Origin of the sequence: Streptomyces sp. NBC_00984, from assembly GCF_045162475.1 — a bacterium.
Lineage (GTDB): Bacteria > Actinomycetota > Actinomycetes > Streptomycetales > Streptomycetaceae > Streptomyces.
In genome coordinates, this window is sequence record NZ_CP108734.1 from 6,639,184 (window position 1) to 6,696,854 (window position 57,671).

The following is a 57,671-nucleotide window of genomic DNA, read 5'->3' on the forward strand; positions in this document are numbered from 1 at the left end:
GGTGCTACTGCTTTCCATGCCCCCGATTCTCACAGGTTCCGGCGTGCTCACAGGCTCAGCTCCGGGTGGAGCCGGTCCAGGGTCCACACCTGCTTGCGGCGTGCGGCGACCGCGGTCAGGGCGAGCGCCCCCGCCGTGAAGGCCAGCAGCACCGCGCTGCCCTGCCAGACCGGGCCCAGGCCGCCGCCCGTGATCAGCCGGCGCAGCCCCTCGACGATGTAGCTCATCGGCAGGTAGGGGTGGATCGCGTTGAAGAATCCGGGGCTGGTCTGGACGGGATACGTTCCCCCGGCCGAGGTCAGCTGGAGCATCAGCACGGCCAGTACAAGGATCCGTCCCGCGGCTCCGAATTGAGCGTTCAGCCACTGCACGATCGCCGCGAAGCAGCAGGTCACCAGCGCCAGGAAGCCGACCGTTCCGGCGGCGCGGGCCATCTGCAGACCGAGCCCCCAGTGCAGTACGGACATCAGGGCGGCCACCTGGAGCAGACCGATCGCGGCCACCGGCAGCCAGCCCGCGAAGGCGATCCGCCAGGCGGAGGCCCCGGCGGCGAGCGCGCGCCGGTTGAGCGGCTGGATCAGCATGTAGGCCACCATCGCGCCGACCCAGAGGGAAAGCGGGATGAAGTAGGGCGCGAAACCGGTGCCGTAGTTGGGGGCCGCGTGCAGCGACTGGGAGGCCAGCTGCACCGGGTCGGCCATGACTCCCGTACGGGCGTCGCGGTCCTTCTTGTCGTAGTCGGGGATCTGGCCGACGCCGTCGTTGAGCCCCTGGGCGAGGGTGGCCGAGCCGTCGCCGAGCCGGATCAGCCCGCTGTCCAGGTTGGTCGCGCCCTTCTTGAGATCGCTCACGCCGGTGTCCAGGTCGGCGGAGCCGGTCCTGGCGGTGGCCAGGCCGGTGTGCAGATCGTCGGCTCCCTTCGCGACCTTGTGGGCACCGGTGTTGAGCGCGTTGACCTCCTTGACGGCGGACTCCAGGTCCTCGTCCAGATGCGGCGCACGCTCCGCCAGGTCATCGGCCTGCCGCTGAAGCGTGGTCAGCTGGGTGCGCAGCTTCTTCAGATCACCGTTCTGGTTCGTGACCAGCACGTTCACATCGTCGGCGACAGCGGCGACGTCGGCCGCCGCGGTCTTGGCGCGCTTCAGCGGCGGGCAGACGGTGGAGTCGGGCACCGGCTCGTCCGTGCAACTGGTGCGGTAGATCTCGACCAGGTCGTCGGAGGCCGTGTGGGCGGCGATGGCCGCGGTGGGCGCCGCCTTCACCAGCAGGTCGAGGTTGTCCCGCACGGTCTTCGAGGAGTCGGAGACCAGCCGGGCGGTGTCGCCGATCGACTTGCCGTTGTCCTTGAGGAACGGGCGGACGTCGGCCGCCACCCCGTTCACCTTGTCGGCGAGCTGCTGAGTGCCGTCGGCCACCTGCCGGGAACCGGTTTCGAGGTCGCCCGCGCCCTTGTCCAGCTTGACGATCCCGCCGGCCAGCCTGCCGCTGCCGTCCTTGGCGTCCTTCAGGCCGTCCGCGAGATCCTGCGATCCCTTCTTGGCCTTGCCGATGCCGCCCTTGAGATCGTCGGCCCCCTTGGCGGCCTTCGCCGTCGCGTCGTGGAGGTCGGAGAAGTTGATGAAGATCCGGTCGTAGAAGCCGCGCGAGGCGTTGGTCGACGCGGCGGTGCGCACCTCGGAGAACACCGTCCGGGAGATCTGCCCGACGATGTAGTTGTTGGCGTCGTTGGTCCGCACCTGGAGGGCGCCGGTCTCGGGGGAGTCGCCCGAACTGGACGCGATCCGCTTGCTGAAGTCCGACGGCATGGTGAGCGAGAGGTAGTACGTCCCGTCCTCGACACCCTTGTCGGCCTCGGCGGAACTCACCTCGTGCCAGTCGAAGACCTTGGAGTCGAGGAGCTTGCCGGTGATCTCGTCGCCGGCCGCGATGCGCTTGCCCGACGCGGTGGCGCCCTTGTCGTTGTTGACCAGCGCGACGGGGATCTTGTCGAGGCGGCCGTACGGGTCCCAGAAGGACCACAGGTACAGGGCGCCGTACAGCAGTGGCAGGAGCAGCAGCGCGACCAGCGCGGCGCGCGGCAGCTTTCCCCTGCCGAAACGCTTGAGCTCAAGCGCGGCCAGTCTCGGCGAACGCATCGGCCGTTCCTTCCTCGGTCGTGGTTTCCCCGGTCGCGGTCTCGGCGGTCTCCGCGGTCTCCGCGGTCGTGCCGTCCGCGCCGACCGCGTCGTCCGTGCTGCCCGCGCTGTCCGTACGCAGGGTGATCGCGTCCTCGGGCGCCTGACTGCAGACGGCGAGCACGGTCGTGCCGTTGTCCGCGATGGACCGCAGCAGCTGCCAGGCCTCGGCACGTTCGGCGTCGGAGAGCTTGAGATCGGTGTCGTCCACCGCGAGCAGCCGGGGGCTGCCGATCAGCGCGAGGGCGATGGAGAGCCGCAGTGCCTCCAGCCGCTCCAGATCCCGTACGGAGGTCCGCCCGGCCTTGGGCAGGGTGGCCGGGTCGAGTCCGGCGGCGTCCAGCGCCGCGTCGATCCGTTCCTGGGCGGTGGCGACCCGCTCGGCGCGCGGGCGCAGCAGGGCGCGCAGCGAACCGTCGAAGCGGCGCTGCAGCAGGGCCCGCTCGCGCAGGTGCTCGGCGACGGTGAAGGCCGGGTCGAGCTCGCTGACCCCGGGGACCGGGCCCAGTGCGGCGATGCGGCGTACGGCGGCCATCTTGCGCGGCAGACGCAGCCCGCCGACCTTCGCGTGGCCCTCGGTGGGGCGCATCCGGCCGGTGAGAGCGAGCAGCAGGCAGGTGCGGCCCGAGCCGGACGGGCCCTCGATCGCCACCAGCGAACCGGGTCCGGCATCGACACCCAGGCCTCGGAAGGCCCAGCCGCGCGGCCCCTTGAGGCCGAAATTCTCGGCGGTGACGGATGCCCCGTGCGGGCTGTCCACAGGCCCTCCCCCTTGTTTTGAACTGACCAGTCAGTTCAAAAAGGTAGCCCGAACTTGCGAACGAAGCAAAAGCGCAGGTCGGAGAGGGTTTCGGGGCGATTGTCAGTGGTGCCCCTCACGATGGATACATACGGCCACGGAGCCGTTACACGAGACAGGAGGTTTCGTCATGGCCCACTCGTCCGCAGCAGCCGCACCCCGGCGCCGCGCAGACGGCCCTGCCCCCTCACTGACCGGCCCGGCAAGCGATGTCCACCCCGTTCCGCGCCGTACCGCGGCGCCGCCCGCCGCCCTCGATCTGCTCGCCCAGGCCCGCACCGGCCTCGACGAGGCCGCCGTTCTCGATGTGCCGAACGAGCGGTATGCCACCGCCCACCTCGCAGCGCTGCGCACCGCGGCCGCGGTGCTCGCCGCGCGGGGCCGCCCGGAGACGTCCAAGCGGCGCCGGGAGCGCATCCGCAGCGCCTGGGAGGTCCTGCCCGAAATAGCCCCCGAGCTGACCGAATGGAGCGCACTGTTCGCCTCCGGCGCCCGCCGCAGGGCCCGCGCGGAAGCCGGGATTCCAGGTGCGGCCAGTCGGCGGGACGCCGACGACCTGCTGCGTGACGCGGCGATGTTCCTGCGCCTGGTCGAGCGGCTGCTGGTCCTCCAGCCGGTGCTCCCGCAGGCCAGGAGGGCGCGGCCCGACGCGGGATGAGGGCGGCGGCGGCGCGAGGCAATAGGGTGGGCATCGCTCGTACCACCTGCACTGTTCACGCTCCGCCGTCAGAGGCGGCACCGTGCCGAGGAGTCATCTGCCGTGTCGGACCAGCTGCGCCCCCGCGCCTCCCTCCGTACCGCCGTGGTCTGGGAGGTCCTCAAGGACGCCCTCGACCGCCGGGTGAAGGCGACCGGCAGGGACGCCCTGGACGTCCTGGACACCGGCGGCGGCACCGGCAACTTCGCGGTGCCGGTCGCCCGTCTCGGCCACCGCGTCACCGTCGTCGACCCCAGCCCCAACGCGCTCTTCGCGCTGGAGCGCCGCGCGGCCGAGGCCGGGGTCGCCGACCGGGTCCGCGGCGTCCAGGGCGATATCCACGGCCTGTTCGAGGTGGTCGAGCGCGGGGGGTACGACGCGGTGCTGTGCCACGGCGTCCTGGAGTACGTCGACGACCCCGCCGAGGGCGTGCGCAACGCGGTGGAGGCGCTCCGGCCGTCCGGTGCGCTCAGCCTGCTCGCCGCCGGGCTCGGCGGTGCCGTCCTGGCGCGGGCGCTCGCCGGTCACTTCACCGAGGCCCGGCAGGCGCTCAGCGACCCGGCGGGCCGCTGGGGCGAGGGCGACCCGGTGCCCCGGCGCTACACCGCGGAGCAGCTCACCGAGCTCGTCTCCGGGGCCGACGTCGAGGTCGGGGCGGTCCACGGTGTACGGGTCTTCGCCGACCTCGTGCCGGGCGTCCTGGTGGACACGGAGCCCGGTGCCATGGAGGCCCTGCTCAAGCTGGAGTCCGCCGCGGCCGAACTGCCCGCCTTCCACTCGGTCGCGACGCAGCTGCACGTTCTGGGCACGAAGCGCGCCTGAGCGCGGTCCGGTCCTGCGGTTGCTCGGCCGCAGCGCGGCTGATCAGCGACGCAGCGGCAGACGGAGTACGCACCAGGCCCCCCGATCGGGGGCTTCGCCCCGTATGATCGGGGGACACCATCCGGCATGACGGATCGGAGGTTGGGGAATCAACGCCTCAGCAGCTGAGCCGTTGTGGCGGCCCGGACTGGCTGATGGGCAAGAAGGCGGGTTTCACGGGGGCGATTCCCTGCCTATCCTGGAAGGGCCGCATACCGGCCGCCCCCCGCGGCCGACGACGAGGAGGACTCCGTGCCGCTCTCGGAGCACGAGCAGCGAATGCTCGAGCAAATGGAGCGAGCGCTGTACGCCGAAGATCCCAAGTTCGCGACAGCGCTCGAGGGAAGCGGGCTGCGTACGTACACCCGGCGACGGGTCTACCAGGCGGTCGCAGGCTTCCTGGTGGGTATCGCGCTCCTCATGGCCGGAATGGTCGCCCAGCAGATCTGGATCAGCGTGGTGGGTTTTCTCGTCATGCTGGGCTGCGCGGTCCTTGCGGTCACTGGTTGGCGCAAGGCGCCCAAACCGGGCGAGCATCCGGCAGCCGGAGGCGGCGGCGAGCGCAGCCGGCCCAGGCAACGCCGGACCGTGATGAACCGCATCGAGCAGCGGTGGCAGCGCCGCCGCGACGAGCAGGGTCAGTAGACCCTCGGACACACTTGGGTGAGGGGCGGCCGCGTCTTCGCGGCCGCCCCTCACGTGTGCCCGGGACAGGCCACCGCCGGTCGCCGTCGGCCTGACTTCTTCATGGGAGGGCCTTCCACGAGGGCATGCATGCGTGCCTTCGCGCGGGCGGACCCGAGGGAGCCCCGGTCCGCCCGCATGAACGCACGCTGCGGGGCGAAGGCGGCCGGTCGGCCGGGCCGGCACAGCTACCGGATCCCTCCCGCGCCCGGGACCGGTGGCGGTACGCAGGCCGCGCCCACGCCGAGGGCTGCGACCGGTGGCGGGACGCAGGCCATGCCCGTGCCCAGGACTGCGACCGGTGGCGGGCATGGCCTGCGTCCCCGGTCACCCCCGCTGGCGCGACGGCCGTCGCAGCCACCCCGCCCACCGGTCCCGGCTCCACAGCGCCGTCCACCTGCCGGTGATCGCCGCCCAGCGGTCCGAGGCCGCCCAGATCACCCGAACGGCCGAGCGCGGAGCCACGACCGCTCTGATCCGGGTGAGCCGGTCGGCAGACGCCCGCAGACCGGCTCGTACCGTCTCCACGTCCTCGGCCAGCCCGGTGCTCGCCCGGGGCTCCGGGGCGTAGAGGACCTGCTCCACCGCCCCGGCCACCCGGTGCACCGCGGCGGCCGCATCGGGGTCGAGCCGACCCAGTCGCACCACCCGGGCCGCCGCCTTGCGCGGGGTCCGGGAGTCGTCCGGCTCGATGCCGTGGTCCCAGGCCGTGTCGGTGATCTCCTGCCAGGCCGCGAGCGTTCCGGTCGTCGCGTACACCGGTGTGCGGCCCGGTTCGATGCCGTGGTCCAGGTCGGTGGCGGTGGCGCCCTGTCCTGTGGACGGTGTGCGCCTGGTGGAGAGACTCAGCCTGCGTCGGCGTGCCCGGAGCCGCCAGAGCAGGGGCAGGAGAAGCAGCGCGAGGATCACCGCGGCGAGCAGGACCAGACCGGCGACGGCGCTCGTCGGTGTCCCGGAATCCGTCGGCGCCGCCGCCCCCGGTGCCGCCGTGCTGCCGCACTCGCCCTGCTTGCGCATCTGCGCCGGGCAGCTGTCCGGGACGGACGGCGCGATCGAGGGAGCCGCCGAGGAGCCCTTCTCCGGCTGGGCCGGGACGTTCGTGTCACTCGCGGGGAGGTCCTGCTGGGTGTACGCCGGCGTGCTGCCCCGCGTCGGAGTCGGCTCGAAACGGGTCCACCCGACGCCCTCGAAATAGAGCTCGGGCCAGGCATGCGCATCGCGCAGCCCCACCGAGACCGAACCGTCCGACTGCTCGGTGCCGGGAGTGAAGCCCACCGCGACCCGGGCCGGAATGCCCAGCGTCCGTGCCATCGCGGCCATCGCGAAGGAGAAGTGGACGCAGAAGCCCTGCTTGTCCTTCAGGAACCGGGTGATCGCCGCGCTTCCGGTGCCCGAGTTCACCGAGGTGTTGTAGCTGAAGCCGCCGTCCGAGGCGAAGTAGTCCTGCAGCTTCACCGCCCGCTCGTAGTCGTTGGCGGCGCCCTTGGTCACCCTGTTCGCGGTCTCCTCGACCACCTTCGGCAGGGTGCCGGGGACGCGGGTGTATTCGCGCCGCAGAGCGGCCGGCGCCGGGCCCGCCGCGGCGAGCTGTTCGGCGGTCGGCTCGACCACCAGACTGGTGACCTGGTACTGCGCGCCGCGGGTCGTCTCCCCGCGGTCACCGACGAGCGTCCGTCCCACCGGTTCGTACCGCCAGCGCCCGTCGATCTTGACCTCGGTCGCCGGGTAGGGGAGCGGCAGATAGGTCTGCTGGTAGGAGCGGGACGCGGAGATGTTCGACCTGATCTCCGTGACCGCCACGTCCGGGCCGAGGCCCGCCGGATCCGGGAGCCGCTTCGGCACGTCCTTCAGACGTCGCGTGGAGGGCCGCCACTCGCTCCCGTTGAACTGGTCCAGGGCCAGAATCCGCAGATAGAACCCCTGTGGGGCGCCGGCATTGGTGCGGTAGGACATCACCTGCCGGTTCTCCGGCTGGTTCAGGTTGTCCTGCAACGAGACCAGCGGGTTCACCGCGGAGATGGTGCCGCCGCCACCCTTGCCGCTCCCGCTGCCGCCCGTACCGATGAGCATTCCGCCGTCGAGCGCCGGCAGCGCCGCCGGAACGAGCAGCGAGACGCCCAGCGCCAGCGCGCCGATGCGGCGCCCGGTACGGACCGGGGCCGTCGGCCGGCTGCTCGAAAACGCCGCACCGACCGCCGGACCTCCCGGGGACCTGGCGGCCGCTCCGCTGAAGACCCGCCCCCACTGGGAGAGCCGGTCCCGGCCCTCGGCCAGCAGAAGCAGCAGATAGCCACCGGCCGCCAGCAGGAACCACAGCCAGTCCGCCCCGCCCTCGGACAGCCCCGCGGCCACCGAGTAGAGCGCGAGGAGCGGCAGCCCGGCCGGGGCCGCGCTGCGGAACGTCACAGCGAGGGCGTCCACGGCCAGCCCGACCAGCAGCACACCGCCGATCAGCATCAGCCGGATGCCGTCCGTCACGGGAGCCGGAGCGGCATACCTGCCGACATCCTCGGCGCCCGACGTCAGCAGGTGCGCGAGCCGCTGGACGGCCTCCGGGCCGGGCAGCAGAACGGCCAGCGCCTGCTCCCTGGCGAACACCACCGTCAGCAGGACCAGCGTGACCAGCGCCTGCGCCGCGACGACCAGCGCACGGGGCACGGGCGCCCGGCGGACGAGCGCACCCATCCCGCTCTGGACCGCCAGCACGAACGCGGCCTGCAGGATCCACCCGGCCGGCTCGACCAGCGGCAGTATCGAGGCCGCCGCCATCAGCGTCGCCGCAAAGGCGCACAGCGTCAGCCGACCACGACTGCTCATGACCATCCCCCGGAGAAACCTGTCGTGCCGGCCGCGCCGCCGACGGCGGCGGACTGCGCCGCCACGTCCTGGTGCCCCGCCTGCTGCCAGTAGCGGGCGAGACCGGTCCCGGGCGCCACCGCCACAGCCGTCCAGCCCGATTCCCGCAGCAGCCGCAGCCGCCGCTCGGACGCCGCTTCCGCCCCTGCGGGCAGGACGTCGCCCTGCACCCAGGCCGCGCTGTCCAGTACGAACGCGACGGCGCCACCGCTGCGCTGCCGCATCCGCGCCGCCACCGCCGCCTGCTCCTCGTCCAGATCACCGAAGAACGCGATCAGCAGACCCTCGTTGCCGCCGCGCAGCACGTCGTACGCGCGCGACAGACCGCTGCCGTCGGAGTGGTCGACCACCGCCAGGGTGTCCAGCATCAGACCCGCCGAATCGGCGGACTCCTGCGTCGACCCGGCGAAACCGCCCGCGCCCTCGCCCGGAACCGCGTTCCCGTCGTCGGTCAGCAGCCGGACGGCGAAGCCGCGCTCCAGCATGTGCATCAGCGCGGACGCGGCGCCGGACACCGCCCACTCGAAGGCGGAATCGGGCCCCGTCCCCTGGTAGGCGATCAGCCGGGTGTCCAGCAGCACCGTGCACCTGGCCCGCTGCGGCTGCTCCTCGCGACGCACCATCAGCTCGCCGTAGCGCGCGGTCGAGCGCCAGTGGACCCGGCGCAGGTCGTCGCCGTGCCGGTAGCCGCGCGGAATCACGTCGTCGTCACCGGCCAGTGCCAGTGAACGCTGCCGTCCCTCGCCGTACCCCGAGGCCTCGCCGGCCAGCCGCACCGGCGGCAACGGCTCGGTCCGCGGAATGACGACGAGGGTGTCGTACGCGCTGAACGAACGGGTCAGCTCGCACATCCCGAACGGATCGCTCAGCCGCAGCTGCAACGGACCCAGCGGATAGCGCCCGCGCAGATCCGACCGCACCCGGTAGGACACCTCGCGACGGCCGCCGGCCTCCACCCGGTCCAGTACGAACCGGGGCCGCGGGCCGAGCACATAGGGCACCCGGTCCTGGAGCATCAGCAGCCCGGTGGGCATCCGCGACACGTTCTCCATCCGCAGATGGACCCGCGCCTCCGTGCCCGCAGGGACCCGGGACGGCGCGAGCCGCCGGGTGCCCGCGACGCGGTAGCGGGTGCGGACCAGCACCACCACACAGACCAGCGGCAGCGCGGCGAGCAGCAGCCCGACCCGCAGCAGATCCGCCTGTCCGAGCACGTAGGCGCAGATCGCCGCGGCGATACCGGCAGCCAGAAAGGACCGCCCACGGGTGGTCAGCCCGCTCAGAGCGGTCCGCAGACCGCCCTTCTCGTCGCCGTCGTCCATCGCGGCCGGCCCCCCGGCGGCCATCACACCCGCCGTGCGCCGGGCTGCTGCCGGCCGTACGCCGGACGGCCCGGCTGATGCTGGGGACGGACCTGGGTGACGCCACCGCTCGCGGTCGGAACCGGTGTCTGCTGGAGGATCTCCAGCACGACCTGCTCGGCGGTACGGCGGTTCAGCTGGGCCTGTGCCGTCGGCAGCAGCCGGTGCGCGAGCACCGCGACCGCCAGCGCCTGCACATCGTCCGGCAGGCAGTAGTCCCGGCCGCTCAGCGCCGCGGAGGCCTTCGCCGCGCGCAGCAGATGCAGGGTGGCCCGGGGCGAGGCGCCGAGCCGGAGATCGGGATGGCTGCGGGTGGCCCCGACGAGCTCCACCGCGTACCGCCGCACGGCGTCGGCCACATGGACCGTCCGCACCGCGTCGATCAGCTTGATGATGTCGTGCGCGTGCGCCACCGGCTGGAGGTCGTCGAGCGGCGAGAGACCGCCGTGCACATCGAGCATCCGCAGCTCGGCGTCGGCACTCGGATAGCCGATCGACACCCTCGCCATGAACCGGTCGCGCTGGGCCTCGGGCAGCGGATAGGTGCCCTCCATCTCCACCGGGTTCTGGGTGGCCACCACCATGAACGGGTCGGGCAGCTCGTAGCTGTGCCCGTCGATGGTGACCTGGCGCTCCTCCATGGACTCCAGCAGCGCCGACTGGGTCTTCGGCGAGGCGCGGTTGATCTCGTCGCCGATCACGATCTGGGCGAAGATCGCGCCCGGTTTGAATTCGAAGTCGCGCCGCTGCTGGTCGAAGATGGACACGCCGGTGATGTCCGAAGGCAGCAGGTCCGGCGTGAACTGAATGCGCCGCACCGAGCAGTCGATGGACCGTGCCAGCGCCTTGGCCAGCATCGTCTTGCCGACTCCGGGGACGTCCTCGATGAGCAGATGCCCCTCGGCCAGCAGTACGGTCAGCGAAAGCCGTACGACCTCAGGCTTGCCCTCGATCACACTCTCCACCGACCTGCGCACCCGCTCCGCAGTCGTGGTCAGATCTGTGAGGCTCGCTCGATCGTCATAGGTCGTCACCCGGCCCTCCTCGGCCCTGCCCCACGCTCACGAGGAGCAGGGGATACCCCATTCACGGGCCGACTCGCGCGCAGCGGTCCGGCCCACCCCGAAACACGGACACCCCATCCGGAAACGTCCGGCGGGATGTCACATGCGCATTCTTGTTGCCGTTACCGCTTCGTGTCACTCGCCTGTGGACAAGTGGGGGCGATATGCCGGTTTCGGTGGGGTTTTCGGTTCCGGAAGGGCGGCGTCCGGCCGGTCAGGCGGCGGGGAGAATCTCCCGCAGCAGGCCGGTGGTCACGTCGAAGACGAAGCCGCGGATGTCGTCGGTGTGCAGCAGGAACGGCGAGGTGCGCACGCGCTGCATCGACTGGCGTACGTCCTGGTCGGCGTCCTTGTACGCCTCGACCGCCCAGACCGGACGCTGGCCGACCTCCACCTCCAGCTCCTGGCGGAACTCCTCGGTGATCGACTCCAGGCCGCAATTGGTGTGATGAATGAGTATGACGCTGCGCGTGCCGAGGGCCCGCTGGCTGATGGTCAGCGAACGGATCACGTCGTCGGTGACCACGCCGCCCGCGTTGCGGATGGTGTGGCAGTCGCCGAGCGCCAGGCCGAGCGCGTCGTGCAGGTCGAGCCGGGCGTCCATGCAGGCGACCACGGCGACGCGCAGCACCGGCTTGGCGTCCATGCCCGGGTCTTCGAATTCGGCGGCGTACCGGACATTCGCCTCGACGAGACGATCGGTGACCGTGCCTCCGGTGCGGGCCGGGTCGGCTGCGGGCGCGGGAGGCCCGGCGGGGGAGTGCGCGGAAGTCGACATGGATATGACGTTAGCTCCCGCACCTGCTCCCGTCGTGCTGTGAGAAGGGACAAAGAACGTCAACGAGACTTGTTGTGAGGTAACCCACAAGCCTCACGATCGTTCGTCCGGGCGGGTGAATGGAGGGCGGGGCGACGCGCAGCCGGGTTGATTGATCGGGAATCGATCGACTGGCAGGGTGGACTAAAGTGACGGGAAGTTACCGACACCCTGCACATTCCGTAGATTTCCCCTGTGTGTGCGGCGTACGTACGGGCCTGGCCCTCTCCCGCTCGCCGGCCGGCCGGCGCCCCTTCCCCGGCGCCCGCCGACCTCCCCTTCTGAGCGGGTGGGGACCAGGCCGTACGTGCGGCCACACGGGACCTGAGCCTGAGAGGGCGCATGAGCCAGACCCGACACGTCCCGGTGATGCTCCAGCGGTGCCTGGACCTGTTGGCCCCGGCTCTGGAGGCGCCGGGCCCGCAGGCGCCCGTGGTCGTCGACTGCACCCTCGGCCTCGGCGGGCACAGCGAGGCGCTGCTCTCCGCCTTCCCGTCCGCACGGCTGATCGGGCTGGACCGGGACAAGGAGGCGCTGCGGCTCTCCGGCGAGCGGCTCGCCCCGTACGGCGACCGCGCCACTCTGGTGCACGCCGTCTACGACGAACTGCCCGAGGTGCTGGACAGGCTCGGCATCCCGAAGGTCCAGGGCGTCCTGTTCGACCTCGGCGTCTCCTCCATGCAACTGGACGAGGCCGACCGCGGATTCGCGTACGCCCAGGACGCCCCGCTCGACATGCGCATGGACCAGACGACCGGCATCGGCGCGGCCGAGGTGCTCAACACCTATCCGCCGGGCGAACTGGTCCGGATCCTGCGGGCGTACGGCGAGGAGAAGCAGGCCAAGCGGATCGTCTCCGCGATCGTGCGCGAGCGCGAGAAGGAGCCGTTCAGCAACAGCGCCCGGCTCGTCGAGCTGATCCGTGACTCGCTGCCCCAGGCCGCCAAACGCACCGGCGGCAACCCCGCCAAGCGGACCTTCCAGGCGCTGCGCATCGAGGTCAACGGCGAACTCACCGTCCTGGAGCGGGCCATTCCGGCTGCCGTGCAGAGCCTCGCGGTCGGCGGCCGTATCGCCGTCCTCTCGTACCACTCGCTGGAGGACCGGCTGGTCAAGCAGGTGTTCGCGGCGGGCGCCGCCACCACGGCGCCGCCCGGACTGCCGGTCGTCCCCGAGCGCTACCAGCCCCGGCTGAAGCTGCTGACCCGCGGCGCGGAACTGCCCACGGAGGAGGAGGTCGCCGAGAACCGGCGCGCCGCCCCCGCCCGGCTGCGCGGCGCCCAGCGGATCCGCGAGGAGGAGCGGTGAGCGCCCGGCATCCGGGAACCCGGAAACCGGTGAGGCGCGGGGCGGCGCGGTGAGCAGACCGGCCGGGCAGTTGAAAGGGCGCGCCGCGCGGCTCGCCCGGCTGATGCCGTCCGGACCCGGCAACGCGGCCCGTACCCCCTTCGTCCTGCTGGTCGTGGTGCTCCTCAGCGGCGGCCTGATCACGCTCCTGGTGCTCAACTCGGCCCTCAACGAAGGATCGTTCAGGCTGAGCGAGCTCAAGAAACGGACCACGGAGCTCACCGACGAGCAGCAGGCCCTCCAGCACGACGTCGACAACTACTCCAAGCCGGACGCCCTCGAACGGCGCGCCCGCGAGCTGGGCATGGTGCCCGGCGGCAGCCCCGCCTTCCTGAACCCGGACGGCACGGTCCGCGGCGTTCCCGCCGAGCCCGACCCCGTACCGCCGCAGCCGAAGAGCAGTCCGCCGGCGGCGTCCCCCGCCACCGGCGCCCCGCCCCGGACCACCGCCCCGGCCTCGCCCGCTCCGTCGGCATCGGCCGGCCGTCCGGGCGCCGCCGCGCCGTCCAGCACCTCCGCGACCCCGCCCGCCGGGCCGCGTACCCAGGCAGACCAGCCCTCGACGAGCCCCGGCAGGTGACGCAGTGCCGCCCAAGGAACCACCGCGCCGGCGGGTGCCCGGCCCCGCGCGCCCGCGCAGCGCCGCAGGCGGCCAGGGGCGCCCCCGGCCCGCGGCCCGCCGCCCGTCCGCCCCGGCACGACGCCCCCACCCGCCCCGCGGCCGGACCGCGCGCCCCCTGCGGCTCGGCAACCCGCGCCCCCGGCTCCGTCTGGTCAGCCTCGCCCTGACGCTCGTCATGCTGACGTTCGTCGTCCGGCTGCTCCAGGTCCAGGCCGTCGATGCCAACGCGTACGCGGCCAAGGCCAAGGAGAACCGCTACCTCAGCTACACGATCTCCGCCGAGCGCGGCGAGATCACCGACCGCAGCGGGATCGCCCTGGCCACCAGCGTCGACGCGTACAACATCACCGCCGACCCCTCGATGTTCACACCCGAGTTCAGCAAGGCCCCCGACGCGCCCCAGCAGGCGGCGGCGCTCCTCGCCCCGATCCTCGGCACCGACGCCACCGAGCTGACCCGGAAGCTGTCCGGGAAGGGCCGCTACGTCGTCCTGGCCCGCCGCCAGACCCCGCAGGTCTGGAACCAGATCAAGGACCTCAAGTCCGTCTTCGCCGAGAAGGCGGGCAAGGACAGGGCGAGCGGCGGCCCGGGAGCCAATGTGCTGACCGGGATCTTCCAGGAGGCGACCACCAAACGGGTCTACCCCAACGGGGGTCTCGCCGCCGGGATACTGGGATACGTCAACGCCGACGGCAAGGGCGCGGGCGGCCTCGAATCGCAGCTGGACAAGGAGCTCGCGGGCGAGGACGGCAAGATCAGGTACGCCCAGGCCGGCGGCCGACGGGTGCCCACCGCGGGCACCAAGGAGGTCCCGGCCGTCCCCGGGGCCGACATCGAGCTGACCATCGACCGCGACATCCAGTGGGCCGCCCAGCAGGCCATCACCGACCAGGTGAAGAAGTCCAAGGCGGACCGCGGCTACGTGATCGTCCAGAACACCAGGACCGGCGAGGTCCTCGCCATGGCCAACGCGCCCGGCTTCGACCCCAACAACCTCTCGCAGGCCGACGCGGCCTCGCTGGGCAACGCCGCCCTCCAGGACGTCTACGAGCCCGGCTCCACCAGCAAGCTCATGTCCATGGCCGCCGTGCTGGAGGAGGGCGCCGCCACCCCGGGCACCCATGTCACCGTCCCCAACCGGCTGCACCGCGGCGACCGGCTCTTCAAGGACGACATCGACCACCCCACCTGGTACCTGACGCTCAACGGCGTACTCGCCAAGTCCAGCAACATCGGCACCATCCTGGCCACCGGCGAACTGGGCAGGACCCAGGCCCAGGCCAACAGGGTCCTCTACTCCTACCTGCGCAAGTTCGGGATCGGCTCACCGACCGGTCTCGACTACCCGGGCGAAACCCCCGGCATCCTCGCCAAGCCCGAGGACTGGTCGACCTCGCAGCAGTACACGATCCCGTTCGGCCAGGGCCTCTCGCTCAACGCCATGCAGGCCGCCTCCATCTACTCGACGATCGCCAACGACGGGGTCCGCGTCGCGCCCACGCTGGTACGCGGCACCAAGGGCGCCGACGGCCACTTCGAGGCCGCCGCTCCACCCGAGCGGACCAGGGTGGTCAGTGCGAAGACCGCCAAGTCGCTCAGCGCCATGCTGGAGTCGGTGGTCGGCGACGAGGAGGGCACCGGAACGAAGGCCAAGATCCCGGGGTACCGGGTGGCGGGCAAGACCGGTACGGCCAACCGGGTCGACCCGGTACGCGGCGGCTACCACGGCTACACCGCTTCCTTCGCGGGCTTCGCACCCGCCGACAACCCGCAGATCACCGTCTACTGCGCGATCCAGAACCCGACCAAGGGCAGCTATTTCGGCGGCCAGATCTGCGGACCGATCTACAAGCAGGTCATGGAGTTCGCGCTCAAGACCCTCCAGACCCCACCGTCCGGCAGCGAGCCAGCCCGGCTGCCGGTGTCCTTCCAGCCCGGCGAGTGAACTCGGGGAAACCATCCAGTGACAACCATCACGCCCGATCCCGGGAACCGGAACGGGAACCACCGGAACCCCGGCCCCTCGCTTCGCGAGAGGCCGGGTGCGCCGGGTACGCTCACCGCCGTGCCCCACGCTGATCAGTCCCAAACCACCCAGAAGGCCGCCCCTGTGAACTACCCGGGAGCGCCCCGCCCGGACCGGATCGGGCCGACCGCGCTCGGCGAACTGGCAGCCCGGCTGGGAGTCGAGCCGCCGGGAGCCGGCGAGGTCACCGGCATCACCCACGACTCCAGGGCGGTACGCCCCGGCGACCTCTACGCGGCCCTGCCGGGCGCCCGCCTGCACGGCGCCGACTTCGCGGCCCAGGCGGCCGATCTCGGCGCGGCGGCGATCCTCACCGACCCGGCGGGCGCCGAGCGCGCCGCCGCCACCGGACTTCCGGTGCTGGTCACCGAGGACCCGCGCGGCCGGATGGGTGAGCTCGCCGCCGAGATCTACGGACGGCCCGGCGCCGACCTCCTCCAGATCGGCATCACCGGAACGTCCGGCAAGACCACCACCGCCTATCTGATCGAGGGCGGCTTCCGCGGTGCCGGGCGCGCCACCGGGCTCATCGGCACCGTGGAGACGCGGATCGGCGACGAGCGCATCAAGTCCGAGCGCACCACCCCCGAAGCCACCGATCTGCAGGCCCTGTTCGCCGTCATGCGCGAGCGCGGCGTCGACTCGGTGACCATGGAGGTCTCCAGCCACGCCCTGGTGCTCGGCCGGGTCGACGGCTGCGTCTTCGACGTCGCGGTCTTCAACAACCTCAGCCCGGAACACATGGAGTTCCACTCCGGGATGGAGGACTACTTCCAGGCCAAGGCGCAGCTCTTCACCCCGCGGCGCAGCCGGCAGGGCGTCGTCAACTTCGACGACGCATACGGCCGCAGGCTGGTCACCGAAGCGTCCGTCCCGGTCGTCACCTTCTCCGCCGAGGGCCACCCGGACGCCGACTGGCGCACCGAGGACGTCGAGGTCGGGCCGCACGGCTCCACCTTCACCGTCGTCGGTCCCAAGGGCGAACGGATCACCGCCAGGGCCCCGCTGCCCGGCCCGTTCAACGTCGCCAACACCCTTGCCGCGATCGTCACGCTCGCCGTCGCGGGCATCGACCCGCAGACCGGGGCCGACGGCGTCGCGGCCGTGCCGGGCGTGCCCGGCCGGCTGGAGCGGGTCGACGCCGGACAGCCGTATCTCGCGGTCGTCGACTACGCGCACAAGACCGACGCCGTCGAATCCGTGCTGCGCTCCCTGCGGAAGGTCACCGAGGGCAGGCTGCACATCGTCCTCGGCTGCGGCGGCGACCGCGACACGACCAAACGCGGCCCGATGGGCGCCGCCGCGGCCCGCCTCGCCGACACCGCCGTACTGACCTCCGACAACCCCCGTTCCGAGGACCCCCTCGGAATTCTCGCCGCCATGCTCGCGGGCGCCGCCGAGGTGCCCGTCCACGAGCGGGGCGACGTCCTGGTCGACGCCGACCGGGCCGCCGCCATCGCCTCCGCGGTCGCCCGCGCCGAGCCCGGTGACACGGTGCTGGTCGCCGGCAAGGGCCACGAGCAGGGCCAGGACATCCACGGCGTGGTACGCCCCTTCGACGACCGCGTGGTCCTGCGCGCGGCCATCGAGCGGTCCCTGGGGCACGAGCGCACCGAGAGCGCCGACCACCGCGCCCACACCCACGAGAACAACAGTCAGGGATGACCAAGTGATCACCCTTTCCCTCGCCGAGATCGCCGAAATCGTCGGCGGGCAGTCGCACGACATACCCGATCCGGCAGCAACCGTCAGCGGGCCGGTCGTCATCGACTCCCGGGAGGTGAAGCAGGGCAGTCTGTTCGTCGCCTTCGCCGGCGAGCGGGTCGACGGCCACGACTATGCGCAGCGCGCCGTCGAGGCGGGCGCGGCAGCCGTGCTGGCCGCCCGCCCCGTCGGCGTTCCGGCGATCGTCGTCGACGACGTCGTGGCCGCTCTCGGGGCGCTCTCCCGCGCCGTCGTGGGCCGCCTCGGCACCACCGTCGTCGCGCTCACCGGCTCCGCGGGCAAGACCTCCACCAAGGACCTCATCGCCCAGCTCCTCGAACGCAAGGGGCCCACCGTCTACCCGGCGGGCAACCTCAACAACGAGATCGGCCTGCCGCTCACCGCGCTGCGCGCCACCGAGGACACCCGCCACCTCGTCCTCGAAATGGGTGCACGCTACATCGGCGACATCCGCTACCTCACCGGTCTCGTCCCGCCCCGCGTCGGCCTCGTCCTCAACGTCGGCACCGCCCACATCGGCGAGTTCGGCGGCCGCGAGCAGATCGCACAGGCCAAGGGCGAGATGGTCGAGTCGCTGCCCGAGAACGGCGTCGCCGTACTCAACGCGGACGACCCGCTCGTACGCGCCATGTCCTCCCGCACGAAGGCCCGCGTGCTGCTCTTCGGTGAAGCCGCGGAAGCGGACGTACGGGGCGAGAAGGTCCGTCTCACCGACGACGGACGCCCCGCTTTCCAGCTCCACACACCCACCGGGTGCAGCGACGTGACCATGCGCCTGTACGGTGAGCACCACGTGTCGAACGCGCTCGCCGCGGCCGCCGTCGCCCATGAGTTGGGCCTGTCCGCAGACGAGATCGCCGAAGGGCTCTCCGAGGCGGGCACCCTCTCCCGCTGGCGCATGGAGGTCACCGAGCGTCCGGACGGCGTGACGTTCGTCAATGACGCCTACAACGCGAACCCCGAATCCATGAAAGCCGCGCTGCGCGCGCTGGCCGCCATGGGGAAGGGCCGGCGTACGTGGGCGGTGCTCGGCCAGATGGCCGAGCTCGGCGACGCCTCGCTCGCCGAGCACGACGCGGTCGGACGGCTCGCCGTCCGGCTCAACGTCAGCAAGCTCGTCGCGGTCGGGGGCAGAGAGGCCTCCTGGCTGCAACTGGGCGCATACAACGAGGGTTCGTGGGGTGAGGAGTCGGTGCACGTGTCCGACGCACAGGCCGCGGTCGACCTGTTGCGCAGTGAACTGCGCCCGGGAGACGTCGTGCTGGTGAAGGCGTCCCGGTCGGTCGGCCTGGAGCAGGTCGCCATGGCACTGCTGGGGAACGCGTCCGAGGGCGAGGTCTCCGGCCGATGAGGCAGATCCTCTTCGCGGGGGCCATCGGGCTCTTTCTGACCCTGGTCGGAACTCCGCTGCTGATCAAACTGCTGGCCCGCAAGGGATACGGGCAGTTCATCCGGGACGACGGCCCGCGTACCCACGGGTCCAAGAAGGGCACGCCCACCATGGGCGGTATTGCCTTCATCCTGGCGACGATCATCGCGTACATCGCGGCGAAGCTGATCACCGGCGAGGAGATGCGATTCTCCGGCGTGCTGGTGCTCTTCCTGATGGCGGGCATGGGCCTGGTCGGCTTCCTCGACGACTACATCAAGATCGTCAAGCAGCGTTCGCTGGGTCTGCGGGCCAAGGCGAAGATGGCGGGCCAGCTGATCGTGGGTATCGCCTTCGCGGTGCTCTCGCTCCAGTTCGCCGACGCCCGCGGCAACACCCCGGCCTCCACCAAGCTGTCGTTCGTCGCGGACTTCGGCTGGTCGATCGGCCCGGTGCTGTTCGTCGTCTGGGCGCTGTTCATGATCCTCGCCATGTCCAACGGCGTGAACCTGACGGACGGTCTGGACGGCCTGGCCACCGGTGCCTCGGTGATGGTCTTCGGCGCGTACACCTTCATCGGGCTGTGGCAGTTCCAGGAGTCCTGTGCCAACGCGGACACCCTGACCAACCCCAACGCCTGTTTCGAGGTGCGAGATCCGCTCGACCTCGCGGTCGTCGCCTCCGCGCTGATGGGCGCCTGCTTCGGCTTCCTGTGGTGGAACACCTCGCCCGCCAAGATCTTCATGGGCGACACCGGCTCGCTCGCCCTCGGCGGCGCGCTCGCCGGTCTGGCGATCTGCTCCCGCACCGAGTTCCTGATGGCGGTCCTCGGCGGCCTCTTCGTGATGATCACCATGTCCGTGGTCATCCAGGTCGGTTCCTTCAAGATGACCGGCAAGCGAGTCTTCCGAATGGCGCCGCTCCAGCACCACTTCGAACTCAAGGGGTGGTCCGAAGTCCTTGTCGTGGTCCGCTTCTGGATCATCCAGGGCATGTGCGTGATCGTCGGACTCGGACTCTTCTACGCGGGATGGGCAGCCGAGAAGTGAGCAACCAGGACTGGCAGGGCAAGCGCGTCACCGTCGCGGGACTCGGGGTCTCCGGAATTCCGGCGGCCAAGGTGCTGCACGGCCTCGGGGCCGTCGTCACGGTGGTCAACGACGGGGACGACGAGCGTTCCCGTGCGCAGGCCGCGGAGCTGGAGGCGCAGGGCATCACCGTGCGCCTCGGCGACGGGGCGACCCTGCCCGAGTCCACCGAGCTCATCGTCACCACCCCGGGCTGGAAGCCCGACAAGCCGCTCTTCACCGCAGCCGCCGAGGCGGGCGTCCCCATCTGGGGCGACGTCGAACTCGCCTGGCGGTTGCGGGGCCCCGGCGCGGCCCCCTGGCTCGCGGTCACCGGCACCAACGGCAAGACCACGACCGTACGGATGCTCGCCTCGATCCTGGAGGCGGCCGGGCTGCGCACCGCCGCCGTCGGCAACATCGGCGTCTCCCTCCTGGACGCGGTGCTCGGCGACGAGGAGTACGACGTACTCGCCGTCGAGCTGTCCAGCTACCAGCTGCACTGGGCGCCCTCGCTGCGCGCCCACTCCGCCGCCGTCCTCAACCTGGCGCCGGACCACCTCGACTGGCACGGCTCCATGGCGGCGTACGTCGCGGACAAGGGCCGGATCTACGAGGGCAACCGGGTCGCCTGCGTCTACAACGCGGCCGACCCGGCGACCGAGGACCTGGTCCGCGAGGCCGACGTCGAGGAGGGCTGCCGGGCCATCGGCTTCACCCTGAACACACCGGGCCCGTCCCAACTGGGCGTCGTCGACGGCATCCTCGTCGACCGCGCCTTCGTGGCGAACCGGCAGAAGCAGGCCCAGGAGCTCGCCGAGGTCGAGGACATCGACCCGCCCGCCCCGCACAACATCGCCAACGCCCTCGCGGCGGCGGCCCTGGCCCGCGCCTTCGGCGTCGAGCCCGCGGCCGTACGCGACGGACTGCGGGCCTTCCGCCCCGACCCGCACCGCATCGAGCGCGTCGCGGACGTGGCCGGGGTCGCGTACGTCGACGACTCCAAGGCCACCAACACCCATGCCGCCGAGGCCTCCTTGGCGGCCTACGACCCGATCGTCTGGATCGCCGGCGGCCTCGCGAAGGGCGCCACCTTCGACGAGCTGGTGACCGGGGCCGCCGGGCGGCTGCGGGGTGTCGTACTGATCGGCCGGGACCGGGAGCTGATCCGCGAAGCCCTCACGCGACACGCCCCCGAGGTCCCGGTGGTCGACCTCGACCGGACCGACACTGGGGCGATGTCCGAGGCAGTCCGCGAGGCGGCACGGCTCGCCCGGCCGGGAGACACCGTACTGATGGCCCCGGCCTGCGCCTCGATGGACATGTTCGTCAATTACAACAAGCGGGGCGAGGCGTTCGCGGACGCGGTCCGCGCACTCGCCGCCGAGAGCGCCTGACGGGCCCGGCCCCCGCGCCGTACCGTCACGGCCGTCGGCCCTCGGCGGCGGCCCCGGGCACGAGCAGTGGAGGGGACAGCGACAATGCCGGCCGAAGAGAGCTCAGCGGGGCCCCGTGGGGGCCGCTCACGGGCCACCGCGGCGATCAGCCGGGCACTCACCCCACCACTGCTCGCGGGGGCGGCTGCGGGCGTCCCGGCGCCCCTCGGCCCCGCCCTCAGGGTCCGGTCGGCCACCGGCTCCCGGCGCCCCTCGGTGCCGCGCTCCAAGGGACGCTCCACCGGCAGCCCCCGCACTCCCCGCGGCGGCGTGCGGCGGATGTACGAGCAGGCACGCCGGGCCTGGGACCGCCCTCTGACCGCGTACTACCTGATCCTGGGCGCCGGTCTGCTGATCACCGTGCTCGGCCTGGTGATGGTCTACTCCGCCTCGATGATCAAGGCCCTGGAACTGGACAAGCCGGGCACCTACTTCTTCCGTAAACAGTTCCTCGCCGCCGTCATCGGCGCCGGACTGATGGCGCTCGCCTCCCGGATGCCCGCCAAACTCCACCGGGCGTTCGCCTACCCGCTGCTCATGGGGACCGTCTTCCTGATGGTGCTGGTCCAGGTGCCGGGGATAGGGATGTCGGTCAACGGCAACCGGAACTGGCTCTACCTGGGCGGCCCCTTCCAGCTCCAGCCCAGCGAATTCGGCAAGCTCGCCCTGGTCCTGTGGGGCGCGGACCTGCTCGCCCGCAAACAGGACAAGCGGCTGCTGACGCAGTGGAAGCACCTGCTCGTCCCGCTCGTCCCGGTGGCCTTCATGCTCCTCGGGCTGATCATGCTCGGCGGCGACATGGGAACTGCGATCATTCTCACCGCGATCCTGTTCGGACTGCTCTGGCTGGCCGGGGCACCCACCCGGCTCTTCGGCGGAGTGCTCGGCTTCGCCGCGCTGATCGCCTTCGTGCTGATCAAGACCAGTCCGAACCGGATGTCCAGGCTCGCCTGCATCGGAGCCAGCGAGCCCGGACCGGGGGACTCCTGCTGGCAGGCGGTGCACGGCATCTATGCTCTGGCGTCCGGCGGATGGTTCGGTTCCGGGCTCGGTGCGAGTGTGGAAAAATGGGGCCAACTACCTGAACCGCACACCGACTTCATCTTCGCCATCACCGGGGAGGAACTGGGGTTGGCGGGGACGCTGTCGGTACTCGCCCTCTTCGCGGCTCTAGGCTATGCGGGTATCCGCGTGGCCGGACGCACGGAGGACCCCTTCGTGAGGTACGCCGCGGGAGGTGTGACCACCTGGATCACGGTGCAGGCCGTGATCAACATCGGTGCGGTGCTCGGCCTGCTGCCGATCGCCGGAGTCCCGCTCCCGCTGTTCTCCTACGGAGGATCGGCCCTGCTGCCGACCATGTTCGCCGTCGGGCTGCTGATCGCGTTCGCGCGAGAGGATCCCGCAGCGAAGGCGGCCCTGGCCATGCGGAGGCCCGGGGTGAGATGGAAGACGATGAGACGGCGCGTCAAGAAGCGTCCGTCCGGAGAGCGGTGAATTTCGGTGCATGTCGTACTCGCCGGTGGGGGGACCGCCGGCCACATCGAGCCCGCGCTTGCCCTCGCGGACGCCCTGCGCAGGCAGGACCCGACCGTGGGAATCACTGCCCTCGGCACGGAGCGCGGACTCGAGACCAGGCTCGTACCCGAGCGGGGGTACGAACTCGCCCTGATCCCGGCCGTGCCGCTGCCGCGCAAACCCACCCCGGAACTGATCACCGTCCCGGGACGGCTGCGCGGCACCATCAAGGCCGCCGAGCAGATCCTGGAGCGCACCAAGGCGGACTGCGTCGTCGGCTTCGGCGGCTACGTCGCCCTGCCCGGCTACCTCGCCGCCAAGCGGGCCGGGGTGCCGATCGTCGTCCATGAGGCCAACGCCCGTCCCGGCCTGGCCAACAAGATCGGTTCGCGGTACGCCCACGGCGTCGCCGTCTCCACCCCCGACAGCAAGCTGCGCGGTGCCCGCTACATCGGCATCCCGCTGCGCCGCACCATCGCCACCCTGGACCGGGCCCGGGTCCGCCCCGAGGCACGTGCCGCCTTCGGCCTCGACCCCAACCTGCCGACGCTGCTGGTCTCCGGCGGCTCGCAGGGCGCCCGCCACCTCAACGAGGTGGTCCAGCGGGTCGCCCCGCTGCTGCAGCGCTCCGGGATCCAGATCCTGCACGTGGTCGGACCGAAGAACGAATTGCCGCGCGTCGACAACATGCCCGGGATGCCGCCCTACATCCCGGTACCGTACGTGGACCGGATGGATCTCGCGTACGCCGCGGCCGACATGATGCTCTGCCGTGCCGGCGCGATGACCGTCGCCGAACTCTCCGCCGTCGGGCTCCCCGCCGCCTACGTCCCGCTGCCCATCGGCAACGGCGAACAGCGGCTCAACGCCCAGCCGGTGGTCAACTCCGGCGGCGGACTGCTGGTGGACGACGCGGCGCTCACCCCCGAGTGGGTGCAGGGCAACGTCCTCCCGGTGCTCGCGGATCCGCACCGGCTGTACGAGATGTCCCGCGCCGCCGCCGAGTTCGGCCGCCGGGACGCCGACGACCTGCTCGTCGGCATGGTGTACGAGGCGATTGCCGCACGCCGAGGCGCGTGAGGCGGACGGGTCCGGGGGCGGCGCCCCCGGACCCGGCATAAGGAGCGAGCGTGGCCGGACCGACGACCGCCCAGCGCGGAGCACGGCAGCGGGAGGACTCCCCGGCCCGCTCGCCGCGCCCGCGCCCCGAAGGGCGCGGACTGCCCGGCCGCATGAGGCTGATCCTGATCGGCGTGCTCGTGCTGCTGCTTGCCGCCGGTGCCGTCTGGGCGCTCTACGGCTCCTCCTGGCTCCGGGCCGAAGAGGTCAGGACCACCGGTGTCGACGTACTGACACCGTCCGAGGTGGAGGCCGCCGCGGCGGTACCGATCGGGGCCCCGCTGATCTCCGTGGACACCGATGCCGTCGCCGACCGGTTGCGCCAGAAGTTGCCTCGTATCGATTCCGTGGATGTCGTACGGTCATGGCCGCACGGAATCGGACTTAAGGTGACGGAACGACAGCCGGTCCTGCTGGTCAAAAAGGGCGCAAAGTTCATTGAAGTGGACGCGAAAGGCGTGCGTTTCGCAACGGTGGACAAATCGCCTGGGCGTGTACCTCTGCTGGAACTGGCACCTGATCAGTCCGCGAGTCTGCGCCGCTTCGGCAGTGCCCGGCTGGTGCGGGAAGCGGTCCGGGTCGCGGGCGAACTCCCGGGCGGCGTCGCCAAGGACACCAAGGTCGTACGGGTCACCTCGTACGACTCGATCTCCCTGGAACTCACCCGGGGGCGCACGGTGATCTGGGGCAGCGGTGAAGGAGGTCCGGTGAAGGCGAGAGTTCTCACCGCTCTCATGAAATCCGCTCCCAAAGCGGGACACTTCGACGTGAGTGCACCCACCGCCCCTGCCGCGTCGGGCAGTTGACGCACATTTGGCCTGGCCAGCACCCTGGTTGGTCAGCGCTACGGGTGATCACATAGGGTGAAAAGAAAAACGGGAGGTTCGGCGTGTTCGTTGAACGTGCGCCACTTGTCGACTTAGTGTCCTGTTCGGAAGAGTCCATGAAGCAGACACACTGGTAACCCTAAACTTCAACGTTAGGGTTTGGGTCGGCGTTTCGGACCGTCCCAATCGGCATCCGTCGTCGCGGCGGGACTACCGCGAAGCGACGACACGTAACTCGAGGCGAGAGGCCTTCGACGTGGCAGCACCGCAGAACTACCTCGCAGTCATCAAGGTCATCGGTGTCGGCGGCGGTGGTGTCAATGCCATCAACCGAATGATCGAGGTCGGTCTCAAGGGCGTCGAGTTCATCGCGATCAACACTGATGCGCAAGCCCTGTTGATGAGCGACGCCGACGTCAAGCTCGACGTCGGCCGCGAACTCACCCGCGGCCTTGGCGCCGGCGCCAACCCGGCAGTCGGTCGCAAGGCGGCAGAGGACCACCGTGAGGAGATCGAGGAGGTCCTCAAGGGGGCCGACATGGTCTTCGTCACCGCCGGAGAGGGCGGCGGCACCGGCACCGGCGGCGCACCCGTCGTCGCCAACATCGCGCGCTCGCTCGGCGCCCTGACGATCGGCGTGGTCACCCGCCCGTTCACCTTCGAGGGCCGGCGACGCGCGAACCAGGCGGAGGACGGCATCGCCGAACTCCGCGAAGAGGTCGACACCCTCATCGTCATTCCCAACGACCGGCTGCTGTCCATCTCGGACCGCCAGGTCAGCGTGCTCGACGCGTTCAAGTCGGCCGACCAGGTACTGCTCTCGGGTGTCCAGGGCATCACCGACCTCATCACGACCCCGGGCCTGATCAACCTCGACTTCGCCGACGTCAAGTCGGTCATGTCCGAGGCCGGATCGGCACTCATGGGCATCGGCTCGGCCCGCGGCGACGACCGTGCGGTGGCCGCCGCGGAGATGGCGATCTCCTCGCCGCTCCTGGAGGCGTCCATCGACGGCGCCCGCGGTGTCCTGCTCTCCATCTCCGGCGGCAGCGACCTCGGTCTCTTCGAGATCAACGAGGCCGCCCAGCTGGTGAGCGAGGCGGCGCACCCCGAGGCGAACATCATCTTCGGTGCGGTCATCGACGACGCGCTGGGCGACGAGGTACGTGTCACGGTGATCGCCGCGGGCTTCGACGGCGGACAGCCGCCGGCCCGTCGCGAGAACGTCCTGGGCGCGAACTCCGCCAAGCGCGACGAGCCCGCCGCGCCGGTCCGGACCCCCGAGCCCGTGCGTCAGACCAGTGGGCTGGGCTCCGTGCCCACCCGTGAGGAGCCGCCGGTCCAGGCGGAGCCCGTACCGGTGGTGAGCGAGAGCCACCTGCCGCCGGTCGCTTCGCCGCACGTCCCGCCGGCCCGTCCTTCCTACCAGGACTCCCAGGCCGAAGAGCTGGATGTTCCGGACTTCTTGAAGTGATAGCTCAGCTCCACGCACGGTCCTCGGCGGGCGGCGCCCACTTCTCCTTCACCGACAGGTGGGGCGGAGTGAGCGCCGCTCCGTACGAGGAGCTCAACCTCGGCGGCGCGGTCGGAGACGACCCCGCCGCCGTTCTGGCCAATCGCGAACGCGCCGCCCGGGACCTCGGTCTGGACCCGGCGCGGGTCGTCTGGATGAATCAGGTGCACGGGCGGGACGTCGCGGTCGTCGACGGGCCGTGGGGAGACGCATCGGAGATCCCCGCGGTGGACGCGGTGGTGACCGCGCGGCGCGGGCTCCCGCTCGCCGTGCTCACCGCCGACTGCACCCCCGTACTGCTCGCCGACCCGGTCACCGGGATCGCGGCCGCGGCGCACGCGGGCCGTCCGGGTCTGCTCGCCGGGGTCGTCCCCGCCGTGGTCGAGGCCATGGTCGGGCTCGGCGCCGACATCTCCCGGATCGTCGCCCGCACCGGACCGGCGGTCTGCGGACGGTGCTACGAGGTCCCGGCCGACATGCGCGCCGAAGTCGCCCGGAGCGTTCCGGCCGCCTGGTCCGAGACCAGCTGGGGCACTCCGGCCGTGGACGTCACCGCCGGGGTCCATGCCCAGCTCGAAGCGCTCGGCGTCGAGGACCGGCAGGCCTCGTCGGTCTGCACCCTCGAATCGAGTGACCACTTCTCGTACCGCCGCGACCGCACCACCGGGCGGCTCGCCGGATATGTCTGGTTGGACTGATAGGGCATGACGGACCGTAAGGCTCAACTCGCCGAAAATCTGGCGCGGGTGGAGGAACGCATTGTTTCCGCCTGTGTCGCCGCCGGTCGCGAGCGGGAAGAAGTGACCCTCATCGTGGTCACCAAGACCTACCCCGCGAGCGATGTGCGGATTCTGCATGAACTGGGTGTGCGTCATGTCGCGGAGAATCGTGACCAGGACGCGGCTCCCAAGGCAGCCGAATGTGCGGATCTGTCGCTCACATGGCATTTCGTCGGTCAATTGCAGACGAATAAGGTTCGTTCTGTAGCGAGTTATGCCGATGTCGTGCAGTCGGTGGATCGGACCAGATTGGTCACTGCCCTTTCGGCGGCCGCCGTGCGCGAGGGGCGCGAACTCGGCTGTCTCATCCAGGTCGCACTCGACGCCGAGAGCGGCGAGCGGGGCGACCGGGGCGGCGTCGCGCCGGACGGGATCGAGGAGTTGGCCGCCGCGGTGGATTCCGCGCCGGGGCTGCGGCTCGGCGGTCTGATGACCGTCGCACCGCTCGCCGGACCGTACGCGGGACGGCAACGGGCCGCCTTCGACCGGCTGATGGAATTCTCATCCCGCCTGCGCGGGAACCATCCGGCTGCGAACATGGTCTCCGCAGGGATGAGCGCGGACCTCGAGGACGCCGTCGCGGCCGGAGCGACACATGTGCGCGTCGGTACGGCGGTACTCGGAGTCCGACCCGGGCTCGGGTAACGTCGCCAAGCAGGTCGGACCACAGCAGAAAATATGGTCATTCCCGCCTATGGCGGGCAGGCCTCAGTGGATCGCGGGGCACTTGGTGACAGATGCCGATCCACCACAGAGCGGAGGACTCAGAGCATGGCCGGCGCGATGCGCAAGATGGCGGTCTACCTCGGCCTCGTGGAGGACGATGGGTACGACGGTCCGGGGTTCGACCCCGACGACGAATTCGAACCCGAGCCGGAGCCCGAGCGCGACCGGCGGCGGCACCAGCCCGCGCATCAGGTGGAGCGGGACCGGGAGCGGGACGAACCGGTACGAGTGGTGCAGCCTCCCGCGCAGCGGGAGCCGGTTCAGATCCCGGCGGAAAGAGAGCGACCCGCCCGAATCGCCCCCGTGGCATCCATCACACCTGAACGCCCGAACATGGAGAAGAACGCACCGGTGATCATGCCCAAGGTCGTGTCCGAGCGGGAGCCCTACCGCATCACCACACTGCACCCCAGGACCTACAACGAGGCCCGTACCATCGGGGAACACTTCCGTGAGGGCACTCCGGTGATCATGAATCTCACGGAGATGGACGATACGGACGCAAAGCGACTTGTCGACTTTGCTGCAGGACTCGTCTTCGGTCTCCATGGCAGCATTGAGCGCGTGACGCAGAAGGTGTTCCTGTTGTCGCCTGCTAACGTCGATGTCACGGCGGAGGACAAGGCCCGTATCGCTGAGGGCGGATTCTTCAACCAGAGCTGAGAACACGACACCGGGAACAACCCGGCCGCGAGGCCGGAGCTACGAGAGCCAGGGGAGAGGGAAGCGCGAAATGGGCGTCGCACTGCAGGTTGTCTATATCGCGCTGATGTGTTTCCTCATCGTGCTGATCTTCCGGCTGGTCATGGACTACGTCTTCCAGTTCGCGCGTTCATGGCAGCCCGGCAAGCCGATGGTGGTCATACTTGAGGCCACCTACACTGTCACCGATCCACCGCTCAAGCTTCTGCGGCGATTCATCCCGCCGCTGCGTCTCGGGGGCGTGGCACTCGACCTGTCCTTCTTCGTTCTGATGATCATCGTCTACATCCTGATCAGCATCGTGATCAGGCTGTGAGCGATACGGTCCTGCCGACTGCCGACGACTACGTAGAGGTGAAGAAGAGATGCCGCTGACTCCTGAGGACGTGCGGAACAAGCAGTTCACGACCGTCCGCCTCCGAGAAGGCTATGACGAGGACGAGGTCGATGCCTTCCTCGACGAGGTCGAGTCCGAGCTGACCCGCCTGCTCCGTGAGAACGAGGACCTGCGCGCGAAGCTGGCCGCTGCCACGCGTGCCGCCGCGCAGAACCAGCAGCAGGGCATGCGCAAGCCGGAGCCGCAGGACCGGCCCGGGGCACCTGTGCCCGCCGCCATATCGGGTCCGCCGGTCCAGCAGCAGCCCCCGCAGATGGGTCCGCCCCAGCTGCCCGGTGGTGCTCCGCAGCTGCCCGCCGGTCCCAGCGGTCACGGTCCTGGTCCCCAGGGCCCGCATGGCCCCGGTCCGCAGGGCCCGCACGGCCCCGGTCCGATGCAGGGCGGTCCCATGGGCGGCCCGATGGGCGGCCCCATGGGTGGTCACGCCCCGCAGCAGCAGATGCAGCAGATGCAGCAGCCGCCGCAGATGCAGCAGCCCGGTCAGGGCCCCGGTGGCGACAGCGCCGCCCGTGTCCTCTCGCTCGCGCAGCAGACCGCCGACCAGGCGATCGCGGAGGCTCGTTCCGAGGCCAACAAGATCGTCGGCGAGGCGCGCAGCCGTGCCGAGGGCCTGGAGCGGGACGCACGCGCCAAGGCGGACGCCCTGGAGCGGGACGCGCAGGAGAAGCACCGCGTGGCGATGGGCTCGCTGGAGTCGGCCCGCGCGACGCTGGAGCGCAAGGTCGAGGACCTGCGCGGCTTCGAACGTGAGTACCGGACCCGCCTGAAGTCCTACCTGGAGAGCCAGCTGCGTCAGCTGGAGACCCAGGCGGACGACTCGCTGGCCCCGCCGCGGACTCCCGCGACCGCTTCGCTGCCGCCGTCGCCCTCACTGGCCCCGGCCGGTGCGGGTGCCATGGGTCACGCCATGGGCGGCAACCACGGCAACCAGCAGATGGGCGGCAACCCGTCCATGGGCGGTGGTCCCTCGTACGGCGGCCAGCAGCAGATGTCGCCGGCGATGACCCAGCCGATGGCGCCGGTGCGGCCGCAGGCGCCGCAGCCGATGCAGCAGGCTCCTTCGCCGATGCGTGGGTTCCTGATCGACGAGGACGACAACTGAGCCGGGTGCGCGCGTTGAGCGCGTAGCCGTCGGCAGGCTGAGGGCCGGGCCCCGGGGATTCCCCGGGGCCCGGCCCTTTTGTCGTGCGTGGTGGGCGGGGGCCGGTGCGGGGGTGTGGGCCTTGAGGTGGGGGCAGCGGGCGGGGCGGGGGCCGCTGCGCGGGGCCGTTCCCCTACCCGCCCCTTCCCGAACCTGGGGCTCTGCCCCAGACCCCGCTCCTCAATCGCCGGAAAGGCTGAAAAGCGGGGCCGGGAGGCTGGAGGGTGGAGCTGCGTGGCTGAGAAGCGAGGCCGGGAGGCTGGGGAGCGGAGCTGTGTGGCTGAAGAGCGGGGCCGGGAGGCTGGGGAGCAGTGAGAAGGGCCCGGTCGGACTGGTGTCCGGCCGGGCCCCTCTTTCTGTTGTGGGTTACTGCTCCGTCTTGCGGAGGCGGAACGTCAGGGACAGGCCCTCGTCCTCGAACGGGGCGCCGTACGCCGGGTCCGCCTCGCCCTGGGCGTAGTCCAGTGCCAGGACCTCGTCCGCGATCAGGGCCGCGTGCTCGGTCAGGGCTTCCACCGTGGCGGGGGAGGCCGACGTCCAGCGGACGGCGATGCGGTCGGCAACGTCCAGGCCGCTGTTCTTGCGGGCCTCCTGGATGAGGCGGATCGCGTCACGGGCGAGGCCCGCGCGCCGGAGCTCCGGGGTGATCTCCAGGTCCAGGGCGACCGTCGCGCCCGAGTCGGACGCGACCGACCAGCCCTCGCGCGGGGTCTCGGTGATGATCACCTCGTCGGGGGAGAGGGTGACCGTCTCGCCGTCCACCTCGACCGACGCCGTGCCCTCGCGCAGGGCCAGCGAGAGGGTTGCCGCATCGGCGTTCGCGACCGCCTTGGCCACCGCCTGGACGCCCTTGCCGAACCGCTTGCCGAGCGCCCGGAAGTTCGCCTTCGCGGTCGTGTCGACCAGCGAACCGCCGACCTCGGACAGCGAGGCCAGCGAGGAGACGTTCAGCTCCTCCGTGATCTGGGCGTGCAGTTCGGGGGAGAGCGCCTCGAAGCCCGCCGCCGCGACCAGTGCCCGGGAGAGCGGCTGGCGGGTCTTCACACCGGACTCGGCGCGGGTGGCCCGGCCCAGCTCGACCAGGCGGCGCACCAGCGCCATCCGGGTGGAGAGCGCCGGGTCGATCGCCGCCGGGTCCGCCTTCGGCCAGGTGGAGAGGTGGACCGACTCGGGGGCGTCCGGCGTGACCGGGACGACCAGGTCCTGCCAGACCCGCTCGGTGATGAACGGGGTGAGCGGGGCCATCAGCCGGGTCACCGTCTCGACGACCTCGTGCAGGGTGCGCAGCGCCGCCTTGTCGCCCTGCCAGAAGCGGCGGCGCGAGCGGCGTACGTACCAGTTGGACAGGTCGTCGACGAAGGCGGACAGCAGCTTGCCGGCGCGCTGGGTGTCGTAACCGTCCAGGGCCTGCGTGACCTGGTCCACCAGCGCGTTCAGCTCGCTCAGCAGCCAGCGGTCCAGGACCGTGCGGTCCGCCGGTGCCGGGTCGGCCTCGGAAGGGGCCCAGCTGGACGTACGGGCGTACAGGGCCTGGAAGGCGACGGTGTTCCAGTACGTCAGGAGGGTCTTGCGGACGACCTCCTGGATCGTGTTGTGGCCGACGCGGCGCGCCGCCCACGGCGAGCCGCCCGCCGCCATGAACCAGCGCACCGCGTCCGCGCCGTGCTGGTCCATGAGGGGGATGGGCTGAAGGATGTTGCCCAGGTGCTTGGACATCTTGCGGCCGTCCTCGGCGAGGATGTGGCCCAGGCAGACCACGTTCTCGTAGGACGACTTGTCGAAGACCAGGGTGCCGACCGCCATCAGCGTGTAGAACCAGCCGCGGGTCTGGTCGATGGCCTCCGAGATGAACTGCGCCGGGTAGCGGCTCTCGAAGAGTTCCTTGTTCTTGTACGGGTAACCCCACTGCGCGAACGGCATCGAACCCGAGTCGTACCAGGCGTCGATGACCTCGGGGACGCGGTACGCCTCCAGCTGGCAGTTCTCGTGCGAGCAGGTGAACGTGATCTCGTCGATGAACGGGCGGTGCGGGTCGAGGCCCGAGAGGTCGGTGCCGGTGAGCTCGCTCAGCTCCGCGCGCGAGCCGACGCAGGTGAGGTGGCTGTCCTCGCAGCGCCAGATCGGCAGCGGGGTGCCCCAGTAGCGGTTGCGGGACAGCGCCCAGTCGACGTTGTTGTTCAGCCAGTCACCGAAGCGGCCGTTCTTGACCGAGTCCGGGAACCAGTTGGTCTTCTCGTTCTCCTGGAGGAGCCGGTCCTTGATGGCGGTCGTACGGATGTACCAGGACGGCTGCGCGTAGTAGAGCAGCGCGGTGTGGCAGCGCCAGCAGTGCGGGTAGCTGTGCTCGTACGGGACGTGCCGGAAGAGCCTGCCGCGGGCGGCCAGGTCCTCGGTGAGCGCCTCGTCGGCCTTCTTGAAGAAGACACCGCCGACCAGCGGCAGGTCCTCCTCGAAGGTGCCGTCGGGGCGGACCGGGTTCACGACCGGCAGGCCGTACGCCTTGCAGACCAGGAGGTCGTCGGCGCCGAAGGCGGGGGACTGGTGGACCAGACCCGTACCGTCCTCGGTCGTCACGTACTCGGCGTTGACCACGTACTGCGCCTCGGCGGGGAAGTCCACCAGGGTGAAGGGGCGCTCATAGGTCCAGCGCTCCATCTCGCGGCCGGTGAAGGTCTCGCCGGTGGTCTCCCAGCCCTCGCCCAGCGCCTTCTCGACGAGCGGCTGCGCGACGACGAGCTTCTCCTCACCATCGGTCGCGACGACGTAGGTGACGTCGGGGTGCGCGGCCACGGCGGTGTTGGAGACCAGGGTCCAGGGGGTGGTCGTCCAGATGAGGAGGGACGCCTCGCCGGCCAGCGGGCCGGACGTGAGGGGGAAGCGGACGAAGACCGACGGGTCGACGACCGTCTCGTAACCCTGTGCCAGCTCGTGGTCGGAGAGACCCGTGCCGCAGCGGGGGCACCAGGGGGCGACTCGGTGGTCCTGGACCAGGAGGTCCTTGTTGAAGATCTCCTTCAGCGACCACCACACCGACTCGACGTACTCGGGGTCCATCGTGCGGTACGCGTCGTCGAGGTCGACCCAGTAGCCCATGCGGGTCGTGAGCTCGGTGAACGCGTCCGTGTGGCGGGTCACGGACTCACGGCACCTGGCGTTGAACTCGGCGATGCCGTACGCCTCGATGTCCTTCTTGCCGTTGAAGCCCAGCTCCTTCTCGACCGCGAGCTCGACCGGCAGTCCGTGGCAGTCCCAGCCGGCCTTGCGGCCGACGTGGTAGCCCTGCATGGTCCGGAAGCGGGGGAAGACGTCCTTGAAGACGCGGGCCTCGATGTGGTGGGCGCCGGGCATGCCGTTGGCGGTGGGCGGGCCCTCGTAGAAGACCCACTCGGGGCGGCCCTCGGACTGTTCGAGGCTCTTGGCGAAGACCTTGCTGTCGCGCCAGAAATCGAGCACGGCGTGCTCCAGCGCGGGCAGGTCGACCTGGGCGGGTACCTGGCGGTACTGCGGCGATGTCATGGGCGGACTTCCTCCGGCGGACGTTTTCCACTTCCGTCGGAGGGACGAGGGCCTCATCGGCTCCCGCGGTACCACCCTCCTTGGCCCCGGGCGTGCGCCCGTGGCCCCCTCATTGGGGTCGCGATGCCGGTTCTACTTGCCTTGCGCCCGTGGGCGGAGCCCACTGTCCAAAGCTTTCTTCCGACGGCTCCGGGTGATCTTCACGACGCGCTCGCCCCCGGGCTTCCACCGTCCCCGGGTCGCTCCTGGCTGCGTACGACGCTACTCGTCCCATCCACGCCTCTCGCTGGGCCCAGTGTACGGGCCCGTACGGGCGACGGCCGACCGGTTTAACCCGAGGGGCGGGCGTGACCCGAATGGGCAGACGGAGGAGCACGGAGTCCGGGCGGGGTGCCGGGAGGCGGATTACCCGGCGGTGAGCTGGGCACAACGGATGCAGGCAGGTCGGTATCCGGACGCGGGGAGGGGCGATTCGGCGGCGTGCCCCGTTGCCGCGGCGCTGGGGTCGATTTATCGTCCCAGCACGATTCGCGTGCAAGATCACAATATGTGAAGGGGCCGCGGCCATGGTGGCGAAGAAGACCGCCGCGAAGAAGACGGCGGCGAAGAAATCCGCGGCCGGGAAGACAGCGGCCGGCACGAAGGCGGCGTCCGCCGAGCACGAGGATGCCGAGCACGAGGATGCCGGGCCCGCGGAGCCGCCCGAGAACGCACCTGCGAAGAAGAGCGCGGCCAAGAAGGCTTCGAAGAGGGCCGCGTCCGCGGCCAAGGGGGCGGCCGAGGCCGCCGGGAAGACGGGAGCCCACACGGTGGTAGCCAAGAAGAGCGCGGCCCGGACCCGCACGGCCGGCACGGGCGCGGCGCCCGTGCCCCCGGCGGGTGGGATCGTCACGACAGCCCCCGGCGAGCTGGCGGTCCGGCCGGGCGAGGACCCCTGGACCTCGGAGGAGGTCGCCGAGGCGCGGGCCGTGCTGAGCAGCGAGACCATGCGGCTGCGCAGTGAGCTGGAGGCCGCGAGCGCCGCGCTCGCCGGACTGATGCGTGACTCCGGTGACGGCGCGGGTGATGACGAGGCGGACACCGGCACCAAGAACATCACCCGCGAGCACGAGATGTCGCTCGCCGCCAACGCCCAGGAGATGCTGGAGCAGACCGAGCGGGCCCTGGCCCGGCTCGACGCCGGGACGTACGGACTGTGCGAGATCTGCGGCAATCCGATCGGCAAGGCGCGGATGCAGGCGTTCCCGCGCGCCACGCTCTGTGTCGAGGACAAACAGAAGCAGGAGCGCCGCGGTTGATCCCCGGCGGTGTGTCGTACCCTCGTCCTCAGTCAGGAACCTAGGTTGAGGGATTCACGTGGCAGAGGCGGAGCGCATCATCGGTACGCCGGACATCCCCGATGCTGAGGGGGCCGAAGGGGGCGAGGCCGCGGACCGGGCCGACGACCGGGGCGGGGAGACCGCCCCGAGCAGGGGCAAGCGGAGGATCATGGTGCTCTTCGCCGTGGCCGTGTTCGCCTACCTCATCGACCTGATCAGCAAGATGCTCGTGGTCGCGAAGCTGGAGCACCATGAGCCGGTCGAGCTCATCGGCGACTGGCTGCAGCTCAGCGCGATCCGCAACGCCGGAGCCGCGTTCGGTATCGGTGAGGCGTACACCATCATCTTCACGTTCATCGCGGCGACCGTCATCGTCGTGATCGCCCGGCTCGCGCGCAAGCTCTACAGCCTGCCGTGGGCCATCGCGCTCGGCCTGCTGCTCGGCGGTGCGCTCGGCAATCTCACCGACCGCATCTTCCGTGCCCCGGGCACCTTCCAGGGCGCGGTGGTGGACTTCATCGCCCCGGCGCACTTCGCCGTCTTCAACCTCGCCGACTCCGCGATCGTCTGCGGCGGCATCCTGATCGTGATCCTTTCCTTCAAGGGCCTGGACCCCGACGGCACCGTGCACAAGGACTAGCAGCCGCAAGGCATACTCGACAGGTGAGTACGTATCCCGAGGTCCGCACCCTGCCCGTACCCGACGGTCTGGAGGGCGAGCGTGTCGACGCCGCCATTTCCCGGATGTTCGGTTTCTCCCGCACCAAGGCCGCCGAGCTGGCAGCCGCCGGGAAGGTGCAGGTGGACGGCTCGGTGGTCGGGAAGTCCGAGCGGGTCCGGGGCGGTGCCTGGCTGGAAGTGGAGATGCCGCAGGCGCCCGCTCCGGTGCAGATCGTCGCCGAGCCCGTCGAGGGCATGGAGATCGTGCACGACGACGACGACATCGTCGTGATCGTGAAGCCGGTCGGGGTCGCCGCCCACCCGAGCCCCGGCTGGACCGGCACGACCGTCATCGGGGGTCTCGCCGCCGCCGGGTACCGGATCTCGACGTCCGGTGCCGCCGAGCGCCAGGGCATCGTCCACCGTCTCGACGTCGGCACCTCCGGCCTGATGGTCGTCGCCAAGTCCGAGCGGGCCTACACCCTGCTGAAGGCGCAGTTCCGCGACCGGGTCGTCGAGAAGAAGTACCACGCGCTGGTGCAGGGCCACCCGGACCCGATGAGCGGCACCATCGACGCCCCCATCGGGCGCCACCCCAACCACGACTACAAGTGGGCCGTCACGGCCGAGGGCAAGCCCTCCGTGACGCATTACGACCTCATCGAGGCCTACCGCTCCGCCAGCCTCCTGGACATCAAGCTGGAGACGGGCCGTACGCACCAGATCCGGGTGCACATGTCCGCCCACCGCCACCCCTGCGTCGGTGACCTCACCTACGGCGCCGACCCGACGATGGCCAAGCGCCTCGGCCTGACCCGGCAGTGGCTGCACGCCGTCCGGCTCGGCTTCGAGCACCCGTCCGACGGCAGCTGGGTGGAGTTCACCAGCAGCTACCCGGACGATCTCCAGCAGGCCCTGGACAAGATCGCGGCGGAGAGCGAATGACCGGGACGCCCGCCCCGTACACCACGCGCACCGTCGTCGACGAGCAGGACCTCGCGGCCTGCTTCCTGGTCCGCAAGGACGTCTTCGTCGGCGAGCAGGACGTGCCCGAGGAGATCGAGTACGACGCCTACGACGCGGGCGCCCTGCATGTCGTCGCCGTCGCGGCGGACGGCTCGGCGCTGGGCACCGGGCGGCTGCTGCACGGCCCGGCCGCCGCCGCGAAGACGGGCGGCGACCCGGCCGTCGGTTCGCTCGGCAGGCTCGCGGTCACCAAGGAGGCACGCGGCCTCGGCGTCGGCGCGGCGCTGGTCCGGGCCATCGAGGACGCGGCCCGTGAGCTCGGTCTGGCCGCCGTCGACCTGCACGCCCAGACCCATGCGCTGGGCTTCTACGAGCGCCTCGGCTATGTGGCGTACGGCCCCGAGTTCCCGGACGCGGGCATCCCCCACCGGGCGATGCGCCGCACCCTGCGGGGCTGAGGGCCCCGGCCCGGCGGTTCAGCCGGGCAGGCCCCAGCGGGTCCACGTACCGTTCGACGGCACATCGCGCGGGGCCGTCCGCGGGCGGCGCGAACCCTGCGGGGTGACCACCGCCGTGGAGCCGCGCGGCAGGGCGACCGTGATCCGGCCCGGTGAGATCTCCCGCCAGTGCAGCGGGCGCCCGTGCGCGTCCCGTACCTCGATCCGGCCCCTGATCGAGTGGTCCAGGGTCAGCGGTGCGCCCGCCTCGCTGTGCACCCGTACCCAGCGCGTGGCACCGCCCGAGCGGTCGGCGTCCACCAGGAAGGCGCCCTGGGTGCGCAGCGACGCGATCGACGCGTCCGCCCAGCGGTCCGAGACGGACGGGAAGACCTTCACCACCCCCTCGTGGCTCTGCACCACCATGTCGAGCATCGACTGGGCGGCGGACAGCGGGCTCTCCAGGGCGAGGTTCTTGCCCTCCCGGTACATCGTGTTGACCGTCATCCGGCAGTCCGCGACCACGTTGAGGTCGGTGAAGAAGGTCAGGAAGTCGAGGGCCTTCTCCGGCTCGCCCGTCACCGCGTACATGGACGAGGCGGTGGCGTAGCTGTAGCCGTGCCACAGCTGCTGCATGGAGACCCAGTGGTCCATGGAGCGCCGCATCACCTCGCGGTCCCCGGGGCGGTCCCAGTTCCGTTCGCGCAGCGGGTACAGCCACAGCAGGTGCGAGTGGTGCCGGTGCGAGTCGGCGAGCGGGACGTCCTTGCCGATCATGACGCCGGCCGCCGGGTCCTCGGCGTACGGGGTGAGGCGCCGTTCGATGTCCTGCCAGCGCTTCAGCCGCGGATCGTCGTTCCGCAGCAGCTTCGCCGACGCGATCAGGGTGCGCACGCCCCAGCGGATCAGCGAGAGGTCGTAGGTGCAGTCCACGGCGTTGGCGTACTCGGGGGAGCGGGTCTCCGGCAGGTGCAGACGGCCGTCCGGGCCCTCGTGCAGGAAGTGCGCGTAGAAGTTGATGGCCTTCGCGAGGATCGGGTACACCACGTCGCGCAGGACCGACAGGTCCATCGAGTGCCGGTAGGACTGCCAGACGTTGTGCAGCGCCCAGGTGAGATTGCCGAAGTTGTCGGAGACATGGGCCGAGCCGGGGGCGCCGACGTCGTAGGTGTCGCCCGCGCGCAGCTGCCAGTCGGAGGGGTGGCCCAGCGCGTAGCTCTCGCCGTCGCGGTAGTCGGCCGGGACCGAGGCCGGGAGATTGTGCTCGAAGCGGCGGAAGGCGCCGGTCACCGAGTCGAGTTCGGGGTGGTTGGAGCCGTGGACGGGGGCCATGCCGATCTGGACGTTGAGGTTCCACCAGACCGCGGTCCAGTTGTTGCCGACCTCGGGGAACCACGGGCCCCATTCGGAGATCGTCGGGCCGTCGGCCCTGGTCGACGCGGCGAGCTTGTAGAGCTGGATGAGATAGAAGCTCTGCAGCCGCTTGTCCGGTACGGAGAGGAAGCTGCGCCGGTAGTACGCGTGCCACCAGCGGCGGTGCCGGTCCACCAGCCGGTCCGGGGCGGCCGCCAGGGTGCGGTCCACGGCCCGCAGCGCGTCGGCCGTCGCCCCGGACACCTGGCCGGGGAAGCGGTACACGAGGTGCGCGGCGAGCAGCCGGCCGGTGCCCTCGCGCCGCTCGCGCCAGGCGGTGGTCCAGCCGCCGCCCGCGAGCAGCGGCTGCTCGACGAAGCCGTCGCCGGTCCGGGGGTCCGGATTGGGTGTGTAGTCCTCGGGCCTGCCGCTGGTGCGGGTGGTGGCGGCCCGCAGCCACTGGAAGGACCAGGCCGCGGACTCCTCGCCGGGGCTGGGGCGGGTGGAGACCAGCAGGGCGCCGGTGTCGTTCTGGACGAGGGCGGAGAAGGCCAGGGAGCCACGGGTCGTGGTGATGGTGCCGCGCAGCTCGGCGTCGTACAGGTCCAGGGTCCAGTCGACGGCGGTGATCTCCCCGGCGAGGGTCAGGGTGAAGTACCCGATGGGGAGGCGGGAGAAGCCGATGCCGCCGCGCCACTGGCCGCGCTGGTCCTGCACCTGGCTGTGACTGATCATCAGCTTCAGCGTGTCGGCGGTCTCTCCGGCGTACAGCTGGGCGCCGAGACGGCCGTTGGCGAGGAACGGGGCCTGCTGCCAGTCGGCGGGGAGCGTGCGCCAGGTCATGGCGGCGTCGCGGACGGTCTTCTCATGGATGTCGATGTCCGGGTGCTCCGTCGGTACGGGGCCGACCGCCGCCCATGAGGTACGGGAGCCGGCCAGCCAGAGTGCGGATGTTCCGGCAGCGGCGGTGGAGACGAAATGCCTTCGGGAGAACGCGGTCACGTGGTCTCTCCTGCCAGTCATGTATGTGGTGACAGTTCCTGTCCTTGAATCACGCACGCCGCATACTGCCCGCCCCGGGGAAGCAGGGGAAGGGGGCCGACGGTATAGACATCGGAGGAATGCCGGTCGAGGAGGCGGGAATGAGGGGGTGTTGTCTGGATTGCGGGCCTTGCGTGGCAGGCTTTGACCCCAGATCCGCCGATCACGGAGATCGGCGTCCCGCGCTCCGGAAGGCACCCCGTGGACCAAATGGCACTGCTCCTCCTGCTGTTGCTCGGGGCTGTGGTCACGGTTCCGCTGGGAGAGCGTCTCGGGCTGCCCGCGCCGGTGCTGATGACGCTCGCCGGGGTCGGCATGGCGTTCCTCAGCTTCGTGCCGAATGTGGACATCCCGCCGGAGATCATCCTTCCGGCGCTGCTGCCACCGCTGCTCTACGCCTCCGTGCAGCGGACTTCCTGGCGGCAGTTCACCGCCAATAAACGACCGATCTTTCTACTGGCCGTGGCGCTGGTCTTCGTCACGACGGCCGCCGTCGCCGCGGTCGCCAATGCGATCGTCCCCGGGCTGCCCATCGCCGCGGCCGTGGCGCTCGGCGCGCTCGTCGCCCCGCCCGACCCGGTCGCGGCGACGGCCGTCGCCGGCTCGGTCGGGCTGCCGCGCAGGCTCGTCTCCATCCTGGAGGGCGAGGGGCTGTTCAACGATGTGACCGCGATCGTGCTGTACCACGTGGCGATCGCCGCCGCGGTGAGCGGGAGCTTCTCGCTGCCGGAGGCGTTCGGGCTGCTGATCCTCTCGGCGGTGGTGGCCGTGGTCGTGGGTCTGGTGCTGGGCTGGCTCACCATCAAGCTCATGGGTCTGCTCGGCGACGCCACGCTCCAGGTCGGCCTCACCCTGCTGGTGCCGTTCGTGAGTTATGTGCTCGCGGAGGAGCTGATGGGGTCGGGTGTTCTCGCCGTCCTCACCACCGCGCTCTTCCTCGCCGAGCACACCGCCGACGCCGACGACGTCCTCGGGCGGCTCACCGGCCGTACCTTCTGGGAGATCGTCGACACGCTCGTCACCGGGGTCGCCTTCGGGCTGATCGGCCTCGAACTGCACAACGTCTTCGGGACGGCGGACGGGCGCGCACTCCAGATGCTGGGCTGGGGACTCGCCGTGGTCGTGGTCGTCGTCGGCGTGCGGCTGCTCTATCTGCTGCCCGCCACCTGGCTCGCCAAGCGGCTGCACACCCGGCGCGACGTCAGCGAGGAGATCCCCACCAGCTGGCGGGAGACCGTCGTCATGTGGTGGGCGGGGATGCGCGGAGTGGCCTCGGTCGCGCTGGCGCTCGCGATCCCGCTGAAGACGGACGACGGGAAGCCGTTCCCGGGCCGCGACGAGATCGTCTTCATCGCCTTCGCCGTGATCATGGCCACGCTCGTCGTCCAGGGGCTCACCCTGCCGTGGCTGGTCCGCAAGCTCCGGGTCACGGCGGACACGGACGCCGAGGAGGCACTGGAGAAGGACCTCGCGATCCGCGCCGCGAAGGCCGCGAAGGAGCGTCTCAAGGAGATCCAGGAGGTCGAGGAGTTCCCGGACGAGGTCACCGAGCGGCTGCACCGGCTGGCGTACGACGTGGGGGCGCGGATCAGTCCCGACATGGTCGACGACGAGCGCCGCGAGGCGTACGCGAAGCGGGCCGAGCGCTTCAAGGCGGTCAGCCGCGTCCAGCGCGAGATGATGTCGGCCGCACGCCACGCGGTGCTGTCGGCCCGCAACGAGGCGGGGGCGGACCCGGAGATCGTCGACCGGGTGCTGCGCCAGCTGGACGTCCGCAGCCTGCGGTGAGGCGGGAGGGCCGAGCGGCCCGGGGCCTGGCCGGGCCGCCGCCCGCCGTCCCCGTCAGCCGCGTCCCGTGCGGGGGGACTTGACCCGGTCCGCGGGTTTCTCGTCCGTCGGGCGGGACGGATGCGGCCACTCGTCGGCTGCCGGGAGCGCCGCGGGCGCCGTCGCGATCCTCGGCAGCGCGTACGGATGGTGGTCGCGCAGCCAGCCGATGAGCTGCTCCCGTACGGCACAGCGCACCGTCCAGATGTCGCCCGGATCCTTCGCCGTGACCACCGCGCGGACCAGGATCGTCGACGGCGTGGTGTCGGTGACGGCGAGGGACCAGTCACGGCCGTCCCAGGCGGCGCACTCGCCCAGGACGTCCCGCAGCTGCTCGCGCATCGCGGCGACCGGGGCGGAGTGGTCGAGGAAGAAGACCGAGCCGGTCATCTGCGCGCTGCCGCGCGACCAGTTCTCGAACGGCTTGCCGGTGAAGTACGAGACGGGCATCGTGATCCGCCGCTCGTCCCAGGTCCGCACCGTGAGGAAGGTCAGCGTGATCTCCTCGATCGTGCCCCACTCGCCATCCACCACCACCGTGTCACCGATGCGCACCATGTCGCCGAACGCGATCTGCAGCCCCGCGAAGAGATTGCCGAGCGTCGACTGGGCGGCCACACCCGCGACGATGCCGAGCACACCGGCCGAGGCCAGCATCGAGGTGCCGAAGGTCCGCATCGTCGGGAAGGTCAGGAGCATCGCACCGACGGCGACCGTCGCCACGATCGCGGTGACCACCCGCTGGATCAGCGTCACCTGGGTACGGACCCGCCGCACCCGCGCCGGATCGGTGGTGTTCGCGGCGTACCTCGCGTAGAGGGAATCGACGACGGCCGTCGCGATGCGCACCACCAGCCAGGCCGAGGCCCCGATCAGCACCAGCGTCAGGACCTGGCCGATCCCCGTCCGGTGATCCTTGATCACTTCGAGCCGGGTGTGGGTGTACGAGCCGCGCAGCAGCGCCGCGCACAGCGTCAGCTGGAGCGGAATCCGGCAGCGGCGCAGCAGCCCCCACAGCGGGGTGTCGTGGTGCCGGCCGTCGGCCCGTCTGAGCAGCAGATCCACCAGCCCGCCGACCAGCAGCGTGATCACGGCCGAGCCGCCGACGACGATCAGCGGGCGCAGTATGTTCTCCATCCCGTCGTTCTCCATGCTCCTGACCGTAGCTGGCACCATGGGACTCATGAACATCATGCTTTTCCACTCGACGTACGGACTGCGCCCCGCGGTGCATGCGGCGGCCGACCGGCTCCGCGCCGCCGGGCACGAGGTACAGGTGCCCGATCTCTTTGAGGGGCACACGTTCGAAACCGTCGAGGAAGGCATGGCCTTCAAGGAAGAGGTGGGCAAGGACGAACTGCTCCGGCGGGCCGTGCTGGCCGCCGCCCCCTACTCGGACCGGGGCCTGGTGTACGCGGGTTTCTCGTTCGGCGCCGCCACCGCGCAGACCCTGGCGCTCGGCGACGAGAAGGCCCGCGGTCTGCTGCTGTTCCACGGCACCTCGGACATCGCCGAGAACGCGTCCGTGGACGAGCTGCCGGTACAGCTGCACGTCGCCGACCCGGACCCGTTCGAGACGCACGACTGGCTGAACTCCTGGTATCTGCAGATGCAGCGGACCGGCGCCGATGTCGAGGTCTACCGCTACCCGGGCGCGGGCCATCTCTTCACGGACGCCGAACTGCCCGACTTCGACCAGGCATCGGCCGAGCTGGCCTGGAAGGTCGCGCTCGGCTTCCTCGCCACGCTGTGACGGAGCGAGGGGCCCCGCATCGCGCGGGGCCCCTCGGACGGGTCAGCCCCGGTACGCGGTCCAGCTGTCGCTCATCCGCTGCACCTGGCCCGCGGTGAACTGGGTCATGCACGAGTCGTACGTGTAGTCCATGAAGTTGTGGATCGGGTCGACCCCGGTCTTGTTGGTGCAGGTGTCACGTCCGGTCGGGCACTCGTACGCGGCGCTCTTCTCGGCCGGGGTGTCGGCCACGTAGTCGCCGTTGCCGTTGCAGCCGCCCTGGAACGTGTGGTACAGCCCCATCCAGTGGCCGACCTCGTGGGTGGCGGTGTCGCCCTCGTTGTAGTTGGTGGCGGAGCCGCCGGGCAGCGAGGCGTCGAGGATGACGACGCCGTCGTCCGAGGGATTGGACTTGTACGAGCTGGGGAAGGTGGCCCAGCCCAGCAGGCCGCCGCCGAGGTTGGCGGTGTAGATGTTGAGGGCGTTCGCGCCGCCCTTGCGCAGCGAGGACTTCATGGCCTTCTCGGCGGCGGAGCCCGGGGAGACGCCGTCGTACCAGGAGCTGTTGTCCGTGTAGTCCGTGCCGGCCAGCGTGTACTGGAAGCCGGAGTTCGTGTTGCCCGAGCCCTGTCCGCTGTAGGCGGCGTTCAGGACGCTCATCTGGCTGCTGATCGCGGACGCGCTGAGCTTGCCGGTCGTCCCGGAGTGCACGACGTGGAAGTACACCGGGATCGTCGCGCCCGCGGTGAGCGAGGAGCCGCTGAGCCGGCGGTCCGCGAGTCTCTGCTTCAACTGCGCGTCCATGGCCTTGGCCTGGGGCGCGGTCAGCTCGTTGGGGTCGTCGGTGTGGGCGGCGCCCGAGGGGCGGGCCTCCCGCGCCGTGGCGCCGGCGCCGGATCCGTCCCCGCACTTCTGGGCGGACGACGCGGAGACCTTGGAGGCGGCGGAGGCGGCGGAGGCGGCGGAGCCGGAGGGGGCGGAGAGCGGTGCCAGGGCCAGAGTTCCGGCCAGAACTGCGGTGCCGATCGCACGGTTACGCATACGCGGCGATATACGGGCAAGAGTGCGCACGGGGACTCCTCGCGGATGTGTGGGAGAGGTTTTTCCTCACCCGCCGCCGGGAGATTACGTGCGCATGTCAGCTCCGGAGGAGGAATGATCAGGCCCAATCAGGCATGCGCCAAAGGGTGGAAACCGGAAGAAATCTTTCTTCGCGTTCCAGAGTTTGAGACGGCGACGTAACCGTGGGCGTTACCCCGGCGGGCGGTGTGTCCCCATTCGGGCCATGGGGCACACCACCCGCCGTAGCGATGCAATGCACCGTCAACATATGAGGGAGTGGCCGAAAATGAACCCTCAGCGCACCGGGCGGTCCACCCGCTCGACCTTCTGCGTCCCGCTGAGCGTCCGGTACGAACGCGTCCATGCGGAGGTGGCGTCCCGCTTCGTCCGGTCGGAGACCGCGTAGTAGTCCATCTGCGAGCGCTCGGCGGTCACATCGAGGACGCCGTAGCCGTGCGAGTCCATGTCCACCCACTTCACATGGCGGTTGGCGGCCTTGACCGCGGCGGCCGCGACCACCGAGACCGTCTGCGGCGCCACATGCAGGATGTCGTCGATGTTGTCCGAGGTCACCGATGTCACCACGAACTCGGTGGCGGCCGAGGCGGAGAGCGGATACGTCGCCGCCTTCACCGGTACGTCGTTGGCCCACGCCATGTGGATGTCGCCGGTCAGGAAGACCGTGTTGGTGATCGACCGGTCCCGCAGGTGCGAGATCAGCTCCTTGCGGTCGTCCGTGTAGCCGTCCCACTGGTCGACGTTGACGGCGAGGCCCTCCTTGGGCAGCCCCAGCAACTCGGCCAGCGGCTCCAGCAGATGGGCGGGCACGGAGCCGAACGCGACCGGCGAGATCATCACCGACGTGCCGACCAGCTTCCAGGTGGCGTCCGAGCCGGCCAGCCCCGACTTCAGCCAGTCCAGCTGCGCCCGGCCGGTGATGGTGCGCTCCGGGTCGTCGACCGCGCCGCTGCCGATGGAGGCCTGCCGGGAGCGGAAGGTGCGCAGGTCGAGAAGATGGAGATCGGCCAGGTTGCCGAAGCACAGCCGCCGGTAGACGGTGCCCTCGGTGGAGGCGCGGACCGGCATCCACTCGAAGTACGCCTGCTTGGCGCCCGCCGCCCGGTCCGCCCAGGAACCCTCCGTGTCCGGCGTGTGGTTCTCGGCCCCGCCCGACCAGGCGTCGTTGGCGAACTCGTGGTCGTCCCAGATCGCGATCACCGGGTGGGTGGCGTGCAGGGTCTGGAGGTCGGCGTCCGTCTTGTACGTGGCGTGCCGGGTGCGGTAGTCGGCGAGGGTGAGGATCTCGTGCTTCGGCTCGTGCGGCCGTACGACGTATTTCGCGTCCGGGTAACTGCCCGACGCGTACTCGTAGATGTAGTCGCCGAGATGAAGGACCGCGTCGAGATCGGCGCGGGCGGCGAGGTGGCGGTACGAGGAGAAGTACCCGGCCTCCCAGTTGGCGCACGACACCACCCCGAACCGCACGCCGGGTATGGCGGCCCCGGCCGCGGGAGCCGTCCGGGTGCGGCCGGCCGGTGAGACGGTCTCCGTACCGTCGCCCGCCGAGAAGCGGAACCAGTACGCGGTGGCGGGGGACAGGCCCCGCACATCGGCCTTGACGGTGTGGTCGGACGCGGCCTTCGCGACGGTCGTGCCCCGGGCGACGACCCGGGCGAAGTCCTTGTCCTCGGCGACCTCCCAGCGCACCGCCGTATCGGCGCCGCGGCCCGAACCGGGCACCGCGTCGGGGGTCGGGGTGACACGGGTCCAGAGCAGGATGCCGTCGGGGAGGGGGTCGCCCGAGGCGACGCCGTGCAGGAAGGCGGGCCCGTCCGCGGCGCGCGCGGTGGCGGCGGAGCCCAGCACGGGGGCCGCGACGGCGGTGGCGGCAGCGGCCTTGACGACCGTGCGGCGGCTGGGGGCGGAGAGCGGCGGGGAAAGGTGTCGACTGGTCACGGGGCAGAACCCTACTGACCGGTAAAGCGAACGGGCAGGCGAACGAAGGAAGTTCGCCTGCCCGCAGGGGAGCCGCTGCCGGGATGTCGCCGGCCGGTCAGCCCTTCAGCGCGGCCGTGATCGCGGTGTTGAAGGCATCCACCGTCATCGGAGCGTTCTTGCTCTGGCCGTCGGTGAGTGCCTTGCCGTCCATCTTCAGCGTCGGGGTGCCCTTCACGCCGCTGTCCTCGAACGCCGCCGACATCTTCATCGCCCAGTCGTCGAACGTGCCGTCCTTGACGTTCTTCTGGAAGGCGGCGTTGCCCTTCAGCGCGTCCACCGAGTCGGCGACCTTGATCAGGTAGGAGTCGTCCTTGAACTTGTCGTCGGTCTCCTCCGGGTGGTACTTCGCGGAGTAGAGCGCGGCCTTGTAGTCGAGGAAGGCCTCCGGGCTGACATCGAGCGCGGCACCGAGCGCGCTCAGCGCGTTCTTCGAGCCCTCGCCGCCGCTCATGTCGTCGATGAACGTGGCACCGATGTACTTGATCTTGTACTTTCCGGCGTCGACGTCCTTGTGCACCGTCTCGCCGACGGACTGCTCGAACGTTCCGCAGATCGGGCAGCGCGAGTCCTCGTACAGCTCCAGGGTCTTCTTGGCGCTCGACTTGCCGATGACGACGGTGGTGCCGTTGTCGCCCGAGGTGTTCTTGGGCGCGGTCACGTTCTTCGCGTCCTTGGCCGCCTCCCAGTGGGACGGCTTGTTCAGCTGCATGATGCCCCAGGTGCCGGCCCCCACGACGGCCAGGACACCAACGATCGAGACGCCGACGATGATCTGCCGGCGGGCCTTGTCCTTCTTGGCCTGGCGCTCGCGCTCGGCACGCAGCCGCTCGCGGGCCGCCGACTTGTTGGCCTGGCTGTTGCGATTGCTCATGTCTGTGTCTCCATGGTGTGAGGGGTACGTCGTCGGGGATGTGCGGGCTCAGGCGATGGCGCAGGCCGAGCGCGGCGGTCCCCTCCGTCCCACGGAGTGCACGAGCAGACGGGCGTGTACGAGCAGGTGCGGGCCGTGTCCGGCGGGCCGCACCCGGCGGCGTACCGGGCGGCGGGCCGCACCGACCACGGCGACCGCGACCAGCAGCGGCCTGAACGCCAGGACGGCGACCGCCTCCAGCAGACCGGCCAGCGCGGACTCGCCCCGCCGGAGCCAGGCCGCGGCGAGCAGGCCGACCGTCACATGGGCGGCGAGCAGCAGCCACGGCACCGCGGGGCCGGGCGAGGCCAGCAGCGCGGCCGTGGTGTGTCCGGCATCGGTCACCGAGGCGAGCGGGGTGACATCGGCACCGGCCCGTGCCGCACCGGCGCCGAACTGGCCGCCGCAGAGCACGTCGACGCCGACCGAACGCAGCGGCCCCGCGATCGGGCCGCCGGCCGCGCCGTAACAGACGTGCTGACCGGTGGTGAAGACGGTGTCGGCGGCCAGCTCCAGCGGGACCAGCAGCCCGGCGATCGCTCCGAAGCCGCGCTCCCGGCCGGCCAGCGCGTACGCCACGGCGAAGACCGCGCCGGCCAGCAGGGCGACGGCGGTCAGCGGCAGCGGGACCCTGGAGAGCAGCACGTGGGACGCAGCGGAGAGCGTCACGACGAGCGCCGTGAAAAGCGCCGCGCGAACGACTCTGAACTGCGTCCCGGATATGTCCATCGCCGAGGAGTGTCGCATGCGAACCTGTAAGTGACCCCTAAAGGGACGGGCCGCGGGGAATCACAGCCCCGGAATGCGGCCGTTGCGGAAGAGATCCACGAAGATCTGGTGGTCGGCGCGGGCGCGGGCGCCGTAGCTGTGGGCGAAGTCCACCAGCAGACCGGCGAAGCCCTCCTCGTCGGCCGCGATGGCCGCGTCGATCGCCCGCTCGGTGGAGAACGGCACCAGCGAGTGGCCGCTCTCGTCGTCCGCCGCGGAGTGCATGGTCGCCGTCGCCCGGCCCAGATCGGCGACGACCGCCGCGATCTCCTCCGGCTCGTCGATGTCGGACCAGTCCAGATCGACCGCGTACGGAGACACCTCGGCGACCAGCTGGCCCGCCCCGTCCAGCTCGGTCCAGCCGAGCCACGGGTCGGCGTGCGCCTGCAGGGCGCGCTGCGAGATCACGGTGCGGTGGCCCTCGTGCTGGAAGTACTCGCGCACGGCCGCGTCGGTGATGTGCCGGGAGACCGCGGGGGTCTGCGCCTGCTTGAGATAGATCACCACATCGTTCTCCAGGGCGTCGCTGTTGCCCTCCAGGAGGATGTTGTACGAGGGCAGCCCGGCCGAACCGATACCGATGCCGCGACGGCCGACGACATCCTTCACCCGGTAGGAGTCGGGGCGGGTCAGGCTCGACTCCGGCAGCGTCTCCAGATAGCCGTCGAAGGCGGCCAGCACCTTGTAGCGCGTCGCCGCGTCCAGATCGATCGAGCCGCCGCCCGGAGCGAACCGGCGCTCGAAGTCCCGGATCTCCGTCATCGAGTCCAGCAGCGAGAACCGGGTCAGCGACCGGGCGTCGCGCAGCGCGTCCAGCAGCGGGCCCTGTGCCGTGTCCAGCGTGAAGGGCGGTACCTCGTCGTTCTTCGCGCCCGTCGCCAGTGCGTGGATCCGCTCACGGTAGGCCGCCGCGTAGACCCGGACCAGCTCGGTGATCTGGTCGTCACCCAGCGCCTTCGCGTACCCGATCAGCGCAACGGAGGCGGCGAACCGCTTGAGGTCCCAGGTGAACGGGGCTACGAAGGCTTCATCGAAGTCGTTCACATTAAAGACAAGGCGGCCATTGGAATCCATGTACGTGCCGAAGTTCTCAGCGTGCAGATCGCCGTGCACCCACACCCTGCTGGTTCGCTCGTCCAGATAGGGGTCCGCGTTCCTCGTCGAGCTGAGATCGGCGTAATACAGGCAGGCCGTGCCCCGGTAGAACGCGAACGGTGATGCGGCCATCTTGCGGAACTTGACCCGGAAGGCTGTCGGGTCTGCGGCCAGGAGCTCTCCGAAGGCTGTCTCGAAGACCGCAAGGATCTGCTCCTCGCGCTCAGTGTCCGAGACTTCGAAAGTGCTGCGCATTGCTGGCCTGCTTCCTTCGTTGACGACAGGGCCTTCCTGTCTGTCCTCCTGCTGAGAACGCCGGACGCGCCGCATCAGTGCCCGGACCCGGAAAGTGCAGCCACAGTCACTGATGCGGGTGACGTGGGTGATTCCACCTCGAATGGTCCGACCTTCGCAATAGTTGTAGATAGGTGCATTGGAGCGACCGGAAGGGATCCATGAACGTCCTGCGTGCGGTGATCTACGTCAGGCTGTCGCGAACCACGGAATCGAGTACCTCTCTGGCCAGCCAGGAGGCGTCATGCCGGGGCTATGCGGAACGGCAGGGCTGGACCGTCCTGCGGGTGTTCCAGGACAGCAACGTCTCGGGCGGGGAGCCGCCGGGGGAGCGCCCCGCACTTCGCGAACTGTGCGAGAACCTGTCTCACTACGACGTGTTGCTGACCTGGCGGGCGGACCGCATCGCTCGATCGTTGATCCATTTCTCATCAGTGATCGAGGCGTGCGATACGGCTGGTGTTCGCCTCGTGGCCATCGAGGACGGGTGGGACATGTCGACTCCGCACGGGCGGTTCGCCGCGAATGTGCTGGCCTCATTTGCCCAGTTCGAACGGGAACCGGGGCGGGAGAGGACGGTCTCATCGCAGAACCATCCGAGGAAGACCGGACGCCGGGCCGGCGGACGGGTGCCGTATGGCCTTCGGCCGACGCCGAACACGGAAGGCAGGGGCAAGATCCTCATACGTGATGACCGAGCGGAGCCCATTGTTCGCGAACTGGCCGAACGCATCATTGCCGGGGAAGCCCCGACGCGCATCGCCGCAGACCTCCGAGCCCGGGGAGTCCCCGCACCACGAGTCCATAACTCCACAAGGCCCGACCCTGCACCGTCGGCCTGGACCCACAAGTCCATCAAGATTGTTATGACGTCACAGACGCTCTTGGGACACAAGATCGAGCATCGGACCGGCAAGGTGATCTGTGACAACGCGGGCCCTGTGAAGTTCTGGCCACCCATGCTGACGCAGGAGGAGTTCGCGCGGATCGCGCAGATCATTGAGGACGGGTACAGGCCACGACGGCCGAACCGTCCTTCGCACTGGCTTCACGGTGTCGTCATCTGCGGGGTTTGCGGGCCGAGCTGCTGGACGACCGTCGGGCCGGGGTATTCAGCACCCCTGAAGCAGTGGAGGTCTTCCGCAACGAGTACCGGCTGGCATCGACCCGACTCGAAGCTTGCGAGCGACAGCCTCACAAACCCGGTGGGTGGGAAATGCGCGCGGCCGCACAGTCGATGTGGGGCGCCTGGAATGTGTGGTGTCCCGAGGAGCGTGGAAGTTACCTGGTCGGCTGCCAGGTTCGTGCCGTGGTCAGCTCGCCGCCACGCCCACGTGCGAGGGTGGAGGCTGCTGACCGCTGCGTCTGTGATCTCGGCAACCTCATTGTTTTCGACGGTGCGCGGTCGGAGTGACAGGCCGCGGAGTAGCGGTGTCGCGACGTAGACTTCCACGCTGTCCCCCTCACCCGCCCTGCTCGCCCGGAGGCCACAAACCGTGTCGTCGAAGCCGCCCTTTACGCACCTTCACGTCCACACCCAGTACTCGCTGCTGGACGGTGCCGCGCGGCTCAAGGACATGTTCGCTGCCTGCAACGAGATGGGCATGTCGCACATCGCGATGACGGACCACGGCAACCTGCACGGGGCCTACGACTTCTTCCACTCGGCGCAGAAGGCGAACGTGACGCCGATCATCGGCATCGAGGCGTACGTCGCCCCGGAGTCGCGCAAGCACAAGCGGAAGATCCAGTGGGGTCAGCCGCACCAGAAGCGCGACGACGTGTCGGGTTCGGGTGGTTACACCCACAAGACGATCTGGGCGTCGAACGCGAAGGGCCTGCACAACCTCTTCAAGCTGTCCTCGGACGCGTACGCCGAGGGCTGGCTGCAGAAGTGGCCGCGTATGGACAAGGAGACCATCGCCCAGTGGTCCGAGGGCCTGATCGCGTCCACCGGCTGCCCCTCGGGCGAGGTGCAGACCCGGCTGCGGCTCGGCCAGTTCGACGAGGCCGTCCAGGCCGCTTCCGACTACAAGGACATCTTCGGCGCGGACAAGTACTTCCTGGAGCTGATGGACCACGGCATCGAGATCGAGCGCCGGGTCCGTGACGGGCTCCTCGAAATCGGCAAGAAGCTGAACATCCCGCCGCTGGTGACCAACGACTCGCACTACACCTACGCGCACGAGGCCACCGCCCACGACGCCCTGCTCTGCATCCAGACCGGCAAGAACCTCTCCGACCCCGACCGCTTCCGCTTCGACGGCACCGGCTACTACCTCAAGACGACCGACGAGATGTACGCCGTCGACTCCTCCGACGCCTGGCAGGAGGGCTGCGCCAACACCCTGCTGGTCGCGCAGCAGATCGACACCACCGGCATGTTCGAGAAGCGCGACCTGATGCCGAAGTTCGACATCCCGGACGGTTACACGGAGATCACCTGGTTCCAGGAAGAGGTCCGCGTCGGCATGAACCGGCGCTTCCCGGGCGGCGTCCCCGAGGACCGGCAGAAGCAGGTCGAGTACGAGATGGACATCATCATCCAGATGGGGTTCCCGGGGTACTTCCTGGTCGTCGCCGACTTCATCATGTGGGCGAAGAACAACGGCATCGCGGTCGGCCCCGGCCGAGGCTCCGCCGCCGGTTCGATCGTGGCGTACGCGATGGGCATCACCGACCTCGACCCGATCGAGCACGGACTGATCTTCGAGCGGTTCCTCAACCCCGAGCGCGTCTCCATGCCCGATGTCGACATCGACTTCGACGAGCGCCGGCGCGTCGAAGTGATCAGGTACGTGACGGAGAAGTACGGCGCCGACAAGGTCGCCATGATCGGCACGTACGGAAAGATCAAGGCGAAGAACGCCATCAAGGACTCCGCCCGGGTCCTCGGCTACCCGTACGCGATGGGCGACCGGCTCACCAAGGCCATGCCCGCCGACGTCCTCGGCAAGGGCATCGACCTCAACGGCATCACCGACCCCAAGCACCCGCGCTACAGCGAGGCGGGCGAGATCCGGGGGATGTACGAGAACGAGCCGGACGTCAAGAAGGTCATCGACACCGCGAAGGGCGTCGAGGGCCTGGTCCGGCAGATGGGCGTGCACGCCGCAGGCGTCATCATGTCCAGCGAGCCGATCGTCGACCACGCCCCGATCTGGGTGCGGCACACCGACGGCGTCACCATCACGCAGTGGGACTACCCGCAGTGCGAGTCGCTCGGCCTGCTGAAGATGGACTTCCTGGGCCTGCGAAACCTCACCATCATGGACGACGCCGTGAAGATGGTGGAGTCCAACAAGGGCGTCAAGCTGGACCTGCTCGGCCTCCCGCTGGACGACCCCAAGACGTACGAGATGCTCTGCCGCGGTGACACGCTCGGCGTGTTCCAGTTCGACGGCGGCCCGATGCGCTCCCTGCTGCGCCAGATGCAGCCCGACAACTTCGAGGACATTTCCGCCGTCTCGGCCCTGTACCGGCCGGGCCCGATGGGCATGAACTCGCACACGAACTACGCCGAGCGCAAGAACGGCCGCCAGGAGATCACCCCGATCCACCCGGAGCTGGAGGAGCCCCTCAAGGAGGTCCTCGGCCTCACCTACGGCCTGATCGTGTACCAGGAGCAGGTGCAGAAGGCCGCCCAGATCGTCGCCGGCTACTCGCTCGGCGAGGCCGACATCCTGCGCCGCGTGATGGGCAAGAAGAAGCCCGAGGAGCTGGCGAAGAACTTCGTCCTCTTCGAGGCGGGGGCCAAGGAGAAGGGCTTCTCCGACGCCGCGATCAAGGCCCTGTGGGACGTGCTGGTCCCGTTCGCCGGATACGCGTTCAACAAGGCGCACTCCTCCGCGTACGGCCTGGTCACCTACTGGACCGCGTATCTCAAGGCGAACTACCCCGCCGAGTACATGGCGGCGCTGCTGACCTCGGTCAAGGACGACAAGGACAAGTCGGCCGTCTACCTCAACGAGTGCCGTCGCATGGGCATCAAGGTGCTGCCGCCCAATGTGAACGAGTCCCTGTCGAACTTCGCCGCCCAGGGCGACGACGTGATCCTCTTCGGCCTCACCGCCGTGCGCAACGTCGGCCAGAACGTCGTCGACTCGATCATCCGGTGCCGCAAGGCGAAGGGGAAGTACAGCACCTTCCCCGACTTCCTGGACAAGGTCGAAGCGGTCGTCTGCAACAAGCGCACCGTCGAATCGCTGATCAAGGCCGGCGCCTTCGACGAGATGGGCCACACCCGCAAGGGCCTGGTGGCCCACCACGAGCCGATGATCGACAACGTGGTGCAGGTCAAGCGCAAGGAGGCCGAGGGGCAGTTCGACCTCTTCGGCGGCATGGGCGAGGAGGAGAGCGACGAACCGGGCTTCGGGCTCGACGTGGAGTTCTCCGACATCGAGTGGGAGAAGTCCTACCTGCTGGCCCAGGAGCGCGAGATGCTCGGCCTGTACGTCTCCGACCACCCGCTCTTCGGTCTGGAACACGTGCTGTCCGACAAGGCCGACTCCTCGATCTCCCAGCTGACCGGCGGCGAGCACGGAGACGGCGCCATCGTCACCGTCGGCGGCATCATCTCCGGTCTCCAGCGCAAGATGACCAAGCAGGGCAACGCCTGGGCCATCGCCACTGTCGAGGACCTGGCCGGTTCCATCGAGTGCATGTTCTTCCCGGCCACCTACCAGCTGGTCTCCACCCAGCTCGTCGAGGACACCGTCGTCTTCGTCAAGGGACGCCTCGACAAGCGGGAGGACGTGCCCCGGCTGGTCGCCATGGAGATGCAGGTCCCCGACATCTCGTCGGCCGGCACCAACGCCCCCGTGGTCCTGACCATCCCCACCGTCAAGATCACCCCGCCGATGGTCAGCCGCCTCGGCGAGGTCCTCAGCAGCCACCGGGGCGACACCGAGGTACGGATCAGGCTCCAGGGCCCCCGCAAGACCACGGTGCTCCGGCTCGACCGGCACCGGGTCAAGCCCGACCCGGCGCTCTTCGGTGACCTGAAGGTGCTGCTCGGCCCGTCCTGCCTGGCCGGCTGAGCCGGCTCTTCCGCAGACGTACGAGAGGGGCGCCCCGCGAAAGCGGGAGCGCCCTTCTCGGCTACCCGGCCTGCGGCCGGACCGGATACATCTCCGGTCAGTTGTGGCCGAAGCGCCGCTGGTGCTTACGGGCAACATCAGCAGGGCTGCCCTGGGCCTGCGACTGAGGCTGTATCTGCGACTCGTACGCGGTCGTCTTGGCCTCTTCCGCGCCGCGCTCCGGGGTGGACGCGCGGTTCTGCTGGCTGCCCTGCTTGCGGTTCTTGTTCTTGGCCATGGTGTTCCTCCTATGGGGACTCTCGGGGCCAGGACCGCGTTCAGATTCACATAGCGGGGTAAACCGTGCATGTTGGATCATTACCGTGCGTAGCGGGGGTGGGGGACGCGTCGTTTTCCCGATCCGCCACGCCGATGATCGAGTTCCGGACGTCAACCCCTGCGCGGTCGGGCAGACTCGAAGGAAACCCTTGGCAAGGACCGCACCCGAACTTCTGGAAGAGGGTGGATCGCGTGGACCGTTGCGTCGTCCTGGTGGACGCGGGCTACTTGCTGGGCGCAGCCGCGAGCCTGCTGGCCGGGGAGCCCGCCCGTTCCCGCATCACGGTCGACCACGCGGCCCTCATCCGGGGCCTGCGCGAGCGGGCCGAGGCCGATACCCAGCAGCCGCTGTTGCGGATCTACTGGTTCGACGGCGCCCCCGACCGCGTGCCGCAGCCCGAGCACCGCAGACTGCGCGTGATGCCCCGGGTGACCGTACGGCTCGGTGCCCTCACCCGCAGTGACGGACGCTGGGCGCAGAAGGGCGTCGACGCCGCGATGCACGCCGAGCTCACCGAACTCGCCAGGAACCGGGCCTGTTCCGACGTGGTGCTGGTGACCGGCGACGGCGATCTGCTGCCCGGTCTGATGTCCGCCAAGGAACACGGCGTCGCCGTCCATCTGTGGGCCGTCCAGGCCGCCGACGGCGACTACAACCAGTCCGAGGACCTGGTGGCCGAGGCCGACGAACGCAGGGTGCTCGACCGGGCCTGGATCACCCAGGCCGTACGGCCCAAGGAGACCGGCGGCGTCTGCGCCCCGCCGCCCGTGCCCGGTCCGGAGATCGCCGCGATCCTCTCCGCGCCGCTGCCCGAGGCCGCCCTTGCCGCCTCCGCCGAGCGGGCCTCCGAGGCCCAGGCGGCAGCCGCCGCCAACGGCGCCGCGGCACCGCCCGAGGAGGGCGCCGCCAGCGACCGGCCCGTGCACGGCGGCAAGGGCGTCCCCACCCCCAAGGACCTGGCGGGCAGCCTGCGCGGCCACGGCGCCCAGCCCGACCGGCACCTCCCTCAGCCGTCGCCCGCCAACGCGACTCTGCGCTGGTCCTCCGACAAGAGCTGGGCGGAGCGCGGCGGACCGCTGGGCGAGCCCGCCGAAACCGCCTCCCTGCCGACGCTGGCCCAGCTCACCAGTGCCGAGCAGCGCTGGGCGGACCGCGAGGAGGACATCACCACCGTCGGCGGCGACCCCTTCGAGGTGGGCCAGGTCTTCGCCCGTCGCTGGATGGAGCGACTGCCGGAGACCGTGCATCTGCAGAAGCTCTCGACCATGTATCCGCGCATCCCGCACCGCATCGACGGCGAGCTGCTGCGCTACGCGGCACGGTTCGGCCTGCTCGCCCACAAGGACGACCAGATCGACGAGCACGACCGCTACGCGATCCGGGCGGGATTCTGGCGGGAGATCGATGTGCGGGCCGCGGCCGAGCACACCCCCGCGGCGGAGCGGACGACCCCGTCCGCCGGCTGACGGCCGAGCGGGACCACGGGTGGGCGACCCGGTCGCCGATCACCGCGTCGACGCCCGGCGGGGTCGGGTGCCCCGGACGCAATACGGGGCATCCGACCCCGTACTCTCGTACCTCGTGAGTACGGGCACAGCACAGGCGCAGCCGGCGACCGGGACCGTGTGCGCGGTGCGTGATCTGGTCAAGACCTATCCCGCCGTCCGCGGCCGTCGCGGTACCCCCGCCACACCCGAGGTGCGCGCCACCGACGGGATCGGCCTGGACGTGCGGCGCGGCGAGATCTTCGGACTCCTCGGCCCCAACGGCGCCGGCAAGTCCACGCTGGTACGGCAGCTCACCGGGCTGATGCGCCCCGACTCCGGCAGCGTCACCGTGCTGGGCCACGATCTCGTACGCCATCCGGAGCGGGCCTCCCGGCTGATCGGCTACCTCGGGCAGGAGTCCACCGCCCTCGACGAGCTGACCGTGTCGCTCGCCGCCGAGACCACCGGACGGCTGCGCGGCCTCGCGGCGGCGGACGCCCGCGCCGAGCGCGACGCCGTACTCGACGAACTGGGCCTCACCGAGATCGCGGGACGCCCCCTGAAGAAGCTCTCCGGGGGACAGCGGCGGCTCGCCTGCTTCGCGGCCGCGCTGGTCGGCGAGCGGCCGGTGCTGGTGCTGGACGAGCCGACGACCGGCATGGACCCCGTCGCCCGGCGCGCCGTCTGGGCCGCCGTGGACCGGCGCCGGGCCGAGCGCGGCACGACGGTGCTGCTCGTCACCCACAACGTCATCGAGGCCGAGACGGTCCTCGACCGGGTCGCCGTGATCGAACGCGGCAGGGTCATCGCCTGCGACACGCCGACCGGGCTCAAGGAACGCGTCGCGGGCGAGGTCCGGGTCGAGCTGGTGTGGCGCGAACGGGCGCCCCTGGACGTCCCCGAAGTGGCCGCGCTGCGTGCCTCGGCCCAGGAGTCCGGGCGGCGCTGGGTGCTGCGGCTCGGTCCGGACGAGGCACGGGCGGCAGTCGCCGCGGTGACCGGCGGCGCGGCCTTCGCCGCACTCGACGACTTCACGCTGGCGACGCCCAGCCTGGAGGACGTCTATCTCGCGCTCGGCGGGGACGCGACCAAGGGGCTGGTGAAGTCATGACCGGGGTGAGCGCGACGACCGGGGTGAGCGGGACGACCGGGTGCGGGTGCGCGGCCGGGCAGGGAGCGAACAGGAGCAGCGCCAGGTGACGAGCATCGTTCCCGCGCACGCGGTGACCGGACCCGTCCGGGTCGCGGAGGACGGCCGGGCCGGTTCCTCCGGCGACGGCTTCGCCGAGGTGGGGGCGCCGCCCGCGCCGCTCGCACCGCGGGCCCGGCTGTTCCCCTCGCTCGCGGCCGTCTACCGCGCCCAGCTGTCCAGGGCCAGGGTCGCCCGTATCCCGCTGCTCTTCGTCGCCACGTTCCAGTCCGTCGGGATCATGGTGCTGATGCGTGGGGTCGTCGACGGCGGCTCCGAGGCGCGGGCCGTCGTCGCCGGCTCCAGCGTCCTCGTCGTGGCCTTCGTGGCGCTCAATCTCCTCGCCCAGTACTTCGGGCAGCTGCGGGCCGGCGGCGGACTCGACCACTACGCCACCCTGCCGGTGCCGCCCGCCGCGGTGGTGCTCGGCGCGGCGGGGGCGTACGCCTCCTTCACCGTGCCCGGCACGATCGTCACGGCCGTGGCCGGCAGCATGCTGTTCGGGCTGCCGCTGACGCATCTGTGGGTGCTCGTCGCCGTCATCCCGCTCTCCGGGGCGGCGCTCTCCGGGCTGGGCGCGGCGCTGGGGCTGCTCGCGCCCCGGCAGGAGCTGGCCACGCTGCTCGGCCAGCTGGGCATGTCGGCGGCGCTGCTGCTCGGTGTGCTCCCGGCCGACCGGTTGCCCGCGCCGGTCGGCTGGGCACGCGACCTGCTGCCCTCGACCTACGGTGTCGAGGCGCTCTCGCGGTCCTTCGACGCCCACCCGGACTGGACGGTCGTCGCGCTGGACCTCGCCGTCTGTGCCGTTGTCGGCGTCCTCTCGCTGGCCGTGGCGACCTGGGCGTACCGCAGGGCAGCGGTCCGGTGAGGCGCGGCGCGGGGGCGCCTGGCACGATGGCACGGTGACCGCACCTCTGACGCCGCCTCACCAGCCCTCGTCCAACGATCCCTGGCAGACCCCGCCCAACTGGGGCGGTCCGGGAGGATCCGGTGGACCCGGGGGTTCCCGCGGGGCCGGTGGGTACTACCCGG

47 protein-coding genes (2 of these 47 only partly in view) are annotated in these 57,671 nt (G+C 70.5%); 31 read left to right on the plus strand and 16 right to left on the minus strand.

Annotated features, from left to right (window positions below):
- The 3 genes in view from OG520_RS29675 to OG520_RS29685 are tightly spaced (at most 29 nt apart) and all read right to left on the minus strand, a layout consistent with a single transcriptional unit that may run on beyond the window.
- Positions 1 to 18 carry the 5' end (the start) of a TetR/AcrR family transcriptional regulator gene (locus OG520_RS29675; RefSeq protein WP_266420416.1) on the minus strand. The gene continues 594 nt to the left of window position 1, outside the view, so only the first 18 of its 612 coding nucleotides appear in the window; it begins with the start codon at positions 16 to 18; its stop codon lies off the left edge, out of view.
- 29 nt (positions 19 to 47) lie between these two features.
- Positions 48 to 2,135 (minus strand): YhgE/Pip family protein, encoded by a 2,088-nt coding sequence (locus tag OG520_RS29680; RefSeq protein ID WP_406015209.1) that lies wholly within the window; start codon positions 2,133 to 2,135, stop codon positions 48 to 50.
- Positions 2,107 to 2,934: an ATP-binding cassette domain-containing protein gene (locus OG520_RS29685; protein ID WP_406015210.1), complete on the minus strand. Its 828-nt coding sequence runs from the start codon at positions 2,932 to 2,934 to the stop codon at positions 2,107 to 2,109. Before OG520_RS29685 ends, OG520_RS29680 begins: the two co-directional genes overlap by 29 nt.
- Before the next feature lie 169 nt (positions 2,935 to 3,103).
- Between OG520_RS29685 and OG520_RS29690 the strand changes: the two genes are divergently transcribed.
- The 3 genes from OG520_RS29690 (at position 3,104) to OG520_RS29700 (ending at position 5,176) form a co-directional block, all read left to right on the plus strand.
- Positions 3,104 to 3,631: an SAV_6107 family HEPN domain-containing protein gene (locus OG520_RS29690; protein ID WP_399325914.1), complete on the plus strand. Its 528-nt coding sequence runs from the start codon at positions 3,104 to 3,106 to the stop codon at positions 3,629 to 3,631.
- A 102-nt stretch (positions 3,632 to 3,733) separates the two neighbouring features.
- Positions 3,734 to 4,492, plus strand: a complete 759-nt coding sequence (locus OG520_RS29695) for a bifunctional 2-polyprenyl-6-hydroxyphenol methylase/3-demethylubiquinol 3-O-methyltransferase UbiG (RefSeq protein ID WP_266420428.1) — start codon at positions 3,734 to 3,736, stop codon at positions 4,490 to 4,492.
- 291 nt (positions 4,493 to 4,783) lie between these two features.
- On the plus strand, positions 4,784 to 5,176 hold the full coding sequence (locus OG520_RS29700; RefSeq protein ID WP_266420430.1) for a DUF3040 domain-containing protein: 393 nt from the start codon (positions 4,784 to 4,786) through the stop codon (positions 5,174 to 5,176).
- 366 nt (positions 5,177 to 5,542) lie between these two features.
- On the opposite strand, the gene OG520_RS29705 is transcribed toward OG520_RS29700, so the two are convergent.
- From OG520_RS29705 to OG520_RS29720, 4 genes are all read right to left on the minus strand, one after another.
- Complete coding sequence (locus tag OG520_RS29705; protein ID WP_406015211.1) at positions 5,543 to 8,032, minus strand: DUF3488 and DUF4129 domain-containing transglutaminase family protein; 2,490 nt, start codon at positions 8,030 to 8,032, stop codon at positions 5,543 to 5,545.
- The gene (locus OG520_RS29710; RefSeq protein ID WP_406015212.1) at positions 8,029 to 9,417 is read right to left on the minus strand and encodes a DUF58 domain-containing protein; all 1,389 of its coding nucleotides are present in this window, start codon (positions 9,415 to 9,417) and stop codon (positions 8,029 to 8,031) included. Before OG520_RS29710 ends, OG520_RS29705 begins: the two co-directional genes overlap by 4 nt.
- Positions 9,417 to 10,466 carry an AAA family ATPase gene (locus OG520_RS29715; RefSeq protein WP_399325906.1) on the minus strand — a complete coding sequence of 350 codons (1,050 nt, stop codon included), beginning with the start codon at positions 10,464 to 10,466 and terminating at the stop codon, positions 9,417 to 9,419. Before OG520_RS29715 ends, OG520_RS29710 begins: the two co-directional genes overlap by 1 nt.
- A 244-nt stretch (positions 10,467 to 10,710) precedes the next feature.
- Positions 10,711 to 11,274, minus strand: a complete 564-nt coding sequence (locus OG520_RS29720; RefSeq protein ID WP_399325904.1) for a beta-class carbonic anhydrase — start codon at positions 11,272 to 11,274, stop codon at positions 10,711 to 10,713.
- Between the two features lie 381 nt (positions 11,275 to 11,655).
- Between OG520_RS29720 and rsmH the strand changes: the two genes are divergently transcribed.
- The 16 genes from rsmH (at position 11,656) to OG520_RS29800 (ending at position 29,588) form a co-directional block, all read left to right on the plus strand.
- A complete protein-coding gene (gene rsmH, locus OG520_RS29725; protein ID WP_385327003.1) occupies positions 11,656 to 12,621 on the plus strand; it encodes a 16S rRNA (cytosine(1402)-N(4))-methyltransferase RsmH in 966 nt (321 codons plus the stop codon).
- A 49-nt stretch (positions 12,622 to 12,670) separates the two neighbouring features.
- The gene (locus tag OG520_RS29730) at positions 12,671 to 13,240 is read left to right on the plus strand and encodes a septum formation initiator family protein (protein WP_406015213.1); all 570 of its coding nucleotides are present in this window, start codon (positions 12,671 to 12,673) and stop codon (positions 13,238 to 13,240) included.
- A gap of 4 nt (positions 13,241 to 13,244) precedes the next feature.
- Complete coding sequence (locus tag OG520_RS29735; protein ID WP_406015214.1) at positions 13,245 to 15,227, plus strand: penicillin-binding transpeptidase domain-containing protein; 1,983 nt, start codon at positions 13,245 to 13,247, stop codon at positions 15,225 to 15,227.
- A gap of 18 nt (positions 15,228 to 15,245) precedes the next feature.
- On the plus strand, positions 15,246 to 16,973 hold the full coding sequence (locus OG520_RS29740; protein WP_406015215.1) for a UDP-N-acetylmuramoyl-L-alanyl-D-glutamate--2,6-diaminopimelate ligase: 1,728 nt from the start codon (positions 15,246 to 15,248) through the stop codon (positions 16,971 to 16,973).
- 4 nt (positions 16,974 to 16,977) lie between these two features.
- Complete coding sequence (murF, locus tag OG520_RS29745; RefSeq protein ID WP_406015216.1) at positions 16,978 to 18,384, plus strand: UDP-N-acetylmuramoyl-tripeptide--D-alanyl-D-alanine ligase; 1,407 nt, start codon at positions 16,978 to 16,980, stop codon at positions 18,382 to 18,384.
- Complete coding sequence (gene mraY, locus OG520_RS29750; RefSeq protein ID WP_266420459.1) at positions 18,381 to 19,451, plus strand: phospho-N-acetylmuramoyl-pentapeptide-transferase; 1,071 nt, start codon at positions 18,381 to 18,383, stop codon at positions 19,449 to 19,451. The genes murF and mraY overlap by 4 nt, the downstream gene beginning before the upstream one ends.
- The gene (gene murD, locus OG520_RS29755) at positions 19,433 to 20,866 is read left to right on the plus strand and encodes a UDP-N-acetylmuramoyl-L-alanine--D-glutamate ligase (protein ID WP_399325894.1); all 1,434 of its coding nucleotides are present in this window, start codon (positions 19,433 to 19,435) and stop codon (positions 20,864 to 20,866) included. Before mraY ends, murD begins: the two co-directional genes overlap by 19 nt.
- 84 nt (positions 20,867 to 20,950) lie before the next feature.
- Positions 20,951 to 22,402: a putative lipid II flippase FtsW gene (gene ftsW, locus OG520_RS29760; RefSeq protein ID WP_406015217.1), complete on the plus strand. Its 1,452-nt coding sequence runs from the start codon at positions 20,951 to 20,953 to the stop codon at positions 22,400 to 22,402.
- Positions 22,403 to 22,408: 6 nt separating this feature from the next.
- The gene (gene murG, locus OG520_RS29765; protein WP_399325890.1) at positions 22,409 to 23,503 is read left to right on the plus strand and encodes an undecaprenyldiphospho-muramoylpentapeptide beta-N-acetylglucosaminyltransferase; all 1,095 of its coding nucleotides are present in this window, start codon (positions 22,409 to 22,411) and stop codon (positions 23,501 to 23,503) included.
- A 50-nt stretch (positions 23,504 to 23,553) separates the two neighbouring features.
- The gene (locus tag OG520_RS29770) at positions 23,554 to 24,348 is read left to right on the plus strand and encodes a cell division protein FtsQ/DivIB (protein WP_399325888.1); all 795 of its coding nucleotides are present in this window, start codon (positions 23,554 to 23,556) and stop codon (positions 24,346 to 24,348) included.
- Positions 24,349 to 24,625: 277 nt separating this feature from the next.
- Entirely contained in the window at positions 24,626 to 25,843 is a 1,218-nt protein-coding gene (gene ftsZ, locus OG520_RS29775) for a cell division protein FtsZ (RefSeq protein WP_399325886.1), read from the plus strand.
- Entirely contained in the window at positions 25,840 to 26,580 is a 741-nt protein-coding gene (pgeF, locus tag OG520_RS29780) for a peptidoglycan editing factor PgeF (protein WP_406015218.1), read from the plus strand. Before ftsZ ends, pgeF begins: the two co-directional genes overlap by 4 nt.
- Positions 26,581 to 26,586: 6 nt before the next feature.
- Positions 26,587 to 27,306 (plus strand): YggS family pyridoxal phosphate-dependent enzyme, encoded by a 720-nt coding sequence (locus OG520_RS29785; protein WP_385552823.1) that lies wholly within the window; start codon positions 26,587 to 26,589, stop codon positions 27,304 to 27,306.
- Positions 27,307 to 27,432: 126 nt separating this feature from the next.
- A complete protein-coding gene (locus OG520_RS29790; protein WP_114244064.1) occupies positions 27,433 to 28,050 on the plus strand; it encodes a cell division protein SepF in 618 nt (205 codons plus the stop codon).
- 70 nt (positions 28,051 to 28,120) lie between these two features.
- Positions 28,121 to 28,405 carry a YggT family protein gene (locus OG520_RS29795; RefSeq protein WP_072483208.1) on the plus strand — a complete coding sequence of 95 codons (285 nt, stop codon included), beginning with the start codon at positions 28,121 to 28,123 and terminating at the stop codon, positions 28,403 to 28,405.
- 49 nt (positions 28,406 to 28,454) lie between these two features.
- Positions 28,455 to 29,588 carry a DivIVA domain-containing protein gene (locus OG520_RS29800; protein WP_266420482.1) on the plus strand — a complete coding sequence of 378 codons (1,134 nt, stop codon included), beginning with the start codon at positions 28,455 to 28,457 and terminating at the stop codon, positions 29,586 to 29,588.
- Between the two features lie 405 nt (positions 29,589 to 29,993).
- Here OG520_RS29800 and ileS read toward each other — a convergent pair whose 3' ends face one another.
- The gene (gene ileS, locus OG520_RS29805; protein ID WP_406015219.1) at positions 29,994 to 33,143 is read right to left on the minus strand and encodes an isoleucine--tRNA ligase; all 3,150 of its coding nucleotides are present in this window, start codon (positions 33,141 to 33,143) and stop codon (positions 29,994 to 29,996) included.
- A gap of 566 nt (positions 33,144 to 33,709) precedes the next feature.
- Here ileS and OG520_RS29810 point away from each other — a divergent pair.
- From OG520_RS29810 to OG520_RS29825, 4 genes are read left to right on the plus strand one after another with little or no spacing between them, the layout of a single operon-like run.
- Positions 33,710 to 34,441 carry a TraR/DksA family transcriptional regulator gene (locus tag OG520_RS29810; protein ID WP_406015220.1) on the plus strand — a complete coding sequence of 244 codons (732 nt, stop codon included), beginning with the start codon at positions 33,710 to 33,712 and terminating at the stop codon, positions 34,439 to 34,441.
- Positions 34,442 to 34,499: 58 nt separating this feature from the next.
- The gene (gene lspA / locus OG520_RS29815; protein ID WP_406015221.1) at positions 34,500 to 35,102 is read left to right on the plus strand and encodes a signal peptidase II; all 603 of its coding nucleotides are present in this window, start codon (positions 34,500 to 34,502) and stop codon (positions 35,100 to 35,102) included.
- Between the two features lie 23 nt (positions 35,103 to 35,125).
- Complete coding sequence (locus OG520_RS29820; RefSeq protein ID WP_266420493.1) at positions 35,126 to 36,067, plus strand: RluA family pseudouridine synthase; 942 nt, start codon at positions 35,126 to 35,128, stop codon at positions 36,065 to 36,067.
- Positions 36,064 to 36,546: a GNAT family N-acetyltransferase gene (locus OG520_RS29825; protein WP_399325874.1), complete on the plus strand. Its 483-nt coding sequence runs from the start codon at positions 36,064 to 36,066 to the stop codon at positions 36,544 to 36,546. The genes OG520_RS29820 and OG520_RS29825 overlap by 4 nt, the downstream gene beginning before the upstream one ends.
- Positions 36,547 to 36,564: 18 nt before the next feature.
- Here OG520_RS29825 and OG520_RS29830 read toward each other — a convergent pair whose 3' ends face one another.
- Positions 36,565 to 38,880, minus strand: coding sequence for a glycosyl hydrolase family 95 catalytic domain-containing protein (locus OG520_RS29830; protein WP_406015222.1), 2,316 nt, complete (start codon positions 38,878 to 38,880; stop codon positions 36,565 to 36,567).
- Between the two features lie 240 nt (positions 38,881 to 39,120).
- On the opposite strand from OG520_RS29830, the gene OG520_RS29835 reads away from it, so the two are divergent.
- Positions 39,121 to 40,707 carry a Na+/H+ antiporter gene (locus OG520_RS29835; RefSeq protein WP_406015223.1) on the plus strand — a complete coding sequence of 529 codons (1,587 nt, stop codon included), beginning with the start codon at positions 39,121 to 39,123 and terminating at the stop codon, positions 40,705 to 40,707.
- 54 nt (positions 40,708 to 40,761) lie between these two features.
- Here the strand turns inward: OG520_RS29835 and OG520_RS29840 are convergent, their stop codons facing one another.
- Positions 40,762 to 41,883 (minus strand): mechanosensitive ion channel family protein, encoded by a 1,122-nt coding sequence (locus OG520_RS29840; protein WP_406016596.1) that lies wholly within the window; start codon positions 41,881 to 41,883, stop codon positions 40,762 to 40,764.
- 37 nt (positions 41,884 to 41,920) lie between these two features.
- Between OG520_RS29840 and OG520_RS29845 the strand changes: the two genes are divergently transcribed.
- A complete protein-coding gene (locus OG520_RS29845) occupies positions 41,921 to 42,499 on the plus strand; it encodes a dienelactone hydrolase family protein (protein ID WP_399326781.1) in 579 nt (192 codons plus the stop codon).
- Between the two features lie 42 nt (positions 42,500 to 42,541).
- Here OG520_RS29845 and OG520_RS29850 read toward each other — a convergent pair whose 3' ends face one another.
- The 5 genes from OG520_RS29850 to OG520_RS29870 form a co-directional block, all read right to left on the minus strand.
- Entirely contained in the window at positions 42,542 to 43,519 is a 978-nt protein-coding gene (locus tag OG520_RS29850) for a zinc metalloprotease (RefSeq protein WP_406015224.1), read from the minus strand.
- Positions 43,520 to 43,834: 315 nt separating this feature from the next.
- Positions 43,835 to 45,496: an alkaline phosphatase D family protein gene (locus OG520_RS29855; RefSeq protein WP_406015225.1), complete on the minus strand. Its 1,662-nt coding sequence runs from the start codon at positions 45,494 to 45,496 to the stop codon at positions 43,835 to 43,837.
- 97 nt (positions 45,497 to 45,593) lie between these two features.
- A complete protein-coding gene (locus OG520_RS29860; RefSeq protein ID WP_406015226.1) occupies positions 45,594 to 46,409 on the minus strand; it encodes a DsbA family protein in 816 nt (271 codons plus the stop codon).
- A gap of 48 nt (positions 46,410 to 46,457) precedes the next feature.
- The gene (locus OG520_RS29865; protein WP_406015227.1) at positions 46,458 to 47,177 is read right to left on the minus strand and encodes a hypothetical protein; all 720 of its coding nucleotides are present in this window, start codon (positions 47,175 to 47,177) and stop codon (positions 46,458 to 46,460) included.
- 60 nt (positions 47,178 to 47,237) lie between these two features.
- Positions 47,238 to 48,566 carry a DUF2252 domain-containing protein gene (locus tag OG520_RS29870; protein WP_389970231.1) on the minus strand — a complete coding sequence of 443 codons (1,329 nt, stop codon included), beginning with the start codon at positions 48,564 to 48,566 and terminating at the stop codon, positions 47,238 to 47,240.
- Between the two features lie 200 nt (positions 48,567 to 48,766).
- On the opposite strand from OG520_RS29870, the gene OG520_RS29875 reads away from it, so the two are divergent.
- Both OG520_RS29875 and dnaE read left to right on the plus strand, forming a co-directional pair.
- Positions 48,767 to 50,050: a recombinase family protein gene (locus tag OG520_RS29875; protein WP_406015228.1), complete on the plus strand. Its 1,284-nt coding sequence runs from the start codon at positions 48,767 to 48,769 to the stop codon at positions 50,048 to 50,050.
- A gap of 51 nt (positions 50,051 to 50,101) precedes the next feature.
- The gene (gene dnaE, locus OG520_RS29880; protein ID WP_406015229.1) at positions 50,102 to 53,644 is read left to right on the plus strand and encodes a DNA polymerase III subunit alpha; all 3,543 of its coding nucleotides are present in this window, start codon (positions 50,102 to 50,104) and stop codon (positions 53,642 to 53,644) included.
- A 97-nt stretch (positions 53,645 to 53,741) separates the two neighbouring features.
- On the opposite strand, the gene OG520_RS29885 is transcribed toward dnaE, so the two are convergent.
- Positions 53,742 to 53,921 carry a hypothetical protein gene (locus OG520_RS29885; RefSeq protein WP_385326962.1) on the minus strand — a complete coding sequence of 60 codons (180 nt, stop codon included), beginning with the start codon at positions 53,919 to 53,921 and terminating at the stop codon, positions 53,742 to 53,744.
- Positions 53,922 to 54,145: 224 nt separating this feature from the next.
- Between OG520_RS29885 and OG520_RS29890 the strand changes: the two genes are divergently transcribed.
- The 4 genes from OG520_RS29890 to OG520_RS29905 all read left to right on the plus strand — a co-directional run.
- The gene (locus OG520_RS29890) at positions 54,146 to 55,429 is read left to right on the plus strand and encodes an NYN domain-containing protein (RefSeq protein ID WP_406015230.1); all 1,284 of its coding nucleotides are present in this window, start codon (positions 54,146 to 54,148) and stop codon (positions 55,427 to 55,429) included.
- A 157-nt stretch (positions 55,430 to 55,586) separates the two neighbouring features.
- Complete coding sequence (locus OG520_RS29895) at positions 55,587 to 56,561, plus strand: ABC transporter ATP-binding protein (protein WP_399326779.1); 975 nt, start codon at positions 55,587 to 55,589, stop codon at positions 56,559 to 56,561.
- Between the two features lie 178 nt (positions 56,562 to 56,739).
- Positions 56,740 to 57,507, plus strand: a complete 768-nt coding sequence (locus OG520_RS29900) for an ABC transporter permease (protein ID WP_406016597.1) — start codon at positions 56,740 to 56,742, stop codon at positions 57,505 to 57,507.
- A 34-nt stretch (positions 57,508 to 57,541) separates the two neighbouring features.
- On the plus strand, positions 57,542 to 57,671 hold the 5' end (the start) of the coding sequence (locus OG520_RS29905) for an ABC transporter permease (RefSeq protein ID WP_406015231.1). It continues 638 nt past the right edge of the window; the window shows 130 of its 768 coding nt (coding positions 1–130); it begins with the start codon at positions 57,542 to 57,544; the stop codon falls past the right edge of the window.

Excerpts from the sequence above, each read along its gene's own strand:
- OG520_RS29680 (WP_406015209.1), bottom strand. The coding sequence starts at position 2,135 with ATGCGTTCGCCGAGACTGGCCGCGCTTGAGCTCAAGCGTTTCGGCAGG.
- OG520_RS29690 (WP_399325914.1), top strand. The coding sequence starts at position 3,104 with ATGGCCCACTCGTCCGCAGCAGCCGCACCCCGGCGCCGCGCAGACGGC.
- OG520_RS29705 (WP_406015211.1), bottom strand. The coding sequence starts at position 8,032 with ATGAGCAGTCGTGGTCGGCTGACGCTGTGCGCCTTTGCGGCGACGCTG.
- OG520_RS29710 (WP_406015212.1), bottom strand. The coding sequence starts at position 9,417 with ATGGCCGCCGGGGGGCCGGCCGCGATGGACGACGGCGACGAGAAGGGC.
- OG520_RS29720 (WP_399325904.1), bottom strand. The coding sequence starts at position 11,274 with ATGTCGACTTCCGCGCACTCCCCCGCCGGGCCTCCCGCGCCCGCAGCC.
- rsmH (WP_385327003.1), top strand. The coding sequence starts at position 11,656 with ATGAGCCAGACCCGACACGTCCCGGTGATGCTCCAGCGGTGCCTGGAC.
- mraY (WP_266420459.1), top strand. The coding sequence starts at position 18,381 with ATGAGGCAGATCCTCTTCGCGGGGGCCATCGGGCTCTTTCTGACCCTG.
- murD (WP_399325894.1), top strand. The coding sequence starts at position 19,433 with ATGGGCAGCCGAGAAGTGAGCAACCAGGACTGGCAGGGCAAGCGCGTC.
- ftsW (WP_406015217.1), top strand. The coding sequence starts at position 20,951 with ATGCCGGCCGAAGAGAGCTCAGCGGGGCCCCGTGGGGGCCGCTCACGG.
- OG520_RS29785 (WP_385552823.1), top strand. The coding sequence starts at position 26,587 with ATGACGGACCGTAAGGCTCAACTCGCCGAAAATCTGGCGCGGGTGGAG.
- OG520_RS29790 (WP_114244064.1), top strand. The coding sequence starts at position 27,433 with ATGGCCGGCGCGATGCGCAAGATGGCGGTCTACCTCGGCCTCGTGGAG.
- OG520_RS29795 (WP_072483208.1), top strand. The coding sequence starts at position 28,121 with ATGGGCGTCGCACTGCAGGTTGTCTATATCGCGCTGATGTGTTTCCTC.
- OG520_RS29800 (WP_266420482.1), top strand. The coding sequence starts at position 28,455 with ATGCCGCTGACTCCTGAGGACGTGCGGAACAAGCAGTTCACGACCGTC.
- ileS (WP_406015219.1), bottom strand. The coding sequence starts at position 33,143 with ATGACATCGCCGCAGTACCGCCAGGTACCCGCCCAGGTCGACCTGCCC.
- OG520_RS29810 (WP_406015220.1), top strand. The coding sequence starts at position 33,710 with ATGGTGGCGAAGAAGACCGCCGCGAAGAAGACGGCGGCGAAGAAATCC.
- OG520_RS29825 (WP_399325874.1), top strand. The coding sequence starts at position 36,064 with ATGACCGGGACGCCCGCCCCGTACACCACGCGCACCGTCGTCGACGAG.
- OG520_RS29840 (WP_406016596.1), bottom strand. The coding sequence starts at position 41,883 with ATGGAGAACATACTGCGCCCGCTGATCGTCGTCGGCGGCTCGGCCGTG.
- OG520_RS29845 (WP_399326781.1), top strand. The coding sequence starts at position 41,921 with ATGGGACTCATGAACATCATGCTTTTCCACTCGACGTACGGACTGCGC.
- OG520_RS29850 (WP_406015224.1), bottom strand. The coding sequence starts at position 43,519 with ATGCGTAACCGTGCGATCGGCACCGCAGTTCTGGCCGGAACTCTGGCC.
- OG520_RS29860 (WP_406015226.1), bottom strand. The coding sequence starts at position 46,409 with ATGAGCAATCGCAACAGCCAGGCCAACAAGTCGGCGGCCCGCGAGCGG.
- OG520_RS29865 (WP_406015227.1), bottom strand. The coding sequence starts at position 47,177 with ATGGACATATCCGGGACGCAGTTCAGAGTCGTTCGCGCGGCGCTTTTC.
- OG520_RS29870 (WP_389970231.1), bottom strand. The coding sequence starts at position 48,566 with ATGCGCAGCACTTTCGAAGTCTCGGACACTGAGCGCGAGGAGCAGATC.
- OG520_RS29875 (WP_406015228.1), top strand. The coding sequence starts at position 48,767 with ATGAACGTCCTGCGTGCGGTGATCTACGTCAGGCTGTCGCGAACCACG.
- OG520_RS29885 (WP_385326962.1), bottom strand. The coding sequence starts at position 53,921 with ATGGCCAAGAACAAGAACCGCAAGCAGGGCAGCCAGCAGAACCGCGCG.